A 43,900-nucleotide genomic window follows, 5' to 3' on the forward strand; every position below is an offset into this window, starting at 1 on the left:
CTTCAGCCTTTTTACCAGCTTACTTCCAACTGAGTACTTTTCCTTGATCATTGAAAATTGATCATTGATAATTGAACCCCTCCTAAACCTCAACCACGAAACTCCTTATCTCCGTGCTCTCAGTGGTAAAAGCTATTCTGCGTCCAAATCTGGAGGTTAAATCAATCCGAGCCAGAAGTGGAAAATCCTTTCTTATCCCTCAAAAGCGAATATTTTTTATTTAAATAATTTTTTAATCCTTCAACGGGATATTCAGAGTGCGCTAGTATCTTCGGGATTATTTTAAAAATTTTAGTTCTATGAAGAAAGCATTATTGCTTGTATGTATGCTGCCGTTCTTTGCGCAAGCTCAAGTCACCAAAGGTTCCAAATTCTTGGGAGGAGGTATTTCTTATTCTATGCTTGATTATGAAAATAGTGAGCAGCCTTTTCACTACCTGAATTTTGACCTGTATGCTGGTAAGTTTATCAGCAATTCCGTGGCTATGGGTCCCATTGTATCCGTGGAGTCTCAATGGACACAAACTATCAATCCCATTACGAATTTGTTTGAAAAGAGAAATTCCAATTCCTTTCTCGCTGGCTTGTTTGTGCGAAAATATTTTGAACTCAGCGAGAAATTTTTCTTTGCCTTGGAAGGATCCATCGCGGCAGGGCAGGGAAAAAATACCTTTCCCGAAGAATCCATTTTTAACTATAAAGTCGCCGCAACACCCATGTTTATCTTTCAGCCTGTGCCCAAATGGGCTTTTTTGGCTAGAATTGGAGAGCTTTCCCTTCAAAATAGAACTGATGCTGTAAACCTGACCTTGCTTCAGGCCAATCTGGGACAGCTTAGTTTCGGTGTCAATTACTTCCTGAATCAGGAGAAAAGTAGAAAATAATTATTCCTGAATAATCCAATTATCCCAAATAGCACTAGTCTTTAGGCCTGCCTGACGGCAAAGGCAGGCCTGCCTGACGGCAAAGGCAGGCTGGTGCTTTGCTACACACAGTCTTCCACATGGACTTCAATAAATCCCATAGACTGGATTTTTGAATCCAAATCTGAGGGCTTTAACAAAATAAGTTTCGAAGAACTTTTTTCTTCTATTCGCTGGTGTTTTGCTAGTCTGGCAAAGTAAATGCTCGGTTTTGACACACACTTACTTTTACCTTCCTGTCTTCTTCCTCCAGCAGATCGAATCCAACAATGGTGTCACTAAGGACTATTTGCCTACTGTTTTTCCTGACCGTATTGTGCTGTGTCGATGTAGAGCTTTTTGCTCAAGATGTGAAGGATTCTTCACAAACCAACCTCGCCCAAAAAGCTTTGGAAAGAGGACGTAAACTGATCACCAGATCAAGCAGCGATTCAGTTTTGGTACAAAGGGCCGAGGAGAAATTCCTTCCCTATGAAGGGAGGATCATTAGGAATATTACCATTGAAAGCATTGGTTTTGAGTTTTCAATCTATGGCCGGGAGAAACCTATTGTTCAGAAAATTGGCCGGATTGCCAATACACTCCATACCAATACTAGGGAGAAAACCATTCTACAACATCTATTCATCAAACCCAATCAGCCCCTAAATCCCTATAAGCTCGGTGATAATGAGCGATTCCTTAGGGATCAGGCCTTTATTCTGGAAAGCGAGATCGTGGTCAATGAGGTACCTGGAACAGACTCGGTAGACCTTACCATTGTAAGCCGGGATGTGTTCAGTATCGGAGGTTCGGTAGGAGGGACTATTCCCACCTCCCCTTTATTCAAAATTTATGATGCCAATGTCGATGGTAGAGCGCTGGGGTTTGAATTTGATTTGCTTCACGATATAGACAGAAAACCCAAAACAGGCCTGGCATTGGCCTTTACCAAAAGTAGCCTAATGGGAAGCCTTGCAGATATCGCGGTTTATTACACCCAGTTGAATTCTGGGATTAGTCTGGGGGAGGAGAAAGAATATGCAACGGGAATTAGCCTGGAGCGGCCTTTGGTATCGCCCTATTCCAAATTGGCCGGAGGAGCCTCATGGAGTCAAAACTGGTCAAAAAATGTCGATCTCAGGCCGGATTCGCTCTTTCTGGATTATAAATACAACGTCAGTAACTTTTGGCTGGGATACAATTTTGGATCGGATAAAGCAATTCAGGATAGGAGCCGAAAGTTTCTGGCCCTGATGGTATTTGATGGGTATTTTATCGATTTACCCGAACAGGAAGATAGGGGACTGGAGCGGAAATATCGAAATAGCTCCGGAGTACTCGCTGAATATACACTTTACGAACGCGATTTCTTCAAGACCCAATATGTCTATGGTTTTGGAAGAACCGAAGATGTACCCTTCGGCTATAACCTGTCAGCAACATTGGGCTACACCAAGATCCTAGGCCTGGAAAGGCCCTATGCAGCGGTCAACCTAAACTATATGGGAGCCTTCACTAAAGGAAGCTTCTATGAATTAACCCTAAATGCAGCAAGCTACCTTCGAAATGGAAGTATCCAGGACGCAGTCGTACAAACAGGCGGTACATTCTATACGCAGGCTTTTTCCATCGGTAAATTCAAAATCAGAAATTCTGCATCTGCATTTTACACACAACTTTTCGATGCAGTCACAAATGAATGGCTAACCATCCGGGGCAATACCATCCCGGGACTACGGGTGGAGCAGGTGGATGCCAGCCAACGGCTCTCGATGGCGTTTGAATCCAGTTTGTTTACACCCTGGATCCTTGCCGGTTTCAGAATAGCTCCTTTTTCCTCTTTTTATTGGGCAAAGCTGAAATGTCCTACCTGTGAAAATCGCCACCAGAATTTCACCGGGATAAGCTTAGGTCTTCGAACCCGGAATGAGAACCTGATTTTTGGGACTATTGAAGTAAAAGCGACTTTTATCCCCAATGATGAGGAAGGCGAGGCTAAGTTTGCCTTTAGCTTTCGTAAAAACTTACGTTTCAGAAGGTCTGACTCTTTTGTCAACCCTCCTTCCTTGATTAATTTCAATTGAGTGAAGAAAAATCTCAGATGTATTAAAATAAATCTAAAGGAATATGGCTTTAGCCCGTTCCAATTACGAGTTCTCAAAACATCGGGGCTTTAGCCCAATTCCACAAGAGAACGAGATTTGGCTCCTCCGCGGTTTGTGTCTCCACGAAACGCAATTCCGGAATTGATTTCCAGGTATCCTGCTTCTCCAGAAACTGGACTAAGTATACTATCCAATTAATCCTACTTTTCCGACCTAAACCAATCGATCCCTTTGTCATCATTAGGAACCTGGCTTTAGCCCCTTCCTCCATTGATAAACCGTATTTGGGACTTTAGCCCAAAAGTCCCACCAGGACGGCCGATCCACTAACGAGCAACGTTTAGTAAACATGGTCGAACAAATATGTACGGTAACAGGATCTTCAACTCCAGAAACTGGACTGAATATACCATTCAATTAATCCTACTCTTCCGACCTAGACCTATCGATCCCTTTGTCATCAATAGGAACGTGACTTTAGCCCCTTCCTCCATTGATAAACCTCTTTGTCATCAATAGGAACGTGGCTTTAGCCCGTTCCAAAGACGAATGCCCAAAATGCCGGGGGCTTTAGCCCAAAAGTCCCATCAGGACGGCCGATCCACTAACGAGCTTCAACCCCCATGCAGGGACAGAAGACATTGCTTGCCCTAGTTCTGTATCGGTATCAATTTTAACCGCTATGGCAAATGGAAAAATCAAACTATCGGTCAATTCCCAAATACCTGCTGATTTCCTCCAGCTTCTGCTCGACCACCGCCAACTCCTAGTTTTGGCTGGTTCTCAGCGTACTTAGGAAGTAGATTTCAGATAGGTATGCAGCTCATTCTGTCCAATTCAAACAGGGCTGTAGGTATACTGAAAATCATGAAAACCCTCTTTATTTTCTTTCTGCTATTTATCTCGGTGAAGGCTTTTTCCCAAGACTCTGCGGTCATGATTTCCAAATTGCAGGAAAAAGTACTAGCCCAGCAAAAGGAAATAGAAAGACTCGAAAAGGAAGAAGCCACAGCAGTAAACCCCGTGGCCCCAGCTGACCCTTGTCTGGATTGTCAGCCCGAACTGGGATGGCTATGGTTTTATGTGTTAATGCCTGTTATTCTTTCTCTGGTAGTAGCCCTGTATTTTCTGCGTTGGCTTAAAAAAGAAGGATTCAGGATCAGTGATGCGATTTCTACGGACGTGCCTGAGGAAAGGCTTGAGGCTTTTCAAACAGCGATGGTTGAAAATGGATTGACTGCAAGCGCTGACCAAACTTCTACACCCACACCGCCAGTGAATAGAAGCAGCAGCAGGCTGATTGCTTTTCTGAGCTCACTAAGCGCCTCAGTCTTGGCAATCTGCACCTTCTCCTATTACATGTATTTCGCAATCAAAGGAATGGAAGTTCCCGAGTTCGAAGAACTATGGCCAATCCTTACTGCTCTTGGCCTTGGAATAGTGCCTTATGCGACTAAGGTGATTAATGGGAAGACAGATTCCCCTCGATAAAATTTGATTCTGAAATTCTATGTTACGTTTAGTATGAGAAAATATGCGATTTTAATAGGAAACGATACCCTTGATATTAGTCACTACGGAGGCGATTTTGGCCTTAATGCTCCAATTAATGACTTGGACATAATGAAGCATATTTGTAATATAGAAAATATATCCTATACTAAATTATATAACACGGGATCAGAACAAGTTAATGCTGAAATCTATAATCTGTCAAAAGAGTCAGTCTCTGGGGATTTTGTACTGATCTATTTTTCAGGGCATGGTACTCAAATACCTCATTCAAACGACGGTGAAGATGATGAGTATTCGGAGAGTTGGTGTCTTTATGACAGGTGTTTTATTGACAATGAAATTAATAGTCTTTTGGGTGGCTTTACATCAGGTGTTAGAGTGCTTTTGATTTCAGATTCTTGTCATAGTGGATCAATAGCTAAAATATTTCCTGGCCTTCCTTCAAATATTAATATAAAATCAGTGTCTGGAGTTTATGAAAGAAATAAAGGGTTCTATGATGGAATTCTTCGTGATGTTAGTCCAAATGTAAATCTTGATGCTTCTGTAATTTCAATTACAGCATGTCAGGATTACGAAGTAGCAAAAGAACGTGCTGGGTATAGTGATTTCACACGATCATTAGATATTGCATGGAACCATGGATCTTTTCGACAAGGCTATAAAGAGTTTGTTGAACTAATAAGAAATGGACTTAGATCCTATGGGGCCACACCCCAACTAGACCAATTAGGTTTTAATGATAAAAATTTCCTCAATTCAAAACCCTTTTAAATATGAAGACTTTATTTGTTTTAATACTAGTAATTATAAACTTTTGCGCTTTAGGACAGACTAAGACTAAGGTTATTGATAGTGGATCAGCCTATTTGAACTATTCTGTCGATAAGAAATCTTTAAAGATGTTTGTGATAGATAAAAAAAATAGGAGTCCTGATGGATATTCAATTGTATCTGATAGTCTAACTTTATTTCTAAATAAAAGACAAGATTTCAATTTCTATTTAGGTTGGCTGAATCCATTGAAATATAAAGTTTCTTGGATTGAATCGGTTTCGGTCGATGAGAGTTATAGACAAATGGAATCGTTTGTTTCATCATTGATGACTATTTTCAATCTTGATGTTACTTCTGGTTCAAAAAGTGTAAACCAAGATGATAAGGGAATTGTGCCTGTTAACGATAAATCGAGTAATGGCAAACAAACCTCAAATGTGGATTTGTCAAAAATAATTGAGATTGATTTTCCTAGTAAAGTAATGTTGAGTCCTGATTTTCAAGATTTCTATTTTTTCTTATCTCTTATTGATGCGGAAGACTTGGGTAATGGAGATAGAAAGGTTATCAACGATATGAAAAAAGATATTGAGGAGTTTGACAAAAGTAATTTTTCCGATTTTAAAGACTGGTATTTCACATCTTTCTCAACTCTTGTGAGTCTTGAATCAGCAGAATCAGCAAAACTGTCAGTTAATTCAATAAATTTGGCTTTAGAGGGTAAGGAAGAGAACTTATCAAAAAAGCCAGATTTAATCTCAGGTTTTAAGAATAAAGTGTCTTTGGTTAGTTTGGAAAATAAGATGTTTGAGTATCAAATGAAAAGTAAGCTCAATAATGCAATTGTTGATGCAGAAACTAGAATTAAAGCGGAAAGTGAATTGAAAGATAAACTAAAGCCATTGGTTTCAATAATTGAAGATTCACTTAAGGACCCATCAAATGACTCCGGTTTTGATAGTTCTGAATTCTTTGAATCTAAATCCCTGAGTTTTGAAACTGGTAAACAAATTAGTGCAAAGATAATTGTCAAGGAATATTCATTTGATCAAAAGAGTCTTAGCTTTTCACCATTAGAAGAGGAGTTTTCTAAGAAATTTGTTTTAAGAAAGTATAATTTTATATATCCAACGTTCAGTACAGGGGTGTTTTATTCAGATACTGAAATTGTTACATACGGTCTTTCTAATAGTGATAATTCAAATGAATTTTTAATAAGCCAAGACACATTGCAAAAGAACACTGCTTTAGTAGCTGCATTTGCAAACTTTAATTTCGACCTTAACTCTGATTTTTTTCATCCCTTTTTACAGGTAGGAATAGACCCCACTAAAATCAGACCTTTTCTACTTTTGGGCGGTGGAATCTTTGTTCCCACTTCAAAATTTGCAATTTCAGGTGGAGCTGTATTTACTTGGGAACAGTCTCTCGAGAACCTTAAAGTCGGCGATAGTGTGAATTCTACCACTGATCTTCAGAATGACATTAAGTATGGTGTTTTCGATGTTGGTGTTAAAGGATGGTATTTGGGAATTCAATACCAGTTTTAATCTGGTCAGTCGTCCTATTTAAGAATAGTATAAAGACGATAAAATACTAGGTGTAGTTCGTGATCATCCCTTTCATAAAGGTAGATTTCAATCTATAGTAAATTATTAGAATTGGTTCATTTTATTTAGCCAAATAGCTCTCACCTTAATGTGTCTTATCTTATTTGTTTAAAAGTGCTCAGGCTCAAATATTCAATCTATGTCCCTCGGTACCAAAATTCCTAATCCCAAGGTATTCATACCTTGGGGTTAATAGTATTAGAATTTTTTTCGTTGATTTCGCAGGCTCCTTTCATTTTGTCTCTTCCGTTCTAGATTTATCCCAATTGACAAACCTATTACACTCGGTCCTACCAAATATTGGATCTTTCCAAATTCGGTTGGTTTATCGGATCTATCACTTTTGGGAAAGACTTCTAACACCGATCCTTGGAAAATTCACACAATCAAAGAAAGTCCTTTAACCTTCCGTACTCCTCTGCTGTTAGCACACAATAATCTCCCCATTCCTTGAAGGTGTATAGTAATTCAGCTGGGTTGGTTTCCGGACTGACTTCATACAAGTCAAATTCAATGTCCAATTCATCTTCAAGAGACTCTACCAAAGAGTTAAAGCCCTCATCCATCATTTTGCGCTGAGGCTTCTTGGCCAAAGAATTTGCGTTTCAATTTGTAATTTCTTTTCAAGAAGAGCACAAACTGTGTCTAATTGAGGAACCTGAGGATCTGGGAGTGAGGGTGTAAACTTGAAAAGTGAGGGAGTAATTCAGGGAGTAAAACTGTGAAATGAAAGGGTAAGTCATCCTAATAGATCTTTGAGTGGGAGATAACGCCCGAACTCTGCCCGCCTTCCACTAAATATTAATCGGATAGGCGCGGTGGCAGGATTTGCCAGCGAGCCAGCGTTCGGCCTCGTGCGCCTGCCTGCCGGCAAAGGCAGGGTGGGAGCTTTGGCAAATCTTGACCTTTTGGTTCTTTTGCGTCAAAGCCTGTCCCGATTATTTCGGGAGCAAAAGAACAGAAAAATGAAATTAACGAAACGGTTAAATTAGGAGCGTTTAATTCTGAATATGAGGACCTAGTACGATTTCACAATTCATATCCCTTCACCACTCCTTCCAAAAACTCCCCAATATCCCTTCCATCTGTTGCAGCCTCATCGGTCAATTCAAACTCCTCAAATTCATGCCACTCATGATCCACTTCCGGATTATAGGGCTGGCTATGAAGTCTGGGCAGACCCCAGTCTTGGGGAACAAAAAACTCCTCCGATATCAACTTTTGCTGGAGTAGGGCAGTGGCCGCTTCGACGGATATCCCGGCTGGATTGGCAAAGACCATACTCCCAAATTCCTTGTAATTGTGCGCATCCCGATAGCGGTAGTTGAGTCGAATATTTTTCACGATATAAAGAAACTTCAACCATCGGAATTCAAAAAATCTACCGTCACAGCTTGTCAGACAAGGTACAACAGGCTCAAAATTTCCCCAATCTTTCCTCCCAAATCCCCCTAATCACTGCGGCCACTTTCCTAAACTCCTCCTCTGTAAAAGTATCCGTCTTTGCATTATTGCACCAGTAGCAGGAGAAGACTAGGTTGCCGAGGTTGCTGTATTTCTCATTAGGTGCCAGCCGCTCCAGTTCCAGTTTCCTTCCTCTGCCACGCTTGGTCAATTCAGGATCTTTTTCCCATAGCGGATGGATCTGTTCAGGAGTAATCCGGCAGTAGTGACAATGCGGTTGGGTATTTAGGTAAGCCGCTTCAAATTCATGATAAGGAACATCCTTACACTTTCTAGCCCAGAGGTCCCGGATGGGCTGGAGCCTGGCCCGATCTTCTTTCAACGCTTCCCACATGCCGCTGAGCTCGGACTTGGCAACGCCCATTTTGCTTGCTGCTACCTCATGGGTATTTCCTTCGATAAAGACAAGTCGTAAATAAAGGCGTTGTTTTTCGGAGAGTTTTTGGGACATACATGTAGAGCTTAGTTTGGTTAAACTAGGAAAAATATATCAAGAACATATTTGTTCCTGCGATTTACGGAATTGTTTATGGGTACAGCTTGAAATTATCCAAAGATTCATTAGTTTGGATGACCAATGAATCAAACTACCAGCAAGCGAAACCCCAAGTGGCATAGGGATGAGATTATCCTTGCATTGGATTTATATTTTAAGCTGGAGCCAGGTCAGATTCATGGGAGAAATCCAGCAGTGATCGAACTTTCTGAGGTGATCAATAGACTTCCTATCTTCGATATCAGGCCGGATGCTGAAAAATTCAGGAACCCAAATGGGGTAGGGCTCAAGCTGAGCAACTTTCTGGCAATCGATCCAAATTACCATGGGAAGGGAATGGAATCATTCAGCAAACTCGATCAGGCGGTGTTTTATGAATTCAATCATAAACGTGAAGAGCTTTCCCGAATTGCCAATACCATCCGGCAGACTGTCTCCAATCCCCAGCTTCGCCTTAAGCTTTACGAAATTCAAGAAGAACCTGAAGAGGAACTTCTCGAATTCAGGGAGGGAAGAGTCCTTTACAAGCTTCACAAGTACAAGGAGAGGGACTCCAAACTAGTTCTACTCAAGAAAACCCAACATCTCAAGAAGTATGGATCGCTGGACTGCGAGTCCTGTGACTTCAACTTTCAGGTCAAGTATGGCGATCTGGGCAAAGGCTATATCGAATGCCATCACCAAGTACCCCTGTACCAGTACGAAGGAATCCAACAAACCCGCCTCGATGATTTAGCTTTAGTCTGCTCCAACTGTCACCGGATGCTTCATCGGGGGATGGATACATTAAGTTTAGAAGAGTTGAGAAAACTGGCTTTTATTACTCCCTAGTAATAACAAATTAATTAAGGGTAAATTTAAACTGAATTATAATTTCATATTATTAATTATTATCATAATAGAATATGCTGAAATCATTTAGAAGATTTTGGAATACGTTAAAGGATGATGAAAAGGCTTATTTAAGAAGTGGGTTTTGGTGGATTATTGGATTAGGTGGTGTTTCTATTTTTATACTTCCATTAATTTTGACTCGACCTGAATTATCTTTTATAAATTATAAAAACACAGGTGGGATCGGTGACACGATAAATGGTATCGCTGCTCCATTCATAGCTTTGCTTGCGGCAGGATTAACCTATTTAGCTTTTTATGTTCAATTTAGAGCAAATCAACAAGTTGCTGAGCAATTCAAATACGAACGATTTGAAAATAAATTTTATGAGTCACTTAGAGTCCATAAAGAAAATGTTCAAGAGATTCAAATTGATAGTAAGCATCAAGGCAGGAAAGCATTTGTTTGGATGTATAAGGAGTATAGGTTTATTTATCAATTAACAAAAGCAATTTATGATGATATGTCGTCAAATGATGAAATCCGTGATGATTTAGGGGTTCTTATTAAATACGACGAATGTCAATTGGCTAAGTTAGCTTACATAATATTTTTCTTTGGTGTTGGAGAAGTGTCAAACAAAGGAATAGATTATTATATCGGTGATTTTGATAAAAAATTAAATAAAAAAATTATAAAATTTTTGCTTCGATGCAAGATGAAATATTCCAATAAAGGTAATGGGAGAAAGTGGATGAATATTAAGGCAGGTAACTATAATGATTCTATTTCTGAACTATATGTGAATTTTGAACCTTTTGATGGTCATGTTGCAAAATTAGGTCACTATTTCAGACATCTTTACCAACTTATCAAATTAGCCTCCACTGACCCTATTCTAAATAGAGAAAATGAGGATGAAGAGAAAAAGATAAGATATGAATATGTTAAGCAAATCAGAGTTCAACTTTCAAATCATGAACAAGCTATGATTTACTACAATTCTTTTTTTGATGCTGGTAAGGTATGGTGGGGAGATGAAACTATTGATAAGAAAACAAAATTTGAAGGAAAAAAATATGATTTGAGTTATTTCCTCGATTATCAAATGATCAAGAATATCCCCTATAATTTAACTGATGGTATAGGGCCGGATCCAAAATCTATGTTTTTTGTAAAGTTTTTGGAAAGAGGATATTCTGTAAATTCACCTGAAGAGCAAGATAAATTGAAGGAAAAACTGAGAAATGATTTTTTCGAATGGGGCTTTAATGAGGAATATTTTGATAAATGTCTCCAGAAAATCCTAATCACCTAGTTCTAAATGTTACATTGAAAACTAGATTTTAGTTGTATTTTAGCAAGAATAAAGTACCAATTAACCCCATTTATGGCCCTCAATTTACAATTCATTGAACAAGAGATAATTGACCAATTCATCTACGACGATACTAATCGTCCTTGGATAATTGGTTTCAGTGGTGGTAAAGACAGTACCATGCTTCTTCAGGTAGTTTGGAGAGCTTTAAGGAAAATTGACCCCATTATCCTCAATCAAAGAAGAATTTATGTTGTGTGTAACGATACCATGGTTGAGAACCCCAGGATCGTAAAATTCATAAAAAAGACACTTGAAAAAATTCAAGGTGCTGCGAGAGAAGAAGGTATGCCAATAACTGTTCATGAGACTACTCCACCTTTGGAGGACAGTTTTTGGGTTAGATTGATAGGCCTAGGATACCCTGCACCGAATAGATTTGTAAGATGGTGTACGGAGCGGTTAAAAATCAATCCAACTACCCAATTCATTAAGGAGAAAATTGGCGAACAAGGGGAGGCCATTATTCTTTTAGGAACAAGAAGTGCTGAAAGCTCGAACCGGGCAAAGTCAATTGCTAAACATGAAAGAAAAGGTAAAAGACTTCGAAAACATCAATTGCCGAGCGCTTGGGTTTTTGCTCCAATTAAGGATGTTACTACCAACGAGGTTTGGCAATACCTCAATCAAGTTCCACCACCTTGGGGAGGGACTCACAAGGAATTAGTAACCCTTTATCGGAATGCCAATGCCGGTGATTGCCCATTGGTCATTGATGAAACGACGCCTAGCTGTGGAAGTAGTCGGTTCGGGTGTTGGACTTGTACAGTTGTCAATAAGGATAAATCGATGGAAGGACTTATTGAGAATGGCGAGGAATGGATGCAACCTCTTTCTGAAATCCGTGATTTCTTAGTAGAAACTAGAGATAATCCGGAAAAGTACCGTGATCGGAGAAGAAGAAATGGAGAAATAAAGGAAAATATCTGGGGGCCTTATTTATTTGAAACTAGAGCGGAAATTCTACGAAGAATATTGAAGGCACAAAAGGAAATTCAAAAAGATGAAGGTGCGGAATTAATTACCCAACAAGAATTAGTTTTAATTCAATATCATTGGTTTAGAGATTCATTTTTTGAAACAAAAGTTTCTGATATTTTCAATGAAGTGTTCCGAAATAATGTCGATATGAGCAAACAAGAAGAAAAACAAAGGGAGGAAGAAGAACTCCTAGCAAAGTCTTGTAAAGAAGAGCCCCGTGATTTGAAATTCATAATGGACGGTCTTGCTTTGCAAAAAACCAAAACGCTTTTGATGAAAAAAAGGGGGTTGCAGACAGATTTAGAAAATAGACTTGATCAACTTATCGACGATATTAAAGAGGATAAGAAATGATTATTAAAAGCATCGAATTAAATAATTTTCGAATCTACCAAGGCTCCAACCTCATTGAACTCAGCCCCGAAGATGGCAAAAACATTATTTTAGTAAGTGGGAGAAATGGTTTTGGTAAAACAACATTTTTGATGTCTCTGGTTTGGTGTCTTTACGGGCGCCAAATGCAGGAGGTAGATGACTTATACAAAAAGGAGATTTCTGATCAGGGCTCCTATGCAAAATACATAGCCAATAGCCTAAATCGAAAAGCAAAAGCTGATGGACAAAACACTTTTTCTGTTTCGATCACATTTTCAGAAGTTAATATAAAGGAAGTTCCTTGCAAAGAAATTAAAATCAAGAGAAGCTTTAACATACTTACTAGTACAAGTGAGGATGTTGAGATTTTGATAGATGGTAGAGTAAGTGAGCTTTCCAAAGAAGTGGGGCAGGAAATTTTTATTCGTGATTTTATTATGCCCATAGAGATTGCAAAATTTTTCTTTTTTGATGCAGAAAAGATCGTCAGTCTTGCAGAAGTGAATACCCCTGAGCAAAAAAGAGCATTGAGTAAAGCCTATTCAGAGGTTTTGGGGATTAAAAAGTATGAAGATTTAAAGGCTGAATTGGAAGGACTTCAAATTCGGATTAGACAAGAATCTGCAAGTGCAACAGAGAAGGCCGAATTCAAAAAGTTGGAAGCAGAAGTCTCCTCCATAGATGAGCATATCCAAGAATATCAGCAGAATATCGATGAGGCAAGAGAAAAAAGAAATGAAAGGAATAAGGATGTTCGAGATATACAGGAAAAATTAATTAAGTCTGGTAGTTTAATTACAGTTGAGGAATTACAGGAGTTCCGAGAAAGAGAAAATGACTTAGTACGAAAGCAAGAAATCCTTCAAAATGAGTTAAAAGATTCGTATGAATTTATTCCTTTTGCAATAGCAGCTAGTAAATTATTGGAAGTTGAGGAGCAATTAGAGAATGAAGCCAATTTTAAAGCAGCCCAATTTAAGGAGGAAAATATAAATGGAGTCACTGGAAAAATCCTAACTGAATTGCTCACTATTGAGAAACCCAAGAATATAACAATTGATCACAACGTTCATTCCTGGTATGCCTCAACTTTTGAAAAGTTAATCAGAAAGCACTTTTTTGACAACTCTCCGACTTTGCCAACTGATTTTCAGTTAATTCACGATTTTTCTGATTCTGAGAGGGCTAAGCTAAATTCACTTTTGAATAATATCAAGCTATCATTTAGAGAGAAGTTCAAGAACATCAATTCTGAATACATCTTTACAAAAAATGAAGTAAATGGTATAAGGAGAAAGATAAGGGATGCAGAAAGTAATCAGGAAGACCCGATCATTGAATCCTACAGAAACCAAATGGAAGCTTTGAAAAAGGAAGTACTAGGTATTGAGAATAATATCGATTCCTTTAATCGGACCATTGGAGAACTTGCTGGAAAGAAAACCCAATTGAATAAAAAAATTGAGGAACTGAGTAGAAAGCTGGAGGTTTCGGATCAAAAGAAAGAAAAAGATAAGGTGCTAACAAGACAAATTGGTATTCTTAAAAATTTCATTTCTGAGTTCAAGAATAAGAAGAAGGAATCTCTTGAAAAACAGATTTTTGACGGATTGACCACACTACTTCACAAAAAAGGGTTTATTAAAAAAGTTGAAGTCAATATAATCGGAGAAGATATTGATATCGTTCTGCGGAACGGTAGGGGAGAAGAAATAAAGAAAGAGTCTCTGAGTAAAGGCGAACAGCAGATGTATGCCACTTCAATCTTAAGAGGCTTGGTTGAAGAAAGCGATTTCGATTTCCCAGTATTTATTGATTCTCCTATGCAGAAGTTTGACGAGCAGCATGCTGAAAATATTGTGAAATATTTCTATCCAAATATCTCTGAACAGGTGGTATTATTTCCCCTAATCAATAAGGAAATGACAGAATCAGAATTTAACTTATTGTTCCAAAAGATTGCAAAGACATACTTGATCAATAATGTAAATGAAGATAGTAGTGAGTTCATTGGCATTGAACCGAAGAATTTTTTAGCCACCTATAATCAGATGTACAATGCTAATTAATATTAGGACTTCAGAAGCGAATAAACTAGTCGTTCAGGAATTGTCCAGAAAAGTCTTTCCTGGAGCTTCTGAGAATTATATTTCAAGAGTAGCCTTAGCTTATTCACTGAGTAAAGGAGCCAAACTGGATCTCGAGAAGGATCTCCTAGATGGAAAAGGAAAGGAATACAAGGACGACATTCTTTTTGGGAACTACCGGACTTTCTATATCGCAATGATTTGCCAGCACTATGGTATTTACAAATCGGACGCAAACATAGGGAAGTACGTCAAGATGCATGTCGATCATGGTCTTATTTTGATGAACAAGATCTTTGAAGAAAGTAAAAACTACACTGGACTGGATTTCATTTTGGAGCAGGTAGAACAGGGAATAGATTTGCTTTCAGAAAATGAGTTTACCAATGATGCAATTATATTCGATGAAAAGACAAGAGGTCTCCGTGTTAAAAACAAAGAGTACTATTTAGGCCCAATTGATATTCGAGTAGGAGAGTCTTTTGATGGAGAATCCATTTTCTTTAAAATGAATAATACCTCTATTCATAACAATGCACACGTTGCAGTGGCTGGAAATAGTGGAACAGGAAAGACTTTCTTTGCAAATAGTGTTCTCAAGCAAATAGTAAAGGAGTCAGGTGGAAAAGTGAACTTCATTTTTCTAGACTTTAAAGGGCTTTCTGAGGAAGATGAGAAAAAGAATGCTGATTTCTTTGATTCTACTAAGTGCCAACTGATCAAGGCGCCTCACAAAGCATTTCCGGTTAACCCAATTTCTTTCATTGATAATGTCAATGAAAAGAACAGGATCATGGGGATAAACAAACTGGTAGATATTATCTGTAGTCAAACCAACCTAGGAAAGATTCAACAACAAACGCTAAAGGACTCAATTAAGGATGCGTTCGCAGATTCCAAAGGTGGACAATTTCCTACTTTTAAAGTAATCCTAGAGAAAGTCAAAGAAAGGGAAGGGCCCAAAGTAAGTTCACTTCGTGAAATTCTGGAAGGTCTTGCTGAACTTGACTTATTTGCAAATACGTCAGATTCCAACAATGAGTTCCTTAACAAAAACTACTATTTGAGCCTATCAGGAGGTTTGTCAAAAAACATAAGATTTACTTCTGTTTTCTTGATTGTAAACTATATATACAATACATTTATGAATATGGAGAAGGCCCCAATTGAGGGTGATTTCCAAGGAATGCGGTATGTACTGTTGATAGATGAGGCTCATACCATTTTTAAGGAGAAGAAATCTCAAGATTTGCTGGAGAAGATTTTAAGGGAGATTCGGTCTCAAGGAGTATCTGTAATGTTATTGTCGCAGGGAATAGAGGAATTTAACCAACCTTCTTTTGATTTTAGCAGCATGTGCGAGACAGCTTTTTTGTTTGACATCAAAGATAAGGTCAACTTGAAGCTGATGCAAAAATTTATGGGCGTTGGAGATAAGGATGCAATGCGTCTCAAGACTAGCATGGAAAAAATCCAGAAGTACCAACTGGTTTCTAATTTGAAAGAGTTTAAAGTAGGGGAATTGTTTAAGGCTTAGACATAAAAAACTTTCGACCAATAATTTGTGCTTATTATGTTTCAAAAATGGTTTTTTTCACAGGAGCAAAGTAAAATTCTACAGGAATGTCGAATTGAAAACAAGGAAGATAACTTTCAATGGTTTACAAAGAATGTTATTATGCCGTTAGTAATTGTCTTTTTTCCAGCCTTGATTTATTTTATTTTTTCAACTGACGTGAAAGATGTAAACACTATCATTTTTAATGGAAGTATTTCTTTGATTGGTATCAACGTTTTATTTGGAATGTCAACCTATCTAATCAAGGTTCAGAGAAATAGAAAAGAGAATATTGACGAATCTTCGAGAAACAAAGAAGTTGAGGATAAGTTGAATCAAGAGGTTATTAATTTGCGAGGTCGATTAGATGACTATAAAAATATTCTTGTCTTTTTGGGAGCTGGTATATACTGTTTTCAAGCTTTAATTTTTGATTACAATTCCCCTTTACTATTCTATTTTTTTCTTCTCCTTACTCTGATAGTTTTTTTGTTGTCCATATATGTAGGTAGAAACATGTTTATTATCAAAGATGATTTTTTTGAAAGAACCTATTATAAGGAGGTTAATTCTCCAGTAATAGAGACAAGAAAACGTTGGGAATCAAAATATCAATAACATGAATGATAGGGGAAATATCATTGTTGCAAAGAAAGTCAAGCAGAATAATCTTGAGTTTCTGATAAGTATCTTTTCGATATCACAACTTTTGAGATTCACTAGATACACGAAAAGATTAATTGTAGGGTACGATGATGAAAATCTTCCAATTTACAATGAGGAAATTCAACGTACAGTCGAAAATTCAAGAATTGAGAAAATTGCTGATTTTTTAATAAATGACCCAGACGCAATTTTCCCAACTAATATTGTTCTTTCTATTCCTCAAGCTGTAATTGAAGATTATAATGAAATTGATAAATCTAATAATGTTGAAATTACAATTTCAAAGGCAGTATTTTCTGAAATTGAAAAAAAAGGTGGTCATGTTTATTTAACAATTATTGATGGTCAACATAGGATTAAAGGCATTGAAAAGGCAATTGAAAGGCTTCAATCAGAGATCAAAACTATCAGTCAGGTTTTGAAAAATAGCAATAATCCAAGTTTAAAAATTAAACTTGACTACTATTCAAAACTTCTTGAAAGGTTGAATAATATTGAATTAATTGTTTCATTTTTTATAGATCCGACATTAGAATTCCAAGCAATGATTTTTTCAACAATAAATAGGACTCAGAAATCAGTTCCCCAGAGCTTGGTTTACAGTTTGTTTGGATTAACCTCCAGCGATTCACCTCAGAAGACCGCCTTACAGACAGTTTTGAGTTTGAATAGTTTTGAGAATTCGCCATTTTTTAATAGGGTTAAATTATATGGTGGAACATATTTAAGGAACCAAAGTCCTCCTTTGACGCAGGCTACTATTGTTAAGTCTATAATTGACAGAATATCTATAAATCTTAGAGAGTCTGAAAAGGACCGCTTCAAAAATCGGAAAGAATTGTTGAAAAACATTTCATCAGATCTTTTTTTTCGAAGATTTTACGCAAATGATAAAGATGATGTAATTGGTGATATAATGTTTTCATTTTTTTCTGCAGTGCGTAATACATTCGTTGATAAAAATGGGAATTCTTATTGGGAACTAAATGAAGGTTCAAAATTGAATAATATTCTTCAAACTACTGTTGGTTATTTGGCTTTGCTAGAAGTACTTGGTGAAATACTTAGAACATCAGGTGATAAAGCGCAGATTGATGAAATTGAGTTTTATGAGAACTTTTTGAAAAAAGCAAAAAATTTAAATTTTATGGACATTAGTAGATATCCTTTTACTAGTATTTCAAAAACGATCCTTTACCTCGATATGGCACTTTTAATTTGGCCACCAACTAATCAAAATGACCCGAGGATAAATCGCTTGGCTGATGTTTTGGGGAGAAATTAGTTTTAATCAAATTTGAAATTGCTTTAAATACAAAATTCTCCCTGTTATTTCTTTGATAGCTTTAACAAGATTTTGCTTGTTTTCAAATCGGGCTAGTGAGATTCTAATACAGTTAAATGCTTGGTAATAATTTAATCCCAAGGAGATTAGGACATGTGAAGGCTCGATGCTGGCGGCAGTACAGGCACTTCCATTACTTACTATAATCATTGGCGAACCATTTTCAGGATTGCTTAGTCCCATAATAAGTGCTTCGCTATCTACTCCCTCAAACCCAATATTTGTAACATTGTAAAGTCTTTGATCTCGATTACCGTTAATCCATGTTCCTTCAATTTTTAGAAGTTCTGTTTCTAAGTAATCTTTCATCTCCCGGATTTTCACCTCATTTTCTCCCATTTCATCCTGAGCAATTTCGCAAGCTTTCCCAAGACCTACGATTCCAGGAACATTGAGTGTTCCGCTTCGCATCCCTCGTTCATGACCCCCTCCATGAAGTAGGGCTGGTATCTTTATCCTGTTTTTCCTTTGCCGGATGAAAAGTGCTCCGACTCCTTTTGGTCCATAAATCTTATGCGCAGAGAAACAAAGTAGATCAATGCCCATTTCATCCACATTTACTGGAATTTTTCCGACAGACTGGGTGCAATCACTCATAAATAGTGCTCCTTTTTCATGAGCGAAATCCGAGATTTCTTGAATTGGCTGAATTACTCCAGTTTCATTATTGACATGCATCACCGATACTAAGATTGTATCTGCTCTAATTGCATTTTTCACTACTTCTAATTCCAATAGTCCATCTGCTTGGACAGGAAGGTAAGTCACCTCAAACCCTTTTGTTTCCAAATAGCGACACGTGTCCAACACAGCACTATGTTCAGTGGATACTGTGACTATATGTTTTCCTTTACTCGAGAATGCTTCTGCGACTCCCTTGATTGCGATATTGATTGCTTCAGTAGCTCCGCTTGTAAAAGTGATTTCATGTGTATCCGCACCGATTAAGTCAGCAACTTGCTGTCTTGCTTTTTTCACCGCCTCATGTGCCGAAACCCCGAATTTGTGAGTGGATGCAGCGTTGGCGAAATTATGTGTCAGAAATGGCATCATTTCATCCAAAACCCTTGGATCTATCGGGGTGGTCGCATTATTATCGAGGTAGATAAGGTCTTCAGGCATCGAAAGAATTTATATGGATTTTGAAGAGCTGGAAATGATTTAATTAATCTCTTTACAAGCGAATTTCGCTTATTTCCAGCGAATTTCGCTTTAAAATTAAGACAATTCTTCATTGAGAATTCTTCTGCAAAATTCGGATGACTTCTTGAATCTGTAGGACTTTCAACCGTGTAAAGTGTCGAAAATTCGATTAGCATTCAGGCGAATCCCATGTTCCTACCATTGGGATTGATCCCGAAGAAGTTTTTTCCTCTAAATCCCTGAGCACTTTGTCTTTTTTTTTTTAGATTTTGTTATTCTTTTACTTGAAGTTGGCTAAGGCTTCGGAAAGAAAATCTCATCGAAACCCAAAAACCCTCCCTTACCCTCACTTTTTTCTCTTTTACCAAAAAAAAACCAGTAATGGTTATTTTAATAGTCTTAATCTTTTCTGTTATTGACCCCTCCAACTCACTTTCTACCTACGGCTTTCACATTAAATCTCACTATGACTCCAGCATTTTGGGAATTTATTGGTTTTCCCTTTCTTCAAATGGCTTCAAATCAGAGTGGGAGAAGATTGGATTGGATCAGAATGTTCATGTATCCCACAACACATTGCTCTTTTTTGAAAATGGATGGGGTGAAGTAGAAATAGTACTTATATTAAACCCAGTTTTAATCACCGCCTGAAAGTCCTTAATCAAATTGGTTTTTTTTGGATTGCGTTTAAAACTCTTTACTATGGATGAAATTAAAAATAAACAGCATGGCAACGACAAGACCTTTTGAAGTAACCCTTAATGTTTCAGGCTCAGTCAAAGTTAAAGACAAGCTGCGCTTTGACACATTAAAGGAACTTAATGCCGGGGAAGTTTTCCAAAGTGGCATAGAAGTTCAATCCAGTGAAGAGGGATTTGATATAGTCGTAACTGTCTATACTTCTCAACAAGAAAAAGCAAACAAGATTGCATTGCTATTTGTAGGTAGAATGTTAGATGTTCTTTCAATAAAGTTGAATGTCCCCCTATTTGTGAGTTTACATAGCGATTGGAAGTATGTGAGAAAAACTAATCAAAAAGTCGTATTGCAGAAGCAAGATTTCCAATCATCTTTTCAGTTTTCAAGGTTAATTGATGATAACTACGCAACGTTTCTCAGAGGTTTAAGTTGGTATAGGAAAGCGCTTTATACAGAGGATCCATATGATAAATATTTTGCCTTTTGGCTTTCTATTGAAGTTATAGCAAATAAATTTAATCCTAACAAGGAAAACTGCAGAGATCCCAAAACAGGACGGCACAAGGGAAGTATTTGTAATATTTGGGAATGTTTCAAACATTTATGGGGCGAAAGTAGCAATTGGGAAATTATAAGGGGTCAAGATAGATGGATTGACGAAAATGCAGAGATTCGTAACAAAATAGGGCATGGAACTTTCTCTGTTGATATTAGAAGTGTCGATGAAGTGTTACAGAAATTAGACTTACTTCGTCAGGTTTCATACAAATTTTTGCTCGATTGGGCAAGGAAAGAGTTTCATATTGACCTTGACGAAAATTGAAATCGAAAAAAATACTTTGATCCAACCGTTCTCAGAATAGTCAGGCGAATATTTGGCTACTCCCAGTTTGATAACGTGCGACCCTAAAGGCTAAAGAATACTTGAACCAAGCCAATCGCTCTGGCTAATCAATGGGATCTTAATGAAGAAAGATATAAGGCTAAGATCCTCTTGGAGAAGTTGATAATAAGTAACTGTGGTCTATCGCTTTAAATCATTAAACTGCTTGGAGGGGACATTCCATTGAATCTGAATCGTTGGATAGGTATATTGGGTTGGGGTAAGAACGTCAGTTGGATCCTGGATAAAAATTACTTCAGGATTTTCATCTAAATTTCGAATCAATACTAGGAAATAGGTTCCTCTGGCTTGTTTTGCAAACAACCACTCCTTATTTGTGAATGCTATCCCGCCTTCAATATCAGCTAGACCTTTCACTTCAACAAACGTTTTTGTGTCCAAAAGGTCGATTTCAAAATCATAACCGCATCCTTGATCCCGCATATCAATGAGATTTCCTGAAACAGGCTTTTGGTGGACTTTGTGATATTCTATAAAGTACTTTTCCGCTTTGAGCCCAGTAGGACCTCTTAGAATAAATACTTTGGATTTTTGGTCAACGTCTTTTATTTCGGTGGAAAGAACTTTCCTAATCTCCTGGGCATTTTCGGACTGGAGATAATCAGAGTCAAACAGGATGCCTTTAATTATGGGAGAAATATCCTCCATTTCAAGATGCTGAAAGACTTCAATCGTCCGGGTTACCTGTTTATCCAGTTTACGCTGCCATCCTCTCCTCCACGGAAATACTGCGTCAAATTCGTCTCTTCTTAATTTTACATAGTTTGCCTTTACATCCAGCTTACTGGAAGTGTAATTAAAGGCTTCATTAAAAGCCTTGAACCCTAGACTTTCTAAAGCCTTTTTGTCAAATCTTGCGAGATAATATGACACCACTAATGCTAACTTGTTGTTGTTCAACACCTTGATTTTTTTAGATTTTTGTTTTGTGAAGAACTGATATCACAAAATATTTTTTTAAAAGCTAGAAGTTTTTCAGTGAAAATACCCAGTGTAGGGTATTTTTTTGCCATCTAAAGGACTCATCTTTGTATTTGTCAAATTTTGTTGCAATTTGAGTTTAGTTGAGGCATGCTTTGTTCGGAAAATGGATTGCCCGATAAGGGCTCGTTTTTGAAGCCTGACACAGACTGTCAATAGAAATTCATTGTTCTGAATTCTCTTCGGAGGAATTTGGGTTTATACTATATGGAAAAAAAACCTACCTACATTGACCTTTTTGCTGGGTGCGGCGGCCTTTCGTTGGGTTTGCACAATGCCGGTTGGAAAGGCCTTTTTGCAATTGAAAAAAGTCCCGATGCTTTTGAGACTCTAGAGTATAACTTGATCAATAAGAAAAGCCATTTCGATTGGCCGGATTGGCTTCCTCAACAGTCCCACGACATCAACGACGTCTTGAAGAATCACAAAGTTCAATTGGCGAATCTTCGGGGCGAGGTAGATATGGTAGTTGGTGGCCCACCTTGCCAAGGATTTTCTACTGCCGGGCGGAGAAAGGAAGACGATGTGCGGAATGGATTGATTAGATCCTATCTCAGATTCATCATGCATGTGAGGCCAAAACTCATTTTTTTTGAGAATGTAAAAGGATTTACACAGAAGTTTGAGAAAAACAAATCAAAGGGAATTGCATATTCCAGTTATGTAAAAAGGGTTCTCAATTGGTTTGGCTATGAAGTAGATGGGAAAATGGTGGACTTTTCCAAATATGGTATTCCACAGAAAAGGACTCGGTTTATCTTGGTAGCAGTTAGAAGAGACGTCATTCAGGATGAAGCGACAGTGGCACAACTGTTTTTCAATCCAATACTTGAAGGAGTGAGAGATTTTTTAACGGATAGAAAGCTTCCGTTAAAAGCAAATTTGAAGCAGGCACTTTCGGACCTATTTTATGCAAATGGCCAGGTGCCCTGCAAGGATAGAGACAATTTTAAGGCGGGTGTATATGGAAAGCTTTCCTCTGGATATCAGCGATACATGAGGAGTGGAGTTTCCGATGAAGAACTGGATAGCCACAGTTTTCCAAAACATAAACCTGAGACAATTGAAAAATTCCGAAGGATATTGGAAGTAGGGGAAAGAAACAAAAGTTTAAGCAAGAGTGTGCGTCAAGAACTAGGCATTAATAAGCATGTGACTATTCCTTTGGATGCGAGTAAACCGAGTCCTACATTGACCACTTTGCCAGATGACTATGTGCATTATGGTGAGCCTAGAATCCTTACCGTGAGAGAATACGCCAGAATCCAGTCATTTCCCGACTGTTACAAATTCCGAAGAAAATATACTACAGGTGGCAAAGAGCGCGTAAATCAGGTGCCAAGATATTCACAAATAGGCAATGCTATACCTCCTCTTTTTGGAGAACAGGCTGGTTTTTGCCTTAAAAGAATTATTGAATAATGCTTGAAAACAGCGAAGATTTTATCCAACTCCCTGAAAAACTTGAATTTAAAGTTAGCTCAGGCTTAAAGGATATCATAGGCCGTGATCTCATTACAGATGATTTTATTGCAGTTTTTGAACTGGTTAAAAATTCATATGATGCTAATGCAAAAGATGTAGTTATCGAGTTTAAAGACGACAAAATTATTATCTCTGACAATGGGGACGGTATGTCGTTAAATGACCTAAAGGAAAAGTGGCTTTTTGTAGCCTATTCCTCGAAGAAGCAAGAAAGAGGTAAAAATTACAGGGATAAGATTCAAAAAAGGAGGCACTTTGCAGGAGCGAAAGGGATAGGTAGATTTTCAGCGGATCGTTTAGGTGAGGATTTAATTTTGACTACCAAAACAGTAAAGTCTGATTTCGCTGAACAAATTGTTGTTAACTGGAGAGACTTTAGTGATCAAACCAAGAATTTTGAAAGTGTAAAGATTCCCCATAAGCGTTTAGAAAAATCTGAGATTTGGTTTCCAAATAACTCTTATAGTGGGACAGTGCTTGAAATCACAGGAGTGAAAGGTTGGGAAAGAGGTAAGATAATAAGTCTAAAGCATTCTTTGGAAAAGTTAATTAACCCTTTTTCGGAATCTTCAGATTTCAACATTGAAATAGTTTCTAAAAGTGATATTGAAAAAGATAAATCTGAAAAAATAGAAAGATTTAAAGTCAATGGTCCAGTTAAAAACGCTGTATTAGATATCCTAAAAATCAAAACTACACAAATTAGTGTTGCAGTTACTCGTGATAATATAGTGACAATATTAAGCGATAGAGGTACTTTAATTTATCATATTTCAGAAAATAACAAAGATTTTAATTTAATAGATGATCTTAAGATAGATTTATACTATTTAAATACAACAGCTAAAAATAATTTCACCCGGAATATGGGGATTGAACCTGTTAACTTTGGCTCAGTTTTTTTATTTAAAAACGGATTTAGGGTTCAGCCTTATGGTAAGACAGGAGATGATAGTTGGGGGTTAGATTATAGAGCGCAACAAGGCTATGCTAGATTTTTAGGGACTAGAAATTTATTTGGAAGGGTAGATATTACTACTGATGAAACAGAGGAATTCAGGGAGGTTTCTAGTCGGGACGGAGGTTTGGTTAAGACCTTGGGGTATCATCAATTAATAAATTTATTTGAAGAAAAGGGTCTTAAAAGACTTGAGAGATACGTCGTAGGGGTTTTATGGGGTGAGGGATTCAAGAGAAGAAATTATTTCGGTCAGGAAAAAGTAGCAGAAGCTTATCGGAAGGAATTGTTGAAAAATGATCAAGAATCGGATGATATTTCTGTAGCCAGATCAAATCTTGGAAGTAAAATTGACTTCATTCAACTTATTAAGAGTCTTTCAGCCGATAGTGAGATCAAGATAATTGATTTCAATAAAGATCTAGTTAATATAATAAACGAAAAGCTTGATGAAGTTCAGACAAAATTTATTTCTGATTTAGATAGGATTGCGGAAAAACTTGATAATGCAGAACTAAGAAATATTATAAATTTAACAGAGGAGAGGTATAATCAGATTCTTAGAGAAAAAGAAGAAGCACAACGGAGAGCAGATGATGAAGAAGAAAAGAGAATTAGAGCTGAGGAAAAAGCCAAGAAAGAAGAGGAGGCTCGCAAGAAAGCTGAAGAAAGGGCTAAAATTGAGGAGGAGAGGAGAAGAGCTGCTGAATTAGAAACTTTAAGAAAAGAAAAAGAAAGAGTTGAAGCTGAACTCGCTAGAATTCAGGCTCAGAGAAAAGCCTCAGAAGAGGAAGAGGCTCGGAAAAAAGCAGAACAAAATCTTAAATTTGAGAAGGATCGAACAACCTATCTAACAGCGACAAGAAAGACGCTAAGTGAAGATGCCGAGGAATTGATCCATAGTATAAAGGTTTCTGCAATTGGAATTGATTCGGGACTTGAAAATATTTTAAATAGACTGAGAAGCGAAAAATCTAACGATAAAACTCTCCTTGAAGAGATTGGGAAAATTAAATTTATAACCGATAAGGTTATGAAAATGAGTATGTTAATTACAAAATCAAACTTCAAGGCTGATCAGGAAGTAAAAAAGGTAGGTTTGTTTCAATATGTAAAGGAGTATGTAGATACCTATAGTTTTGCTTATACTGATAAAATAACAATATCTGTAGCTGGTCACTCCAGTTTTATATCTAGAATCAGTGTCCTTGACTTAAGCATTGTTCTGGATAATTTGATTTCTAATGCTGTAAAAGCTTCGGCAAAAAATATCCTATTAGAATTCTCGGATACTCGGGAGGGATTAACTATCTATTTTCATGATGACGGAATGGGTGTTTCGAGTGATTTTCTAAACAATCCAGAAATAATGTTTGAATTAGGGGTGAAATCTGAAGTAGAAGGATCTGGAATAGGGCTTTATATAGTTAAAAAGAAATTAACCGAAGAGGATAATAACCTCCATGGAGACATTCAGTTTGTCGGAAATGGAGTTAAACTTAAAGGTGCTACATTTAAACTATCCTTCTATTAATGGAAAAAACTATTCTTCTTGTTGATGATACGATTAGTCAAAAAGATGTTTTGAACGATTTGATAAAGAACATACGGAGGTCAGAAGGTATAAATGTTATTGGACATTTTGTGAATCCAAATAATCGCAACTTTTGGAATGATAACAAAGATCCTGACATTGATAAGCTCACAGCAGGAATTGCTTTTAAGTTCACAGACTCAATAGCCGATTTGATAATCATTGACCAGTATTACAGTGATCTGACATTCAATGGACTTGACCTGATATCTAAACTTAGAAACATACCTAAATTTAAAAATTCTGAGATTTTCCTTTATTCTGGAAAAAGAGACGTAATAGTTAAAGAGATTTTTAATAATCAAAGTCTTAGTGATGCAATGAAAGTTGCTAATTTAGCCAAGCTTATAAACCTAAGGATTAGTCAGTTTCTTGATAAAGATTTTAGGAGTGAAGCGCTGCGTAGTTTGAAAAAAGTTAAGCTTGATAATATTCTTCCAGGTAAACTTCGAAATGTTGAGGAAGGTAAAATCCAATCTTTTTCGCCTCGTTACCGAGAAATTCCTATGGGGCAACTTGCAGATATGATTGAGTCCAATGATATGGATTCCGGAAACATTCTCAGTGAGATTTTTGATTTAACTATTGCCCATTATGTAAAACTCAATGAGGGACTACAATAATATTGTCGTTGTATACCCAATCGATAGTACGATTGATTTTCTAGTACCAATCAGAATGGAGTTGGAACGGATATTTCCAAATGCCGTTGTCTTGCGACCCAGAGTTGGAACTTATGGTTCTGCTATTACTGATGATACTGAATTGGTGATTTTTTTAGGACATGGAACACCTAGTCAATTATATGGGAGTGTAGATGATTCCGGCGAGAAGTCTATTTTTCTAAACGTCGTGAATGGTTCCTTACTCTTGAATGGAGTTGATGTCATACTTTTCGCATGTAATTCATCAGACTATTTCAAAAAGATTAAACGGTCTGCGGAAATTGATTGCTATGTGACATTTGGTGACATGCCTACTGATTGGGAGCATATTCGTCATATCAGAGATCATGAGGCTGATTTCTTGAAAAGCTTTGAGGAAGAACATTTGGAATATTATAAGTCAGCAATTGTAGAATCAGTTGTCGAAGGCTTTAAAAATGGCGCAAGAACTAATTCTATTGCCGGTATTCCTAAACGAATCTCACTTGTCGTAAATCAGAAAATAAATGAGGTTATATTAGAGCGAAATTGGAATAAACTTCAGAAGATTCAAATGGTAGAACTTTTGAACAATTTTAAAAGAGAAATCAAATATGACCAGCCGTTGTAGGACCCTATCTCAACAAGTCTGTATTGAAACTCAAAAAGGTTTTTTAATATTAAAATAGGAATAGCCTCTGACGGAAACTAATAGTTTCGAATAGTAAGATTAATATCTCCAAACGAAAGATTTGACACTATCTCGAAAAGTCTGTAAATACAATTTAGGGTTTGCTGTAATTTTAGACAGCTTTAATAAATTCCCATTTATTGATTTAATACTATACCCAGATTTAGATAGGCACAGGACGTTTCATAATAACTTCTTAAATTATACCACCCCCTTACTCTTCTTTGTAATCACATAAATCTACTTTGGACTATTTTTGCTTTCCGAAATATTCAAGAAAGATTGTTATGGTTCGATATAATGGTTTATTTTTTGTTTACTTTCTGTACCATCCATTTTGATGAATGTCTTTTTTTGAAAAGTTAAATATCCAGTTTCAACAAGATAAAGGAGGCTTTTCGTAGCTTTTCCGCTAATGACCTTAATTTGCAACTTAGCAAGTTCTTCAACTACCTGACTTACTTGTTTCTCAGATTCGAAGTACCCATTTTCAACTAATTCTGAACGAATCTTGAATGTGAGGCTGTTCTCATTTTTTAGATTTATAAAAAAGTTAGGATTGTTTCTGTTGGCATGTATGAATTGGTTCATGTGTAAAATGCCTGTTTTGGTCTTTCTTAGTTTGAAATTTGAGTTATAAACATCAGCGGTTGTTATTCCAAGTTTTTCTGAAAGTGACTCAGCTATTGCATCGCTTATTGATCTTCTCCCTCTCCGCAAAGAATAGATATGGTCTGAAGACAGATCAAGAAAAGCCGCCATCCCAATTGGAGTGAGTTCTAAAAAATTTATAAACTCTTTAAATCTTTGGGCGGATGTCTGGTCAAGTTCTGGATTTATTTTCTCTTCCATGACCAAATGGATGAAAAAAATTAGTCTAAAAAGTGGTCAAATAATTTTGAATTAGTCTAACTTCTATTTACATTTAAACAGTTGAAAATATGGACTATTTAAGTCCATCTTGTTAGCATTAATCAAAAAGAGTCTCGACTGCAATTCCGACAATTTGTAATAGGACGAGACGGTAGGTTAATGCTCAAGGGATTATTATGCGTACTTTCGTATGCGCTATAGCTCTTGGGCCCTATCGTAATTCCGTTCCTAAAGGCGTCGGAACCTGCAGTGCGGTAGATTGGCGCCCAGGCTATGGTGCTCCATTTTTATCGGAAAAAGACTCGTTTTACCACTTTTCATGATGAAAACGAGCGAATTACAGAAGTTGCTTAGAATTGCCCTCAGGGAGCTGGGGATCGAGTTTCGGTCCTTGAAGCTCCATGCATTCTGCATTATCTCGCTCGGGTATTACGGGTCACCTTGCTCTTATTACCTATTACCTTATTCCAGTACCGCGGGATACCTGGGCCTCAGTGCGTACGACTGGCTCTACTCCCGCAAGCCCAAGAATCCGATTTGAGGGCAAGTTTTTTTCCGATTAAGAGGATGCGCAGCCTCGAGCAGATCGGGTACCACACACTCACGTCAGCAAGCTCTGATAGCTGGTCGCGCTGACACCATTTCTTAATTATTCATTTTGCTGGACTATCGATTAGGGTAGAAGAGGAGAAGTATGTCTTGATTCCAGGCTACACTTCATCATTCGAAATTCATCATTGGATATTCATTATTAATGGATTAAGACTTTGGTGAAGGAGAAACTTCCGCATTGGCTTCGACTCCTGTCACACTGAGCACCTGACCAACGGGAGTTGGGAAGTAAGAAGTGTCAGCCTGACAGTACTTGGCAGTCGACCACATCGGTCATCCGACACCCATCATCCAGCTTCATTAATAACCATCAAAGCATGCAAAAATTCCTACTCACATGCTTCCTGGCATTGCTATGTCTGAAAATTGCGGACTTCATGGTTTCCACACCATTGAAATTCCTCATTATCCGACTTAGAAACGCCAAAGTTGGGAAGCCTATTTCGCCCGACGGAGGAGGGCTTATCTCGCCAAAGCGTATTTCGTCCCGATTTCCCGGGACTTATCTCATCCACCTCAATTACTAAAGAAATGAACACACTATTACTGATTCTCCTGCTTAGTAGCAGCATAGAAATCCCATCGAGCAAAGTTGCCGATTCACCCGGGGCTGAACTTCTTCATAGGTCTGACAGCCCCAATCGGGGAGGAGAGATCCTTCCCGATACTTTCTCACTAATTGATTTTGGTTTAGTTGATAAGCACCTTGGTGCGGGCGCAGGGAAGGAGGCTAATAATCTTCAACCCGCCCCGCTCACGGTCTCTCAGGGGCCTGAATCTCATGCATCAGATGGCCTAACTGCCTATATCTACGGGGAAGTAATACTTGACCCAGAGTCCCGTCTGGACACCGCCAAACTGACTACCTGGCCACACTTTCTTAGTGTCAAGCATGACACTCCTCCTCCAATTAAATTAAAGTGCCCACTGGTCAAAGGAAATCTTTTCGAAGGCTCTTTGGGTAAACAGGTTTTTGAATTTTCACTTGACCTGACAGATACGGTTCAGCCCTTTTCCATCGCTTTACAAACCAACCTAATCCTAGACCAATACCTTATCGAAGCTGGAGACAGCATCAAAGTGCAGATCAATCTGCGTAAAGGAAAAATCCTGTTCGGTGGTCCCACCGGACCCAAGTACCAAGCACAGCATTTCATTCGCTCAGCTTTGGAGTCAAGCCAGTGGGATCAGCCTCCTGCCATGATCACTTCGACTTCCGCTAAAAACCAAATGATGCAGACCCACAGTGAGATGTATCAGAAGGCGGAAGAGCGAGCTAGTTCGGTCAGAAACTCCCTCAGATTTATCGAGAGCAAGGAGGATAGTTTGAATTGGCTCAGGTTGATTTCTCAGGTTGATTTTCAGGGACACCCTGCCTGGCAAATTCTTGAATCCCAAAAAGTGGATTTAGGGAAGTCAATGGAAACTATTCTGGCCTCAGAAATTGCCGCAAGACAGGTGATTTCATTTTATCGATTTATGCATTCCTTCTCTACGCTCGATAAAGAAGCCTTTCCGCTGACCCAAAATCCAGAACAGTTTCTCCAAACTGTCAAAGATCGGTTTGGTTGGAGTCATCGAAGTCCGGAACTAGTGGCAGCCTTGCTTTCCAGAAGTAATGTCCTGGCTTACCATAATAAAAATGGGCTTTTTGATCAGTTTGACCTACTTCCTCCTTTGCTCAGAGATCGGCTTTACGGGAAGTTTATGGTAGAGAATGTCCAGAAATACACCATAGAAGAAAAGTCTTTCGACAGGGCTATAGCGACGGTTGGGGTGCCTTGGATTCAGGAATTGATCGGAGAGATGAAATCCCATTTGGTGAAGGGGGCAGATTTAAGCAGCTATTCCTTCTTAAGCCCTGATGATACAGAAGTGAGCTTATCGGAATTCGACGGGAAACTGGTACTGATGAATTTCTGGATTTCCGGATGTAAATACTGCCTGGATGAATTCCAAAATGTCATTTATCCTGCCGAACAGTTTTTTCAAGACGATCCCCGCGTGGTGTTTCTTTCTGTATCTGCTGATGGGGATACCCAGCTTTGGGAAAAGACTTTAAGCCAGGGAAAATTCACCTCTGAGCTTTCCCAGCCTGTCTATGCAGGAAATAATCATGATGTACTTTCTGATTTGGGGATCTCTGCCTATCCAAAGAAAATTCTGCTAGGGACGGCAGGACAACTTTTATCCTTCCAGGATATTCCTTCCGATTCGGAGCAGCTGATTCGACTGATTCAAAAAAACTTAGAACCTATTCCCAACCTCTAAAAATCGTACTATGAAAATATTTATTGTTATGCTTTTAACGCTTTGCTGCCAAATGACCTTACTGGGGCAAAGTACCAGAATCATTGAAGGTCAGGTCAAAGCTGGGCCTGATCAAGAGCTGATTCCCGGAGTTTCGGTCCTTATAAAAGGTACTGCCATAGGAACTGTTTCTGACAGTGAAGGAAAATTCAGGATCAATGTACCGCAGGAATATTCCCAACTGGTGATTTCCTTTCTTGGATTTAAGACCAAAGAGATTGAATTGACAGGTTCAGAATCCTTCCTGGATATCAGTCTGGAAACCTTGGATATGGATCTGGATGAAGTGCAGGTGATGGCCACCGGCTATCAGGAAATACCCAGAGAGCGGGCAAATGGTTCATTCGTCACTTTGGACAGAGATCTGGTAAACCGTCGAATCAGTACCAATATTCTTGACCGACTTGAAGATGTTACTCCAGGTTTAATTTTCAACAGGGTGGGTTCCGCCACCGAACCCATCAGTATCAGGGGCAGATCCACGATTAATGCCAATGCGCAGCCGCTGATCGTCGTTGATAATTTTCCTTACGATGGGCCAATTGAAAATATCAATCCAAACGATGTCGAAAGCATCACGGTACTGAAGGATGCTTCTGCGGCGTCCATCTGGGGGGCAAGGGCTGGTAACGGGGTGATTGTCATCACCACCAAACGCGCAAAAGAAGGACAAAATCTACGGGTATCCTTCAATGCAAATACTACCGTGACCGAATTGCCTGATCTGTACTACGATCCCAAAATGTCCATCGCCTCATTCATCGACTTGGAGCGGGAGCTTTTCGACCGGGGCTTGTTTAATTCATCGATCAATTCAAATAACAAACCAAGGGTTTCACCAAGTGTCGAAGCCTTGCTCAAGGCAAGAAATGGCCAGATTACCCGTGCTGAAGCGGAGTCCTTGTTGGAACAATACAAGCAACAGGATGTCAGGAGAGACCTATTAAACTATTATTACCGCCCGGCTGTAAATCAGCAGTATTCGCTAAGTCTCTCAGGCTCCTCACCCAATCACCGGCATAATCTGGCTATCGGGTATGACCGGAATCAAAGCCAAGTAGTCGGGAATGGAAATAGCCGCTTTTCACTTACCAAAAACGATGATTGGAATCTGTTGAACGGAAAGCTGGAGCTAGGAACAGGAATCTACTGGGTTCAGGGTAACTCCAGTTCCAGTACGGAGCTTCCTCCTTCGTTTATTTATGACCAGTTGGCTGGTCCCAATGGAGAACCTTTAACCATCACTCGAACTTATTCCGAGCGGTATATTTCTTCCATATCCAACCAGCGTCCTGAATTGCTGGATTGGACCTTTGTTCCACTGAATGAAATTGGAATGCTGGACGATCGCTCCAAGTCCTCGGATCTTAGACTGAATGCCAACTTGGGTTACCGGATTATACCATCCCTAAAAGCTGAGGTCAAGTACCAATATTGGACAAACAACAGCCAAACCAAGAACCATTCTCCCAAGGAATCCTTTTTTGTCAGGGATTTGATCAACCAGTTTTCTGAATTCGATGCCGAAGGAAATATTACCCGTCATATTCCGATCGGGGGAATACTGGATTTGCAAAATGGAAGGGGAGAGAGTCATTCCCTCCGTGGAATGCTTTCCTATAACGAATCCATAGGTAAAGGAACACTGAATGCTATAGCAGGCTTTGAGGGAAAAATGCTGAGCAGCACTTCAGATGGCATGCGTTATTTTGGATATGATGATGAGTTGGGGATCAGTGTGCCGGTTGATCCATTGACAAGATTCCGAAGACTGCACAACAATAGTCTGGGAAGTATCCCTGCTTCCCAAACCCATAGCGGAATAGCAGATCGGTTTATTTCCTATTTCATCAATGCTTCCTACCAGCTGGACACCCGCTTTAATTTCTCCGCTAGTGCAAGGAAAGATCAGTCGAACTTGTTTGGGGTAAATGCCAACCAGCGGGGAGTACCGCTTTGGTCAATAGGAGGAGGATATACCCTCTCGGAAGAGAAATGGTATAAATTCGAAGCAATCCCTTACCTCAGAGTAAGACTGACCTATGGGTACAATGGCAATGTGGATAAAAGTACTTCTGCATTCACCACTGCCCGGTACTTTGTCAGTGCATCTTCGATAATTCCCAATCTCCCCAGTGCTGCCATTATCAATCCACCCAATCCCAATTTGAGTTGGGAGAAGATACAGATCACCAACCTGGCTTTGGATTTTGGAAGTAAAAACTCACGGGTTTCGGGCAGTCTGGAATTCTATCAAAAAAACGGGGAAGATCTTATAGGCGACATTGAAGTACCATCCTCTACAGGCGTATATAATTTCAGGGGAAATTTTGCGAATACTTCAACTTTCGGATATGATTTCAATCTGTCTACCCAAAACATAGATCGTGGTTTTCCCTGGAAAACTGATTTCTTTTGGAGCTATGTCAGGGAAAAGGTAACACGGTATGATTTTACCACAGCCCCATCAAATTACATTAATTCCGGAGGAGTTTTTCCTTTTGTTGGACGCCCGCTATTTGGAGTTTATGGATATGAATGGGCAGGTTTAAATCCTGAAAATGGAAATCCACTGGGGATTATTGATGGACAGCCCAGCGAGGATTATAGAGAAATTCTAAACTCAGCCACACCAGAATCCCTTCAATATGCAGGGCCAGGCCGTCCGGTGCATTTTGGGTCGATACGGAATACCTTCAGTTGGAAAGGGCTGGAGTTATCCGCAAACATCAGTTTCCGGATGGGATATTTCTACAGGCGGACATCGGTAAACTACAACAGCATCTATCAGGGAGCTTTTGATCATGCGGATTACGATCAGCGATGGAGAGAGCCCGGCGATGAATTGATCACGCAAGTTCCTTCCATGCCAAGTGCCCAGAATGCATTCAGAAACACCTTTTACTTGGGTTCTGCAGGTTTGATCGGCAGAGGGGATCACATCAGGCTTCAGGATATCAGGCTGGCCTATTCGTTCAGCGGGTTGAACGGTTTGCCTCAATCCTTAAGAAATATACAGGCCTATGTGTATGCCAATAATATCGGGCTGCTTTGGAAAGCCACTGAAGATGCCTTTGATCCGGACTTCAGGACTTCAAGGCCTTTGCGAAGCATAGCGATGGGAATCAACTGGAATTTTTAACACCTAAATCAACGAAAAAATGACTAACATAAAACATACTTCTTACCTCATCCTTTCCTTCTGGATCACAGTGGGCTGCAACGGATTTTTAGAAGAAAAACCCAGCAAAAGTCTGGTTGTTCCTGAAAGTTTGGAGGATATCCAAGCTTTAATGGATGTCAATACCAACCACAATGTCGAATCCTTTGTATTGTTTTTACAATCTGATGATTTTGACCTTTCTGAAAATTTGGTCAATGAGATGAACGAATGGCAGCGGAATGCAACGCTTTGGAAAGGGGATATCGAAAATCCTTCTGGTGTTACCTTGGAGTTTTCGATGTATTACGAAAAGATTTTTTATGCACATCTGGTGATGGAACTGTTGGAAGAGGGAGGTTTTTCGGATCAACAGCGGGTAAATGACCTGAAGGGGCAGGCTCTGTTTTATAGAGCTTTCGGGTATTTTTCTCTGGCTCAATTGTATTTACCTCCTTACCTATCAGGAAAGGATTCGGATGAAAAAATACTGCCTTATAGAACAGTATCTCAAATCGATCTAAAGGCCACTTTGGCAACAACCGCTGAAATCTATTCGTCAATTGTTTCAGATTTGGAGCAGGCTATAAACCTGTTGCCAGAGCAAGCACTCTATCCGACCAGGCCTTCGAGGGTAGCAGCATTGGGGATGCTAAGCAGGGTAAACCTAGCCATGGGAGATTTTGAGGAAGCAAGACTGAATTCCGAATCTGCCTTGCAGATCAAATCTGATTTGATGAATTATTCACTATTGGATTCGGCTGATTTTTACCCCTTTGAGCTTTTGAACGAGGAGGTCATTTTCCATGGAGTTCAAAGTAGTTATTCGCTTATTTTCTCCACTGACCTTTTGGTGTCAAATGAATTGTATGCATCCTATGATTCCCTTGACTTAAGGAAGCAGCTTTACTTTATTCCCAATGCTGAAGGAGAGCCTAACTTTAGGGGAAGTTATTCGGGAGGATTTGAGTTTTTCTCGGGGATTGCTGTGGATGAAATTCTCCTGACTGCTGCCGAAGCAAACGTCAGGACTGGAAATATCACAAAAGGAATGGAGCATCTCAATCGGCTGTTGTCTAGTAGATGGAAGGAGGGGCTATACGTAGAAAGAGGTGCCGACAATCTCCAAGAAGCTTTAAGTCTGATATTGGAGGAGCGAAGAAAGAGCCTTGTTTTCAGAGCAACTAGATGGATGGATCTGCAACGGCTGAATCAGGAACCGGAATTTGCCAAGGAATTGGTTCGGGAGGCTGGCGAGTTTTCTGGTAGCTTGGATTTGAGCAAGGAGGCTTATGCACTGAAAGTGCCGAGCAGAGAATTGCAATTGGAGGGAATAGATTAAAAAAAGAAGGGGAGGCCAAAAGCCTCCCTTTCAATTACGCTAGGTTATTAATCCAGAAATTAGGGTTGAACTTCAACCAGATTTGCTGGATTTCTGACATCCAACTGCCTGTTGTTTTCACTTGGATGAATTGGCATTCCGCTTTCATCGGGAGCATCCACCCGACACACTTTGTTGGATGCTGTCTCACAGAAATAGGTATTGGATCCAGGTGCTATACCTGTGAGGTTGTACCAAATACCTGTATCCGGATCTTGGGCATACTGATCCGTATTTGGATTAATAGGCTGCGTAAACGCAAAAGCGGCTACGGCAGCTAAGGCGAATACACCGCCTCGTACGAGATTTAAAACTGATTTTTGCATAATTTTGGTTAGTTGTATGAAGTAAAATTGATTCAACTCCGGTCGCTTGGTGTGATGCTGCGAGGCCTAATCGAAGCTATACCATTCCGAGAGGGGCGGCCGGATTTACACTGATCCGCGCGTATCAGGTAGTTCCCCCTGCTGTTGTCCGGCAACCACCTGGTGGCTTCACGGACCGTTTTGTTTTTTCTTCCTAGCCGATTAACTGCTCCCCGCCTTCTAGGCGTGCAACGTTTGCTTGTCTATTATTTTCAATATTTCTATTCCATTGCGCTGGCAAGGGCATCCTTGTCCGATTGGACATCCTGCGCCAGCGCTAAAATCTATTCTATTCCTAAATCCCGGGGTTAAAACCCCGGGCTATTCATAGTTTGACCCTCCCGAAGTCGCTTTGCTCATCGGGACTTTCGCTTCTGGGTCATGCTGAAAAATCATTTGGACACCAGATTTCAAATCATTCCGCCGTTAACTCCCCTCTCTTTAAGGAGAGGGGCTGGGGGTGAGGTAGAATCTCTCCTCGGCATCAACCTTTTAGTTCTCACCATATTTCTGCGCCGAGGCGGAACCCTTTCGCTTTTTTTTCCCCGGGTTAACACCCCGGGCTATTCATAGTTTGACCCATTCTGGGTCATGCTGAAAAATCATTTGGTCACCAGATTTCAAATCATTCCGCCGTAACTCCCCCTTGATTCTTTCTGCTTTAGAGAATTCCCAAGCTTATCACAGGGGGTAAGGGGGATTTGTCCCATCCGCCCCGGTGGAACGGGAGGATTGTTTTCCCCGACTATTTTTAAATCCCTCCTCGGCATTAACTTTTTCATCCTCATTACATTCCTGCGCCGAGGTCATTGGTCTTTGTTCTTTTAATACCTAGGGTTCCGCTAGCGCTGCACCCTAGGCTAGTATAATGTCAGGCCTTCAGCCTTCCTTCGTCACCATTAGGCAATTTTACAATTCAACTTTCCAACCTTCAATCCACATCGGTCATCCAGCATCGAACATCCCACCTCCCACAATTCAACAATTAGTCAATTCAACGATTCAACACTCTTTCCTCCTTTCCACCCAAATACCGAAAACCGAAATCCCCAAAAACACCAGATTCAATATCAGGTGCTGTCCCCAGGTCAGGGAAGAAATAATTCCCCCACAGGAGCAGGGCACACGCCCGGCAAGCCCAAACCATACCCAAGCCACATAGGTTGTGAAGAGTCCCATCATCAGCGTACTGAGTCTAAATCCAAACCTCCGAAACTTGGGTACCAAGAGCATCACGGCCAGCACCATCTCAAGCCCGGGAATTCCAAACAGCAAGAGATCCTTGGACCAATCCGGAACCACCTGATTGTACATGGCCAGCTTGGTTTCCTGCCAGTCGTAAATTTTTGCAATTGCCGTATAGGCATATAGGAATGACAGAAGTAAGGCACTGACCTCAACAAGTGACTGGATACTAGGCCAAGGTTTACTAAGTGTGAGTTTCTTTTCCATCTTACTTAAATCAAATACAATGGAAATCTATGAATCAATATAACTTGTAGGTAGGTCAATTGAAGGGAGGTAAATTATTCCTACTTAATTCCTATCAATTGAGGGAATTTTCGTAAACAAAATGTTATAAAGGGATTTTAGTATTGATTTTTTAAATTGAAAATAGTATCTTAATTAGCCAAACATCTAAGAGAAAAAAGTAGGGAGGTTGATCTTTGTTTTGACTATGTCAATTAGCTAAAACCAACCTATTCTAAAAGCATTTTTCGCTGCCAAACTCCTTGCGTTAAATGGCAGTAGAGCGGTGATCAGCACACCGCTCTTTTTTTGGATTTTCGGATTAGGAGCAAATACTGAGCTTTCATTATCAATATTCTACGGCTTGTCATCCATCTGAGTCATTTCTTATTTTTTCTTCTAAAAAACCTTCATTTGAAGGAATACTTTAAAAATTTAGTGTTTTTGATTTTTGTCACTATTGACTTTTTAAAACTTAGGCATAAATTAACATTGAGAATTTAGTTCAATAACATTCTGGAGTAACTTTTTCACCCGATTTTACCATGAATTGATCTTTTAACAAAACTATATTTTCTATGGAAAGACGTTTTTTAGAACAGATGATGGCTGACTATAATAAGCTCAAAAAATATGATGAGGAGGCTTATCTTGAGGTCTTTCAGAAATTAAATCTGAGGAGATTTCCTAAAAACACCATCATCAAACAGGTAAATAAAATAGATGAAAAGAGTCGCTATATCTGTGAAGGATTTGTGGGCTTATATAAAGAATGCGATAAGGGATTCCGCTTATCTCTGATTTCAGGACCATCAGACACCGCATTTGATGAGCAGTCTTTTCGTTCCAAAAAAGCCACCACCAATATCCTTAAAACACTTTCAGCTACGGTGCTTCTTGAATTCAGCATAGACGCGGAATCGGCCTTGCTGGCCAAAATGCCCGAGTTTGCCCTCTTGGCTTTGGAGGTCTCACACCGGATTAATGAGCGGAACTTTGAACAAATGTTAATCAAGGACCTGAAGTTTGAAGAAGGTTATCCCAAACTGACTGCACTTTTCCCCAGAATCGATAGGTATATCAAAAACTACGAACTGGCAGATTATTTCAAATGCAGCATCAGTACAGTAGAACGGGGAAAGCGGAATTTGAAAAAAGGAGGGCGCCATGAATAATTCAGTTTTTCCATCAGCTCTACATTCGTCAATCCGGGAATTGGATGAGGAAGTTTTGCGTTGGGCTTGGTCAGCGGGATTATTTGAGTCTCCTGCCGAACTTGAACGCTGCCGGATTCAAAAGATAAACTGGTTTGCAGGATATTTATTTCCCGGGGAAAGTGCAGAAAAGCTCAGGCTGACTATTCGGTTTTTTCTTTGCCTTTTTCTACTGGATGATTTATTAGATCAGATTTCAGAAAGTGAGTCTTTTGGATTTTTGCGAGGTCTGATGCTTGGATCTGTCCAATCAGAAATACCCCGGCTACAGAATTTGGGTTCTGAATTAATTTTAACCCATGAATTACTCGGAAACTCCAGCTCCTCAGCGCAATGGAGAAAAGAATGGTTGGATATATGGACTTTTTATATTTCAGGACTCAACTGGGAGGTGAAAAACAAAACCTGGGGGCAAAAACCGGATTTGGAAGATTATCGCTATCATCGTCCTTCGAGTTCAGGAGTATTTTTGGCTATCCATCTGATTAGGCCGGATTTGGCTACAAAGGTCTGCGAAGCAGAGCTTTTGGAACATGCGATTGCTAGACTTATTTGCCTTTCCAATGATCTGGCTTCCTTTGAAAAGGAACTGGCTATCGGAGATTTTCACAATGAATTGATTATTCTTCAGCCTACTATGGGTGATCAGGTAAAATCCTGGGCTGCTATGGAAATTAGATCCATTCAAAAGCGTATCCATATTTTGGCATCCAGTGTTGCTTCACATTCCGATAGCTGTAGAAGCTGGGTAGAAAGTTTATTTCTGCTTGTTGGGGGCTGCTTGGCCTGGTCAGAAGAAACGACTAGGTATGTTTCCTATGTCAATGGAACTTTACGGGCGAACTAAATGAAGGGAGGGATGTCATGCTCACAAAAAGATGTGTCATATACCCCAAAGACATTCAGATGATCACAGGTAGAAGTGAACGCTATTGCCATTTGCTCGTCAAGAAAATAAAAATTTTCTACGGTAAAGAAGACCATCAGTTTATTACCCAGGAGGAATTCTCCCATTTCTCGGGTATTCCTTTGGAGCAGGTTTCGAAGTATATCTACTAATCTTTGCAATTATTACACTAACCTCTAGGAGTGGTTTCTTCCAATTTTGTCCCAATTCAACTGGACAGATTCGGAATAAATCCAAGATACTTGAAGCACATCATCGAAGTATCATCCTCGACTCATCTTCGACTCATCCTCGCCTCATGCTTGACTTCCTATAAAGAGTTGAGTCGGTAAAAAGCCATCCTAAATCCACCATTCAATACCATTTCTATACCTAAACCTGTTATTTATGGCAATTTCAATTGAAAATTTCATGGGAAAAGCATCAGGGAAGCTAGGCAACCTGATCATTTATCAGCGAAATGGAAAAATCTGCTTTCGCTCCAAACCAAAAAAAACAAAGGTACCTCCATCCGGTAGACAAATTTATCAACGGAAAGCCTTTGCTCAGGCTTCCAGTTTTCTTGCCCCAATCCGTTTAGATCTTGATTTTGGATTTTCAGGAATTAAGGGAGACAAGTCAAAACGGTATGGAAAGGCCCAATCTCTGGCAGTAAAAAAGGCGACACTTTCTGAAAATGGAGAACCTGTACTTCACCCGGAAATGATTCAAACTTCCTTTGGTGATCTTCTGGGGCCAGAGGATTGTAACTTGGTTTGGCAAAATTACAATACCTTACTTTTGACTTGGAGACCCAATTCCTTTGAGGGAAACGGGACTGATTCTGACCAGATTTTTTACTTGGCATATGATCCAGTGGGGAAACAAAAGTGGTCAGTGAGGGAAGGGGCCTATCGTAAAGCAGGAAGTATGACTATTCAATTACCCTGGTCAGGTCCTTTGTCAGGCCGATTTTACCATTTTGTGTCCTTTTATTCCAAGCGAAAAAAAGGGATGGAGTTTTCTGATTCAGTTTGTTTGGGGAGGGTTTGAATTTGGTTGTTGAGCTGTACGGTTTTAGATAAAATTTCGTTTCATCGGGGTCAAGGAAATTAATTTCAAAAACCACTTAGCCTATTCGAAAGAATGGTGATGATGAAATATGAGCATACCTTTTGTCATTTAAATTATCCTCAAGACTTGAAATCTATGTACTCAAAGTGAGATTTTGAATATCTTAAAAGCCTACTCACCACTATTACAACCATGTACCAGATCATTTTTGCCTTCTTGATTTTATCTTCTTTCGAATTCAAAGATCCCTTGCAAAAAGCCAGAGAAAAATTCGATAATGCTTCCTCAATAAGTTTTCATCAGACTGGGTACTATCCAATACCCGATGTGGATATTGTAGATTCCTCTATGATGTCAGTGGTGATTTTTAATCCGGGGAATTCCGAATTTCAATTTATTGCAAGAAGAGGTAATGTAGATGAGGTTTTGCAAAATGGGGTTTTTAGCGAAGTAAGACATGCTGAAAAATCATACTACAGGTACGAATCCACTGAAAATCAAAAAGCCTATTTGGAATCATCTATTTTGAATAAATATAGTCCACATAGTTTGCTCAAAAGAGATTGGGAATATCTTAGTGATACAGTTTTGGAAAATGCTACACATTCCCATTTTTCAAGGATGGAAAATTCCTTTGAATATGAAGGAAAAAATATAGTCGCGACACAGCATATTTTTATATCCTCTGATGATTTGATTACAAGATTTGAACGAAGAAACCGGGTGGATGGAGTGCTCACCCAAACTGTGACCTATACGTACAAGGGATATGGTTTTGATCAGGAATCCTTCCCTCCGAATGTTTCAAATCCAGAGCGATACGCTTTGAAGTATTTTGAAAGGATGGATAAATTAAAAGCACTTGAAGTCGGTGCTCAAGTCCCAGTTTTCAGCGGTTTAGATACAAAAGGAAATGAAGTTTCATTGGGTAGCCTACCGAAAGGACAAACCTTGATCTTATTTGGTTCAATATCCTGTGGGTATTCTCAGTTAGTAATTGACCACATCAGTCAATCCAATTTTGGTTTAAAAAAAGGGGTGGATATGGTAACTTTTTTGGGATCCGATACAAAGGAAAACGCAGTCAAATATTTGGAAAGGTACCCCTTGGCAATTCCGGTTATAGCAGATCGCCGCGATATTGAAACAGCCTATGGGGTTGCTGGGTATCCAATTCTTTATTTGGTTGATCAAAAAGGTGTCGTTTTAGAAAGCTTAGCCGGGTCTGAGGGAATTATCGAGCTGTTGGATTCACTTACGTTAGAAAAGTGAAGGTAAATTCTGTTTATCCATTTTTTGACAATAAGGTTGGGTGATTTTTTTCTAGTTGATCTCCAGCTTCCATTGCGCTGGTATCATTCTCCACTGAAGCAAGTTTTCAAACTTGTGCCAACATTAATTCATGCCTAACTAGCGGTTGGTCGTTTCTTATAATTCGAATTGTTGGGTCACCTTACCGTAACTCCCCCTTACATTCAAATATCAAATAGGATCACTGAGTTCATCAAAGGGGGCTAGGAGCCTGTCCCGATGTATGTCGGTAGGATTTGTTTCCGACTAGCTTTCAACACCTCCTCGGCATTCACATTCATTTCCTTACCAGATTTGTGCGCCGAGGTTAGAAGACCGTGGTTATTTTTTACCCGGGGTTAAAACCCCGGGCTACCGATCTGGCGTACCTGCCTGCAGAAGGCAGGCCTACGGCACGCTCGACTGGCGACAGTCTTCTTAATTGTGCGCATCAATATGCAGTCTTCAGACTGCCGTGTATCTTGACCCTTCCAAATAGTCAGTTACCTATATTTTCTCAATACCACCATGTCATGGCAAATGCCAAAATAGGAGGGCGCGTTGGGGGACAATCCGTTTAGAAATAGCCCACGGGGCTATTTTAGGATTGGGCCAGCTTGCAGGGGGGATAATTTAGAAGTGATTATAAGCGGGCCGGCGTTTGGCCTTGCACGTGAGGACCGAGCGTTAAGAATCTCTCCAGTGGAGAGATTTAGCAAGGGGCCAGCTTGCAGGGTGGGTTGCGTCTTGATTTTTTCGTTCTTTTTCATCAAGGAAAAAGAACAGAGAGAAAACAACAATAGATAGTTAAAGGTAGCTGTCTCACAGGTTTTTCCTTCATAACTCCAATACTTCCTCGGCCTCAACTTCCGTTTCCCCACAATATCTCTATGCCGAGGTCAATGGCTTCATGATCTTTATTTACCTAGGGTTCCGCTGCCCACCCTGCAAGCTGGCCTCCCGATTCGCTGCGCTACTCGGGACAGGCTCTCGCTAGATTTGCCTACTGGGCAAATCCTTCACGTTCGGTCCTACCCTAGTCTACCTACCTGGCAGACTTGCCTGCAGAAGGCAGTCCTACGGCACGCTTTTTTCCTGCCGTGAGTTCTCCAGCCAAAAGTAGGTCATTAAATATTTCCCGCATTTTCTGCACAAAGCTCTATAATCTCATTTTTTCTGAAAAAAGAACTAATTCGACCTCAATCGGTAAAAACCGCACAGACCGCACATTCAATTGATAGCCAGTCTACTAGCCTGCATCTTAGCTCCATGTTTCACTTAAACCCATATACTTATGGCAAAACAAACAGGAGTAATTACACTCAAAGGACCGGTCGGGAGACTGTCCTTCTACAAAACCCGAAATGGCTATCTCGCCCGTGAAAAGGGCGGGGTGGAGAAGACCCGGATCATGAATGATCCCAGGTATGCTCGGACCCGGGAGAATATCCGGGAGTTTACCGACAACGCCACCTCCTCCAAGTTGATGCGGGATGCGCTGCGTCCGGTGATTTCCAAGATCGGCGACCGAAGACTGAATCTGCGGATCACTCAGGCGCTGATGCAGGTGCTGAAAAGCGATGAAGTCAATGTCCGTGGCGATCGCAGAGTAAAGGAAGGGGACTGGAATCTGGTCAAGGACATGGAGATGAATTCAGGATCTTCACTGGGAAGTACCCTGTTTTTCGAACTCCAGTACAATGACACTGCGGCCGCCTGGGAGGTGAACCTGCCGGCCTTTACTCCGCAGGATATGATCGCGGTCCCCAGCGGGGCCACCCATTACAAGATCTCTGCAACGGGAGTGGGTTTGGATTTCGACTCGGGTAGTAGAAGTCTGGCAAGTTCAAGCAGTACCGCACTTCCTGTGATAGACCCAGCGCTATCCCAAACCCTGACAGTGAATAAGGGGCAGTTGAGCGGGACACACTTTGCCTTTGTGCTGAGTGTGGAATTCATCCAGATCGTCAACGGTGCGGAGTATGCGATCAACAACGGTGCGCATAATGCCGCCAAGATTGTCTCAGTAGCCAAGCCGTAATCCATGCGCTTGCTGTTAAAGCGAAGAT

36 protein-coding genes are annotated in these 43,900 nt (G+C 39.6%); 28 read left to right on the forward strand and 8 right to left on the reverse strand.

What is annotated here, in order from left to right; all coding sequences use genetic code 11:
• Positions 1–299: 299 nt before the first annotated feature.
• The 5 genes from DK188_RS20220 (at position 300) to DK188_RS20245 (ending at position 6,852) form a co-directional block, all read left to right on the forward strand.
• Positions 300–884: a hypothetical protein gene (locus DK188_RS20220; RefSeq protein ID WP_157963298.1), complete on the forward strand. Its 585-nt coding sequence runs from the start codon at positions 300–302 to the stop codon at positions 882–884.
• 308 nt (positions 885–1,192) lie between these two features.
• Positions 1,193–2,989, forward strand: a complete 1,797-nt coding sequence (locus tag DK188_RS20225) for a BamA/TamA family outer membrane protein (protein WP_157963299.1) — start codon at positions 1,193–1,195, stop codon at positions 2,987–2,989.
• Positions 2,990–3,877: 888 nt separating this feature from the next.
• On the forward strand, positions 3,878–4,501 hold the full coding sequence (locus tag DK188_RS20235) for a hypothetical protein (RefSeq protein WP_157963300.1): 624 nt from the start codon (positions 3,878–3,880) through the stop codon (positions 4,499–4,501).
• 33 nt (positions 4,502–4,534) lie between these two features.
• Complete coding sequence (locus DK188_RS20240) at positions 4,535–5,299, forward strand: caspase family protein (protein ID WP_111672679.1); 765 nt, start codon at positions 4,535–4,537, stop codon at positions 5,297–5,299.
• A gap of 2 nt (positions 5,300–5,301) precedes the next feature.
• On the forward strand, positions 5,302–6,852 hold the full coding sequence (locus DK188_RS20245) for a hypothetical protein (protein ID WP_111672680.1): 1,551 nt from the start codon (positions 5,302–5,304) through the stop codon (positions 6,850–6,852).
• 446 nt (positions 6,853–7,298) lie between these two features.
• Here the strand turns inward: DK188_RS20245 and DK188_RS20250 are convergent, their stop codons facing one another.
• The 3 genes from DK188_RS20250 to DK188_RS20260 all read right to left on the reverse strand — a co-directional run bounded on the left by DK188_RS20250 (position 7,299) and on the right by DK188_RS20260 (position 8,827).
• Complete coding sequence (locus DK188_RS20250; protein ID WP_157963301.1) at positions 7,299–7,505, reverse strand: hypothetical protein; 207 nt, start codon at positions 7,503–7,505, stop codon at positions 7,299–7,301.
• Between the two features lie 436 nt (positions 7,506–7,941).
• Complete coding sequence (locus tag DK188_RS20255; RefSeq protein ID WP_111672711.1) at positions 7,942–8,256, reverse strand: hypothetical protein; 315 nt, start codon at positions 8,254–8,256, stop codon at positions 7,942–7,944.
• Between the two features lie 73 nt (positions 8,257–8,329).
• The gene (locus tag DK188_RS20260; protein WP_111672682.1) at positions 8,330–8,827 is read right to left on the reverse strand and encodes a hypothetical protein; all 498 of its coding nucleotides are present in this window, start codon (positions 8,825–8,827) and stop codon (positions 8,330–8,332) included.
• 126 nt (positions 8,828–8,953) lie between these two features.
• Between DK188_RS20260 and DK188_RS20265 the strand changes: the two genes are divergently transcribed.
• From DK188_RS20265 to DK188_RS20295, 7 genes are all read left to right on the forward strand, one after another.
• A complete protein-coding gene (locus tag DK188_RS20265; protein WP_111672683.1) occupies positions 8,954–9,703 on the forward strand; it encodes an HNH endonuclease in 750 nt (249 codons plus the stop codon).
• Between the two features lie 74 nt (positions 9,704–9,777).
• Entirely contained in the window at positions 9,778–11,025 is a 1,248-nt protein-coding gene (locus DK188_RS20270; RefSeq protein ID WP_111672684.1) for a putative phage abortive infection protein, read from the forward strand.
• 72 nt (positions 11,026–11,097) lie between these two features.
• Positions 11,098–12,420: a DNA phosphorothioation system sulfurtransferase DndC gene (gene dndC / locus DK188_RS20275; protein ID WP_111672685.1), complete on the forward strand. Its 1,323-nt coding sequence runs from the start codon at positions 11,098–11,100 to the stop codon at positions 12,418–12,420.
• Positions 12,417–14,510 carry a DNA sulfur modification protein DndD gene (gene dndD / locus DK188_RS20280; RefSeq protein WP_111672686.1) on the forward strand — a complete coding sequence of 698 codons (2,094 nt, stop codon included), beginning with the start codon at positions 12,417–12,419 and terminating at the stop codon, positions 14,508–14,510. The genes dndC and dndD overlap by 4 nt, the downstream gene beginning before the upstream one ends.
• Entirely contained in the window at positions 14,500–16,065 is a 1,566-nt protein-coding gene (locus DK188_RS20285) for a DndE family protein (protein ID WP_111672687.1), read from the forward strand. Before dndD ends, DK188_RS20285 begins: the two co-directional genes overlap by 11 nt.
• A gap of 36 nt (positions 16,066–16,101) precedes the next feature.
• A complete protein-coding gene (locus tag DK188_RS20290; protein WP_111672688.1) occupies positions 16,102–16,704 on the forward strand; it encodes a hypothetical protein in 603 nt (200 codons plus the stop codon).
• Between the two features lies 1 nt (position 16,705).
• Entirely contained in the window at positions 16,706–18,037 is a 1,332-nt protein-coding gene (locus DK188_RS20295; RefSeq protein WP_111672689.1) for a DGQHR domain-containing protein, read from the forward strand.
• 6 nt (positions 18,038–18,043) lie between these two features.
• Here DK188_RS20295 and DK188_RS20300 read toward each other — a convergent pair whose 3' ends face one another.
• Positions 18,044–19,219, reverse strand: a complete 1,176-nt coding sequence (locus DK188_RS20300) for a cysteine desulfurase family protein (RefSeq protein WP_111672690.1) — start codon at positions 19,217–19,219, stop codon at positions 18,044–18,046.
• 402 nt (positions 19,220–19,621) lie between these two features.
• On the opposite strand from DK188_RS20300, the gene DK188_RS20305 reads away from it, so the two are divergent.
• On the forward strand, positions 19,622–19,891 hold the full coding sequence (locus tag DK188_RS20305; protein ID WP_111672691.1) for a hypothetical protein: 270 nt from the start codon (positions 19,622–19,624) through the stop codon (positions 19,889–19,891).
• A 55-nt stretch (positions 19,892–19,946) separates the two neighbouring features.
• Positions 19,947–20,762 (forward strand): methylamine utilization protein MauJ, encoded by an 816-nt coding sequence (locus tag DK188_RS20310; RefSeq protein ID WP_111672692.1) that lies wholly within the window; start codon positions 19,947–19,949, stop codon positions 20,760–20,762.
• Positions 20,763–20,963: 201 nt separating this feature from the next.
• Here DK188_RS20310 and DK188_RS20315 read toward each other — a convergent pair whose 3' ends face one another.
• The gene (locus tag DK188_RS20315; protein WP_111672693.1) at positions 20,964–21,743 is read right to left on the reverse strand and encodes a DUF3883 domain-containing protein; all 780 of its coding nucleotides are present in this window, start codon (positions 21,741–21,743) and stop codon (positions 20,964–20,966) included.
• A gap of 288 nt (positions 21,744–22,031) precedes the next feature.
• Between DK188_RS20315 and DK188_RS20320 the strand changes: the two genes are divergently transcribed.
• From DK188_RS20320 to DK188_RS20335, 4 genes are read left to right on the forward strand one after another with little or no spacing between them, the layout of a single operon-like run.
• The gene (locus tag DK188_RS20320) at positions 22,032–23,246 is read left to right on the forward strand and encodes a DNA cytosine methyltransferase (protein WP_111672694.1); all 1,215 of its coding nucleotides are present in this window, start codon (positions 22,032–22,034) and stop codon (positions 23,244–23,246) included.
• Positions 23,246–25,801, forward strand: a complete 2,556-nt coding sequence (locus DK188_RS20325; RefSeq protein ID WP_111672695.1) for an ATP-binding protein — start codon at positions 23,246–23,248, stop codon at positions 25,799–25,801. The genes DK188_RS20320 and DK188_RS20325 overlap by 1 nt, the downstream gene beginning before the upstream one ends.
• On the forward strand, positions 25,801–26,484 hold the full coding sequence (locus tag DK188_RS20330; RefSeq protein ID WP_111672696.1) for a hypothetical protein: 684 nt from the start codon (positions 25,801–25,803) through the stop codon (positions 26,482–26,484). Before DK188_RS20325 ends, DK188_RS20330 begins: the two co-directional genes overlap by 1 nt.
• A complete protein-coding gene (locus tag DK188_RS20335; protein ID WP_111672697.1) occupies positions 26,468–27,136 on the forward strand; it encodes a hypothetical protein in 669 nt (222 codons plus the stop codon). The genes DK188_RS20330 and DK188_RS20335 overlap by 17 nt, the downstream gene beginning before the upstream one ends.
• 345 nt (positions 27,137–27,481) lie before the next feature.
• Here the strand turns inward: DK188_RS20335 and DK188_RS20340 are convergent, their stop codons facing one another.
• A complete protein-coding gene (locus DK188_RS20340; RefSeq protein ID WP_111672698.1) occupies positions 27,482–28,048 on the reverse strand; it encodes a hypothetical protein in 567 nt (188 codons plus the stop codon).
• A gap of 950 nt (positions 28,049–28,998) precedes the next feature.
• Here DK188_RS20340 and DK188_RS21555 point away from each other — a divergent pair.
• The 4 genes from DK188_RS21555 to DK188_RS20355 are packed head-to-tail and all read left to right on the forward strand — an operon-like array spanning position 28,999 to position 35,493.
• The gene (locus DK188_RS21555; RefSeq protein WP_157963302.1) at positions 28,999–29,208 is read left to right on the forward strand and encodes a hypothetical protein; all 210 of its coding nucleotides are present in this window, start codon (positions 28,999–29,001) and stop codon (positions 29,206–29,208) included.
• A gap of 4 nt (positions 29,209–29,212) precedes the next feature.
• Entirely contained in the window at positions 29,213–30,952 is a 1,740-nt protein-coding gene (locus DK188_RS20345; protein ID WP_111672699.1) for a TlpA family protein disulfide reductase, read from the forward strand.
• A gap of 10 nt (positions 30,953–30,962) precedes the next feature.
• Positions 30,963–34,133 carry a SusC/RagA family TonB-linked outer membrane protein gene (locus DK188_RS20350; protein WP_111672700.1) on the forward strand — a complete coding sequence of 1,057 codons (3,171 nt, stop codon included), beginning with the start codon at positions 30,963–30,965 and terminating at the stop codon, positions 34,131–34,133.
• A 19-nt stretch (positions 34,134–34,152) separates the two neighbouring features.
• A complete protein-coding gene (locus DK188_RS20355; RefSeq protein ID WP_111672701.1) occupies positions 34,153–35,493 on the forward strand; it encodes a RagB/SusD family nutrient uptake outer membrane protein in 1,341 nt (446 codons plus the stop codon).
• Between the two features lie 59 nt (positions 35,494–35,552).
• Here DK188_RS20355 and DK188_RS20360 read toward each other — a convergent pair whose 3' ends face one another.
• The gene (locus tag DK188_RS20360) at positions 35,553–35,858 is read right to left on the reverse strand and encodes a hypothetical protein (RefSeq protein ID WP_111672702.1); all 306 of its coding nucleotides are present in this window, start codon (positions 35,856–35,858) and stop codon (positions 35,553–35,555) included.
• A 1,041-nt stretch (positions 35,859–36,899) separates the two neighbouring features.
• A complete protein-coding gene (locus DK188_RS20370) occupies positions 36,900–37,349 on the reverse strand; it encodes a MauE/DoxX family redox-associated membrane protein (RefSeq protein ID WP_111672704.1) in 450 nt (149 codons plus the stop codon).
• Between the two features lie 596 nt (positions 37,350–37,945).
• On the opposite strand from DK188_RS20370, the gene DK188_RS20375 reads away from it, so the two are divergent.
• The 6 genes from DK188_RS20375 to DK188_RS20400 all read left to right on the forward strand — a co-directional run bounded on the left by DK188_RS20375 (position 37,946) and on the right by DK188_RS20400 (position 43,872).
• Positions 37,946–38,542 carry a cyclic nucleotide-binding domain-containing protein gene (locus tag DK188_RS20375; protein ID WP_111672705.1) on the forward strand — a complete coding sequence of 199 codons (597 nt, stop codon included), beginning with the start codon at positions 37,946–37,948 and terminating at the stop codon, positions 38,540–38,542.
• Positions 38,535–39,428, forward strand: coding sequence for a terpene synthase family protein (locus DK188_RS20380; RefSeq protein ID WP_111672706.1), 894 nt, complete (start codon positions 38,535–38,537; stop codon positions 39,426–39,428). The genes DK188_RS20375 and DK188_RS20380 overlap by 8 nt, the downstream gene beginning before the upstream one ends.
• Before the next feature lie 17 nt (positions 39,429–39,445).
• Positions 39,446–39,640 (forward strand): hypothetical protein, encoded by a 195-nt coding sequence (locus DK188_RS20385; RefSeq protein ID WP_111672707.1) that lies wholly within the window; start codon positions 39,446–39,448, stop codon positions 39,638–39,640.
• Between the two features lie 235 nt (positions 39,641–39,875).
• Positions 39,876–40,520: a DUF6266 family protein gene (locus tag DK188_RS20390; RefSeq protein ID WP_111672708.1), complete on the forward strand. Its 645-nt coding sequence runs from the start codon at positions 39,876–39,878 to the stop codon at positions 40,518–40,520.
• A gap of 213 nt (positions 40,521–40,733) precedes the next feature.
• Positions 40,734–41,813, forward strand: a complete 1,080-nt coding sequence (locus tag DK188_RS20395) for a TlpA family protein disulfide reductase (RefSeq protein ID WP_111672709.1) — start codon at positions 40,734–40,736, stop codon at positions 41,811–41,813.
• A gap of 1,312 nt (positions 41,814–43,125) precedes the next feature.
• Entirely contained in the window at positions 43,126–43,872 is a 747-nt protein-coding gene (locus tag DK188_RS20400) for a hypothetical protein (RefSeq protein ID WP_111672710.1), read from the forward strand.
• The last annotated feature ends 28 nt before the right edge of the window (positions 43,873–43,900 follow it).

Source organism: Algoriphagus litoralis (assembly GCF_003259255.1).
Lineage (GTDB): Bacteria > Bacteroidota > Bacteroidia > Cytophagales > Cyclobacteriaceae > Algoriphagus > Algoriphagus litoralis.

Bases quoted from the DNA above. Each gene is read 5' to 3' on its own strand.
- DK188_RS20305 (WP_111672691.1), top strand. From the start codon at position 19,622: ATGGTTATTTTAATAGTCTTAATCTTTTCTGTTATTGACCCCTCCAAC.
- DK188_RS20325 (WP_111672695.1), top strand. From the start codon at position 23,246: ATGCTTGAAAACAGCGAAGATTTTATCCAACTCCCTGAAAAACTTGAA.
- DK188_RS20240 (WP_111672679.1), top strand. From the start codon at position 4,535: ATGAGAAAATATGCGATTTTAATAGGAAACGATACCCTTGATATTAGT.
- DK188_RS20290 (WP_111672688.1), top strand. From the start codon at position 16,102: ATGTTTCAAAAATGGTTTTTTTCACAGGAGCAAAGTAAAATTCTACAG.
- DK188_RS20340 (WP_111672698.1), bottom strand. From the start codon at position 28,048: ATGGAAGAGAAAATAAATCCAGAACTTGACCAGACATCCGCCCAAAGA.
- DK188_RS20300 (WP_111672690.1), bottom strand. From the start codon at position 19,219: ATGCCTGAAGACCTTATCTACCTCGATAATAATGCGACCACCCCGATA.
- DK188_RS20380 (WP_111672706.1), top strand. From the start codon at position 38,535: ATGAATAATTCAGTTTTTCCATCAGCTCTACATTCGTCAATCCGGGAA.
- DK188_RS20375 (WP_111672705.1), top strand. From the start codon at position 37,946: ATGGAAAGACGTTTTTTAGAACAGATGATGGCTGACTATAATAAGCTC.
- DK188_RS20400 (WP_111672710.1), top strand. From the start codon at position 43,126: ATGGCAAAACAAACAGGAGTAATTACACTCAAAGGACCGGTCGGGAGA.
- DK188_RS20370 (WP_111672704.1), bottom strand. From the start codon at position 37,349: ATGGAAAAGAAACTCACACTTAGTAAACCTTGGCCTAGTATCCAGTCA.
- dndC (WP_111672685.1), top strand. From the start codon at position 11,098: ATGGCCCTCAATTTACAATTCATTGAACAAGAGATAATTGACCAATTC.
- DK188_RS20265 (WP_111672683.1), top strand. From the start codon at position 8,954: ATGAATCAAACTACCAGCAAGCGAAACCCCAAGTGGCATAGGGATGAG.
- DK188_RS20360 (WP_111672702.1), bottom strand. From the start codon at position 35,858: ATGCAAAAATCAGTTTTAAATCTCGTACGAGGCGGTGTATTCGCCTTA.
- DK188_RS20260 (WP_111672682.1), bottom strand. From the start codon at position 8,827: ATGTCCCAAAAACTCTCCGAAAAACAACGCCTTTATTTACGACTTGTC.
- DK188_RS20350 (WP_111672700.1), top strand. From the start codon at position 30,963: ATGAAAATATTTATTGTTATGCTTTTAACGCTTTGCTGCCAAATGACC.
- DK188_RS20345 (WP_111672699.1), top strand. From the start codon at position 29,213: ATGAACACACTATTACTGATTCTCCTGCTTAGTAGCAGCATAGAAATC.
- DK188_RS20335 (WP_111672697.1), top strand. From the start codon at position 26,468: ATGAGGGACTACAATAATATTGTCGTTGTATACCCAATCGATAGTACG.
- DK188_RS20295 (WP_111672689.1), top strand. From the start codon at position 16,706: ATGAATGATAGGGGAAATATCATTGTTGCAAAGAAAGTCAAGCAGAAT.
- DK188_RS20355 (WP_111672701.1), top strand. From the start codon at position 34,153: ATGACTAACATAAAACATACTTCTTACCTCATCCTTTCCTTCTGGATC.
- DK188_RS20285 (WP_111672687.1), top strand. From the start codon at position 14,500: ATGCTAATTAATATTAGGACTTCAGAAGCGAATAAACTAGTCGTTCAG.
- DK188_RS20235 (WP_157963300.1), top strand. From the start codon at position 3,878: ATGAAAACCCTCTTTATTTTCTTTCTGCTATTTATCTCGGTGAAGGCT.
- DK188_RS20225 (WP_157963299.1), top strand. From the start codon at position 1,193: ATGGTGTCACTAAGGACTATTTGCCTACTGTTTTTCCTGACCGTATTG.
- DK188_RS21555 (WP_157963302.1), top strand. From the start codon at position 28,999: ATGCAAAAATTCCTACTCACATGCTTCCTGGCATTGCTATGTCTGAAA.
- dndD (WP_111672686.1), top strand. From the start codon at position 12,417: ATGATTATTAAAAGCATCGAATTAAATAATTTTCGAATCTACCAAGGC.
- DK188_RS20395 (WP_111672709.1), top strand. From the start codon at position 40,734: ATGTACCAGATCATTTTTGCCTTCTTGATTTTATCTTCTTTCGAATTC.
- DK188_RS20385 (WP_111672707.1), top strand. From the start codon at position 39,446: ATGCTCACAAAAAGATGTGTCATATACCCCAAAGACATTCAGATGATC.
- DK188_RS20310 (WP_111672692.1), top strand. From the start codon at position 19,947: ATGAAATTAAAAATAAACAGCATGGCAACGACAAGACCTTTTGAAGTA.
- DK188_RS20330 (WP_111672696.1), top strand. From the start codon at position 25,801: ATGGAAAAAACTATTCTTCTTGTTGATGATACGATTAGTCAAAAAGAT.
- DK188_RS20390 (WP_111672708.1), top strand. From the start codon at position 39,876: ATGGCAATTTCAATTGAAAATTTCATGGGAAAAGCATCAGGGAAGCTA.
- DK188_RS20270 (WP_111672684.1), top strand. From the start codon at position 9,778: ATGCTGAAATCATTTAGAAGATTTTGGAATACGTTAAAGGATGATGAA.
- DK188_RS20245 (WP_111672680.1), top strand. From the start codon at position 5,302: ATGAAGACTTTATTTGTTTTAATACTAGTAATTATAAACTTTTGCGCT.
- DK188_RS20220 (WP_157963298.1), top strand. From the start codon at position 300: ATGAAGAAAGCATTATTGCTTGTATGTATGCTGCCGTTCTTTGCGCAA.
- DK188_RS20320 (WP_111672694.1), top strand. From the start codon at position 22,032: ATGGAAAAAAAACCTACCTACATTGACCTTTTTGCTGGGTGCGGCGGC.